A 56,819-nucleotide genomic window follows, 5' to 3' on the forward strand; every position below is an offset into this window, starting at 1 on the left:
TGCGCTTCGATCGCGCGGACTATGCCGCGCTGGGCAACCTGATCAAGTGCAACCCCGCGATCAAGGACGCCAGCGACCGCGAGGCGCTGATCCGGGCGCTGGTGGACGACATCGTCGACGTGCTGGCAACGGACCACGCGCCGCACACGCTGGAAGAGAAGGAAAAGCCGTACGTTCAGGCGCCTTCGGGGCTGCCGCTGGTGCAGTACGCACTCGTGGCCGCACTGGAACTGGTGCACGAGCAGCGCATGGACGTCACCCGCGTTGTGCAGAAGTTCGCCCACGCGCCGGCGCAGCTGTTCGACGTGAAGGAGCGCGGCTACCTGCGCGAAGGCTATTTCGCCGACCTCGTGCTGATCGACGACGAGCCCTTCAACGTGAAACGCGAGGACGTGCTGTCGAAGGTGGGCTGGTCGCCGTTCGAGGGCCGCAGCTTCCGTTCGCGCATCGGCGCCACCTGGGTCAACGGGCGCATGGTCTGGAACGGTGAGCATCTGGTCGGCACGCCCAATGGCCAGCGCCTGGAGTTCGCACGTTGAAGCTGGCGGTCGCGGCACTGCTCGCCGCTGTCTGTGCTGGATGGATTCCGCTGGTTGCCGCGCAGGATGCGGTGTCCGCCCTACCGGTGTCGCAGGAAGAACGCGTCGTGTTCCCCACCAGTGTGTCGCAGGGCGCGCTGGTGTTCGGCAAGGTGCCGGCGGGCAGCCAGGTGCGTTACCGCGACCGCCTGCTGCGTACGACCGGCTACGGTACCGTGGCGTTCGGCGTGGGCCGTGACGAAGCAGGCCCGCTGAAGGTCGATGTCACCACGCCGTCGGGGCGTGCGGAATCCGTCAGCATCGCGGTCTCCCCGCGCGACTGGCCGGTCGAACGCGTCAACGGCGTGCCGCCGAAGACCGTCAATCCGCCGCCCGAGATCGCCGCACGTATCCAGCGCGAACAGGCGCTGGTCACCGCCGCACGCGGTCGCGACGACGAGCGCGCCGACTTCGCCCTGCCGTTCCAGTGGCCCGTGCAGGGCCGCATCAGCGGCCGCTTCGGCAATGCGCGCGTCTACAACGGTCAGCCCGGCGCCGGCCATTCCGGCATGGATATCGCAGCGCCGACCGGCACGCCGGTCAAGGCGCCTGCGGGCGGCATCGTGACCTTCGCATCGCCCGACCTCTATCTCACCGGCGGCACCCTGCTGCTCGACCACGGCCATGGCGTCAGTTCCAACTTCCTCCACCTGTCGCGCATCGACGTGAAGGTCGGCGACCGCGTCGAGCCCGGCCAGGTGATCGGCGCCGTGGGTGCGACCGGGCGTGCGACGGGGCCGCATCTGCATTGGGGGATGAACTGGTTCGATACCCGCATCGACCCCCTGCTCGTTCTGGAACGCGGCAAGTAAACGCACACGGTTCACCCCCGGGCGCGTTGCGACGCGCTCGGCGTTATCCCTTTCGAAGATCCCGGTGGCGCGGTTCGATACCCGCATCGACCCCCTGCTCGTTCTGGAACGCGGCAAGTGACCGACCACCGTTCGCCATCCGGGCGCGTTGCGACGCGGTCAGCTCTATACCTCTCGAAGCTCCCGGTGGCGCGGTTCGATACCCGTATCGACCCCCTGCTCGTTCTCGAACGCGGCAAGTGACCGACCACCGTTCGCCATCCGGGCGCGTTGCGACGCGCTCGGCTTTATCCCTCTCGAAGATCCCGATGGCGCGGTTCGATACCCGCATCGACCCGCTGCTCGTTCTCGAACGCGGGAAGTAGCCGCACACGGTTTCGTTCAGAGTCGCCCGAGGAACTGGCTGGCTGGGCTGTCTGCCAGGTCGCGTGGGCGGACGAGCTTGGGGTTCGGCGGACCACGCTCCGGCCATGCCGCGCCCAACAGACCCTCGGCCGCATTTGCCACATCGGCGTGGTGCGGCGCGGCCAGACCGACCTGCGCACGCAGCGCGGTGATCGAAGCCTCCAGCGCGTCGTCATCCAGTTCCAGGGCATCGATGGTGTCCCACACGGGCGCCGATCCCGCGAGCGCTTCGGCGCCAATCGCGTTCTGCTCAAGCACCTTGTGTTTCGGCTTCAGCATCTCGCGCACTTCTTCCTGCAGTTTGGCGTAGTCGACATCGGGGAACGGCAGGTCGCTGGGTTCGCCGGGCACGATGGGGCGCGCCAGGCGGCGTGCGGGTGTCGTGTCCGCATCGGCGAAGGCACGGTACGCGAACTCGCTGCACAGCATCCGGTCCGAATCGGCGCGGATCGCGTGCTCGGTGGCTTCCCGGATCAACCAGCGCAACCACACGGGCAGATGCCGCGGCTTTCCTCGCAGGGCGACCAGCAGACCGATCGTCACCAGGTCGTCCTGCGCGAACGTGGTGCCGATCAGCGAACGGGCGTGACGGAGCACGATCGCGCGATCATCGGCACCCAGCGGACCGCCATCCGCGGCCAGTGAACGGTAAGCGTCCACGAAGACCACGGGGCCATCCGGCGCCAACCGGTCCGCCAGCAGGCTCTCCTTCACCGCGGGCCTGATCCCTTCGATCAGCAGGCCATCCGCCGACACCAGCGACACATGGCTGTACCGGCTGTCGCCGAACCAGGCGATCAGCTTGGACAACTGACTCTTGCCCAGCATCAGCAGCAGGTCGCCGACCTGCAACTGGTCGACGGGGAACCGATCATCGGCGGGTTGAGGATCCACTCAGGCATCTCCTGGTTGCGAAAAGAGGTCGCCGGTGACGCGATCGCGTCCCGCCGATTTGCTGGAGTACAGCGCCACGTCAACGCGCTCCAGCAGGCGTTCGAACGTCTCGCCCGCGGCCAGCTGGGCCACGCCCAGGCTGAGGCTGGTATCGATGACGCGTCCGTCGATGGTCAGGGGCCGGTTGTTCACCGCGGCTCGCAGGTGCTCCGCCACGACCAGGGCGTTGTCGAACGTCGTGTCAGGCAGCAGCACCAGCATCTCGTCGCCGCCGTACCGGCCGAGGAAGTCGCGCTTGCGCAGCTTCCCGCGCGTACGCGTCGCCACCAGTCGCAGGCTCTGGTCACCCACGGGGTGGCCGTGCTCGTCGTTGATCCGCTTGAAATGGTCGATGTCGAAGAACACCACCGACAGCGGCGTGTCCTGCGCATGCGCCAGGTCCACTTCGCGCTGCAGTTGCTCGATGATCGCCGTGCGCGACAGCACGCCCGTCAACGTGTCCTGCGCGGCCAGCCGGCTGGCATGATCGCGATCGCGCCGCAGCTGCTGCATGCGGTCGGCGAGACCGACGGTCAGTACCAGGCCTGCCAGCGCAAACCCGAGCGGGAACGCATGGATCAGCCACGCCGGCCCCACCCACCAGCCGAGCAGTTCGCCCACCCGCGCCGCGGTCAGCAGCATCATCGGCAGCCACGAAAGCAGCAGGAAGAAGGCCGGCCGTTCGTTGCGCAGGGTGCCGCGCACGCTGGCGAACAGCACACCCGCCGTCGCCACCAGCAGCACCAGGTTGCCCACCTTGGGCACCAGCGGGCTGGTGCTGACCAGCGACGCGAGGATCAGGCAACCCAGCAGCACGTTGCATGCACGCAGCACACGCAGGATCGCCAGACCGCGAGTGGCGAGATCCAGGTAGAACGCCAGGAATGTGTTGCTGGCGATCACCGCCAGCATGCCGACCACCCGTGACATGCGCGGGTCCGACCCGAGCACATGACCGAAAATCTCGACGCTGCGCAGTTCGCCACCCGCAAGTGCAAGGAACAGCGCCTGCGAAAGCAGCGTCAGCGCAAGGAACCCGTAACTGCGCTCGCCCAACCCGATACAGAAACCCAGGGCCAGCACCGCCAGCACGCCCATCGCCCCGAGCACCATCGCACGCCATGCCACGTGCTCCAGGTCCTGCCTGTGCACCTCGTGCAGCGGTTCGATCGACAGCGGCATCGGCGTGCCGCCCACGGTCACCACCCGCAGATACAGGGGCTGGCCGGCACGAAGGCCCTCCGGTAGCGGGAATGCCAGGGCGCGGGCCGAGAACGCCAGATCGGCCTCCTCACCGAACAGGCGCCGTACGACCGGCGGACCATCGCCGGTCCACAGCTCCACCCGGTTCTGGTACGGCGCACGCACCACAAGATGCGGCTGCAGCGCCGCGTCCACGTCGACGGAACTGGTCACCCGCCACCAGCGCGGGGACGACCCGGGTTCGAAGATCACGCCATCGCGGGCGGCGGCGAAGCCGGCATCCCGTTGCCCGGACACGACCTCGCTCGCAGGCGCATCGGCATCCAGCCGAGCCAGCGAGAGGGTTTGAGCAGTGGCAGGCAGAGCCCACCCGATCAGGCAGCACCAGAGCAACCAGACTCTGGCCAGGCGCCGTGGATTCCCCATATCCATTCCGCCGAGCAGTCAGCGGCGGAGCTTAGCGTGTCTTCTGCGTCAAATGTTAATCGAGCAGACTCAGTCGTTGCTGCCACTGACGCGGGCGACGGCGTCGTGGGGATGCAGGCTCTCGTAATGGGCGACCGTGGCGTCGTAGCGGGCCACGCGGGCATCGGTGGACAGCACGGACGCCACGCGACGGGCGGCGTCCTCGCAGAACATCAGGTTCTCGGCGTTGAGGCGGGCGAAGGCCTGCTCGTCGACGCGCTTGACCGCCGTCTGTACCGGCGTGCCGAGTACGGCTTCGATGGCATCCACCAAGGGCACCAGCGGCAACTCATCGAACTGCGGACGCAGTTCCACCCGCACGCTGGCTCGGCTGCGCTGCGCGTGTGGCGTAGCGGCCAGGCCTCGCTCGGACGCCAGCCAGTCGTGCACGGCATCGACCGACAGCGCGGACGAGGCGTCGAAATCACGGGTGAAGCGCTCGGCGTTGGCCTGTCGCGACAGCGCGGCGGACGCCGGGCACGTGCTGGAGTACTCGACCGCGAAGGACAGTGCCAGGTTGAGATGTCCATCAACCAGCGTCGCCTCGATTTCGACCGGATAGCGCTTCCAGCCGGCGTAGTCGCTTTCCAGCGCCTTGCGCTGCAGGAGCGCGTCGTACCGGATCTTCAGCCGTGCACTGGTGGCCAACCCGGCCTGCGAGGCCACGCCGTCCTGCAGCAGGTGCCGCAACCCGGCCGGTGTGATCGCTTCACGCGCCAACCCATCCTGCAGCTGCAGGTACAGGCGCGACATGTGGATACCGCGTGCGTCGGGATTGGCCAGGTTCACCGACAGGTCGATGCTGGCCGCCACCTGCAACTGCCCGCCCAGTCCATCGGCGATGCGGACCGGCAGCGCGATGTTCTCCATGCCCACCCAGTCCAGGGGGCGCGCAAGCGGTACGCGCTGGTGGGCGACATCGGGAAGATCGGCGCGGGGCGCCACGGGAAGCGAGGGAGCCATGATCATTGCACGGGGGGAGTGGATGCCGCGCAATTGTACGCCCTGCCCCTGAATTTCCCGATGAAACAGTCCGTTACGGGCCACTCCTGTGGCTATCGCAGCGATATGCGCGGTCTTCAGTCGCCGCGCGCCGCACGCCAGCCGGTGAACAGCAGAACGGGGCGCGACGGCAGCGGTGCGGGCACACCCTTCCTGGACAGGCGTTCCAGTCTGCCCCGTGCATACGCCGTCAGGACACGACGCTCGCGCGCGCCCTGCCGCGATGCCTGCCAGCGTTGCAGGATCGCCTTCGCCCATGCCTGCACAGCGGCCGCGTCATCCGTCTGCCGGAGAGTGGTCGGCACCGCAATGCTCCCCATGTCGGCCACGCGCGCAGCGAGCATCTGGGCAATGACCGCGTCCGCGTCGGGCGCACGATCCAGCACATGGGCTTCCACCGCCGCGACCGCGGCGCCGTAGCCCGCCAGCGCGGCGAAGGCATCTGCCGCGGACGCTGGCGTCTCCCGCGCGGCCACCAGGGCCGGCAAAGCGTCGGCGAGCTGCGTCCAGGGGGCATGCAGCGGCTCCAGCCGGCGCCCAAGCGGATGGCGCGAACGCTGCCCGCTCCAGCCGCGCAGTTCTTCGCTCCACCATGCCAGCTTGGCATCGGCCGGCAGCGGATCGCCGCTGATGTTGAGAACGTCGTCGAATTCCTGCAGCAACGCGAACCACGCCACCGCGACGTCCCGGCGCGCAGGCGCGACGAAGATCTCCCCGACCGACCATTCGGGCCAGCGGATACGCCACTTTTCCAGGAAGCTGTCGAGGGCGGCGGAATCGGACATGTGATGAAAACCTGTAGGAGCGACGTGAGTCGCGACCGTGATGCCGGAGCGAGCGGGCAATCGGCGATGGCCGTATACGGATGTGCCGGTGTACGACGGACGCCTGTAGACGTGCGGTCGCGACTTACGTCGCTCCTACGACACGCTGGGTGCGGGCCATGCCGATGGCGCGATCAGCGCTGCCGGCAGCTCGACCATGACGTCCGCCTTCCATTGCACGGGATCCTCATGCGCCTGCCGGTAGCCCCACAGCGCCGCGATCGATGGCATGCCGGCCGCACGCGACGCCTGGATGTCGCGCTCGTCGTCGCCCACGTAGACGCACTCGGCGATGGCGATGCCGATGCGTTCGGCGGCGACCTGCAAGGGCAGCGGATGCGGCTTCTTCTCGGGCAGCGTGTCACCGCCGATCAGCACCGCGCAGCGATCGCTCCACCCCAGTTGCGGCAGGATGTCGCGCGCAAGGTACTCCGGCTTGTTGGTGACGATGCCCCAGACGCTGCCCGCGGCCTCCAGGGCATCGAGCATCTCCGCCACGCCGTCGAACAGCACGCTGTGGCGGCCGAGCTCCTCCTGGTAGATCGTCAGGAATTCCGGTACCAGCGCGTCGCGCGTGCCCTGCTCCATGTCGGGGAATGCAGCCGCCAGCATGGCGCGCGATCCTTTCGACACATGCGGACGCAAACCTTCGATGGTCATCGGATCGATGCCGCGCGACGCGCGCATGCGATTGGCGGTCGCCAGCATGTCCGGCGCGCTGTCGAGCAACGTGCCATCCAGATCGAACAGCGCGGCGCGCGGAAACCCCGTCGCCGTCACGGTTTCACCGCGCTGGCGAGGTAGTTCACGTCGGTGCGCGAGGTCAGACGGGCGCGCTGGCGCCATGGCTCGTAGGCCAAGCCGGTGACGTCCTGCAACTGGAAGCCGGCTGCGCGCAGCCATGCGGCCAGTTCGGACGGGCGGATGAATTCCTTGTAATGATGCGTGCCCTTCGGCAGCAGGCGCGCGATGTATTCGGCGCCGACAATGGCCAGGGCGAACGCGGCCGGCGTGCGGTTCAGCGTGGACAGGAACAGGTGGCCGCCCGGCTTCAGCAGCGTGTGGCAGGCGCGGATGATCGACAACGGATCCGGCACGTGCTCCAGCATCTCCATGCAGGTGACCACATCGAAGCTGCCCGGCCGCTCTTCAGCCAACGACTCGACCGAGCGCAACTGGTAGTCGACCTGCACACCGGATTCGAGCTTGTGCAACCGCCCCACCTTTACCAGTTCAGGAGCCAGGTCGATCGCGGTGACCTGGGCGCCCTCGCGCGCCAGCGCCTCGCTCAGCAGGCCGCCACCACAGCCGACGTCCAGTGCGGCGGCATTCGTCAGCATCGCGCGCTCGCGCACGTACTGCAGGCGGACAGGGTTCAAGGCGTGCAAGGCCTTCTGCGGGCCATCCGGATCCCACCAGCGGTTGGCCAACGCGCCGAACTTGTCGAGCTCGGCCTGGGTGAAGTTGTCGTCGCGGGGCGAAGTCGTGGTCGTCATGGCGCCATTGTAAGGCCGACCCGACGACCGCGCCGGATCAGGACAGGCGGATGCCGGCGATCCGTTCGCGCCATTGCCGCGCATTGGCGATGACGCCCTCGATGTCGATCTCCACCAGCACGCGCTGCCGCAGCTTCGGCCGGCCAGCGATCCACACGTCGCTGACCTGCTGTCGCCCGGTCGCGTAGATCAGCTGCGACACCACGTGGTGCAGCGGCTGGGTTTCCAGTGCGGACAGGTCCACGCAGACCAGGTCGGCCTCCTTGCCCGGCTCGATCGAGCCGATGCGGTCGTCGAACCCGATCGCCTTCGCACCGCCCAGCGTGGCCGCGCGCAGCGCGCTGAACGCATCCAGCGCCGCCGCATCCTGCGCCACCGCCTTGGCCAGCAGTGCAGCGGTGCGGGTTTCGCTGAACATGTCCAGGTCGTTGTTACTGGCGCAGCCGTCGGTACCCACCGCCAGCGTCACGCCCGCGCGCTCCAGCGCGCAGGCCGGACAGAAGCCGGACGCCAGCTTGAGGTTGGATTCCGGGCAGTGCACCACGCTGACGCCGCGCTCGGCGCAGAGGTGGATTTCCGCCTCGGTCAGCTGGGTCATATGGATGGCGATCAGGCGGTCGTTGACCAGACCCAGCCGGTCCAGGCGCGCGATCGGGCGCTGGCCGTATTTCTCCAGCGACTGTTCGACTTCCTGCGCCGTCTCGTGCAGGTGCAGGTGCACCGGCACGTCCAGCTGGTCGGACAGCATGCGCACGCGTTCGAAATTGGCGTCGTTCACCGTGTAAGGCGCATGCGGCGCGAACGCGGTGGCGATCAGCGCGTCGTCGCGCCACTGGTCATGGACTTCGCCGGCTTTCTCGAAGTACTCGTCGTCCGAGGATGCCCACGCCGTCGGAAAATCGATCACCGGCAGGCCGACACGCGCACGGAAACCGTGGTGCTTGTACGTGGCCGCCTGCACGTCGGGGAAGAAGTAGTTCTCGTTGACGCAGGTGGTGCCGCCGCGGAGCATCTCGGCGATCGCCAGGGTGATGCCGTCGGCCACGAAGTCCGGACCGATCACGGCGCCCTCGATCGGCCAGATGTGTTCCTGCAACCAGACCTTCAACGGCAGGTCGTCGGCGACGCCGCGCAGCAGCGTCATCGGGTTGTGCGTATGCGCGTTGACCAGGCCGGGGATCAGCGCTGCATCGGGGCGCGACACCGTCTCCCGTGGCACGAAGCGCTCACGCGCCTCGGCCACCGGCAGGATCGCGACGATACGGCCGCCGGTGACGGCGACCGCATGGTTTTCCAGCACCACCCCGTGCGGGACGACCGGCACCACGAAACCGGCTTCGATCAACAGGTCGCAGGCATCGGGAGTACGGTCGTTCATGGAACCTCGGTTCAGAATCCCAGCGTATAGGTCAGGCCGATGGCGCCGGCCCCGAACAGCAGCCAGCACAGCAGCATCAGCGCCAGCGCACGGCCGTAGCTCAGCCGCGGCACGGCCGGAAACAATCTTGCGAGGCTGGCGTTCCAGCACAGCATCACGCCCAGCCCGGCGAGCAATACGCCGATGGCCCAGACGCCGAGGTAGAGCGCGAGCTGCCCCATCACTTCACGCGGCTGACGTATTCACCGGTGCGGGTGTCGACCTTGATGATCTCTTCCTGGCCGACGAACAGCGGCACGCGCACGACCGCGCCGGTTTCCAGCGTCGCCGGCTTGCCGCCGGTACCGGCGGTATCGCCCTTCACGCCCGGGTCGGTCTCGGTGATCTGCAGTTCGACGAAGTTCGGCGGGGTCACCTGGATCGGGTTGCCGTTCCACAGCGTCACCACGCAGTCTTCCTCGCCCTTGAGCCACTTCTCGGCGCCGCCCATGCCGGCCTTGTCGGCCTGCACCTGCTCGAAGGTCTCCTGCTGCATGAAGTGCCAGTACTCGCCGTCCGTGTACAGGTACTGCATGTCGGTATCCACCACGTCCGCCGCCTCGACCGAGTCGGTGCTCTTCATGGTGATTTCCTGCACGCGGCCGCTCTTGATCAGGCGGTACTTTACGCGGGTGAACGCCTGGCCCTTGCCCGGCTTGACGTACTCGGTGTCGGTGATGATCGCCGGGTCGTTGTTGATCAGGATCTTCATCCCGTTCTTGACGTCGTTCATGCCGTAACTGGCCATGCTGCTGCTCCTGGAGGTAAGGCGTACCCGCCGCGCGAGGCGGCCGGCCGGATAGAATGTGGGAACCCGCCGGACCCGGCGGGTGCTTGTTTTCAGACCCGACATGATAACCGCAGCCCCCGAACCCCGACAGCCCGCCCAGTGGGCCGCATCCCGCTGGCAGCAGGCCTGGCGCGATGCCGTGCGCGATCCGCGCGAGCTGCTGGCGCTGCTGGGGCTGGAGGCGCTGGCCGGCCGGGTGTCGGATGAGGCGGCGGCACAGTTCCCGCTAAGGGTGCCGCGCGGCTTCGTCGCGCGCATGCGCCACGGGGACGCGCAGGACCCGCTGCTGCGCCAGGTGCTGCCGCTGGACCACGAAATGCAGCCCGTTCCCGGCTACGGCCTGGACGCGGTCGGCGACGGTGCCGCCCGCAGCGGGACCGGGGTGATCCAGAAGTACCGCGGCCGTGCCCTGCTGGTCGCCACCGGCAGTTGCGCGATCAACTGCCGCTACTGCTTCCGCCGCCATTTCCCCTATTCCGACGAAACCGCCGCCCGCGACGGCTGGCGCGAAGCGGTCGACCTGATCCGCCACGACGACAGCATCGAGGAAGTGCTGCTGTCCGGCGGCGATCCGCTGTCGCTGTCGAACGCCAAGCTCGCCGAACTGACCGACGCGTTGGCCGGTGTCCCGCACCTGCGACGCCTGCGCATCCACAGCCGGCTGCCCGTGGTCCTGCCCGAGCGCATCGACGAGGGCCTGATCGCCTGGCTGTCCGGCCTGCCGTGGCCGGTCACCGTGGTCATCCATGCCAACCATGCCAACGAGTTCGATGCCACGGTCGACGTGGCGCTCGCACGCCTGCGCGCTGCCGGTGCGCACCTGCTCAACCAGGCGGTGCTGCTGCGGGGTGTGAACGACGATGTCGACGCCCTCGTCGCGCTCAGCGAACGGGGTTTCGCGGCCGGCGTGCTGCCGTACTACCTGCACCAGCTCGACCGGGTGGCCGGCGCGGCCCATTTCGAGGTCGAAGACGCCCGCGCAAAGGCGCTGCATGCGGCCCTGGCTGCCCGCCTCTCCGGCTACCTGGTGCCGCGGCTGGTACGGGAAGTCGCCGGCGATACCGGCAAGCGTCCGCTCTGACGATCCGGCCGCGGGCCATGTCTGCATCTGCGACGGCTGCATTGGACTCGTCTCACGTGTTCAGGTATTAAACGCGCACCCCTCGCGGACACGCTGCATGCAGATCGGCAAAGACACCACATTACGACTGACCCTGGTGGACGACAGCGCGGAAGACGCGGAGGCGATCGTCTCCACGTTGCGCAACGGCGGCATCGCCGTGCGTCCCCTGCGACCGATCGACGCGGGCGAACTGGGGCAGATGGTGGCCGGCCAGCCGATGGACCTGCTGATCGCCTCGCGCAGCGCCAAGGGCATTCCGCTGGCCACGGTGCTGGGCCAGGTCGACGCCAGCGGCAAGGACATCCCGGTGATCGTGCTGGCCGATACGATCAGCGAAACCGATCTGCTCGCCGACCAGGCGGCCGGTGCCCGCGCGGTCGCCCTGCGGGGCCGCCCGGAGCACGTGCTCACGGTGCTGCGCCGCGAATGGGCCGATCTGGATGCGCGCCGTTCGCAGCGCCGGCTGGAAAGCCAGATGCGCGAAACCGAGCGCCGCTGCGATGCGCTGATCTCGTCCTCGCGCGACCCCATCGCCTACATCCACGAAGGCATGCATATCCGTGCCAACGACGCCTACCTGGAGATGTTCGGCTTCGAATCGTTCGAGGACGTGGAAGGCCTGTCGCTGCTCGACCTGGTGGGTCCGCAGTACGTCAACGACTTCAAGGCCCTGCTGAAGAAGCTCAGCAAGGGCGAGGCGCCACCGCCGCGTTTCGAACTGGAAGCCCGCAGCATCGACGGCGACAGCTTCCCGGCCACGCTGGAGTTCGCCACCGCCACGTACGAAGGCGAGGCGTGCGTGCAGGTGGTATTCCGCCGGCGCGAGGAGTTCGACCCCGAACTCGCCCGCGAGGTCGAGGACCTGCGCCAGCGCGACATGGTCACCGGCCTGCTCAACCGCCCCACCTTCCTGCGCGAGCTGGAGAATGCGGTGGCCCAGGTGGCCCGCGGCGAAGACCAGTACGCCCTGCTGCTGCTCGAACCCGACCACTACCAGCGCCTGCTGCAGGAGATCGGCATCGATTCGGCCGACGCCCTGGCCGCCGCCCTGGCGGCACGTCTGTCCGAGAAGCTGGACGAAGGCACCCTGGCCGCCCGTTTCGGCGAGCGCACCTTCGCCGTCCTGCTGCGGGGCAACCACGCGCAGACCGCGGCACTCGCGGAAAAGCTGCGGGCCTCCTACGCCTCGCACGTGTTCAATGTCGGCGAACGCTCGGCCTCGGTCACCGCCAGCATCGGCGGCGTGCAGATCGGCGAGAAGATCGCCAGCGTGGGGCCGGTGCTGACGCGCGCGACCGACGGCCTGCAGACCGCCACCAACCTGGGCGGCAACCGCTTCGAGATCTTCGACCCCGGCGCCGTGGACCGCGCCGAGGAAGAGCGCGTGCAGAACTGGATCAAGCGGCTGCAGGAAGCGCTGCAGGACGGCAGCTTCCGCCTGCACTACCAGCCGGTGGTCAACCTGCAGGGCGAGCCCGGCGAAGTGTACGAAGCGCTGTTGCGGCTGGAGTCCAACGGCGAAGTCGTGCCGCCGCAGTCCTTCATCGGTATCGCGGAAGAAAACGGCCTGCTCGATGCGATCGACCGCTGGGTGGTGAACCGCGCCATCGAGGTGCTGGCCGAACGCAAGCGCGCTGGCCGAGACACCCGCCTGGTGGTGAAGGTCAGCCCCGCGTCCTTCGCCGACAACCGCCTGCTCGACCTCATCGCCAGGCAACTCGCCGCGCACGACGTGCCGGGCGACCGGCTGTGGTTGCAGACACCCGAGGCCAAGGTGTTCACCCATCTGCGGCAGGCACAGGCCTTCCAGTCCGCCGCCGCCAAGCTCGGCTGCCAGGTGGGCCTGGAGCATTTCGGCGCCGGCCTGGACTCGTTCCAGCTGCTGTCGCACTTCCAGCCGACCTTCCTCAAGATCGACCGCGTCTTCAGTGAGGACCTGGGCAGGAACGCCGAGCACCAGCAGAAGATCCGCGAAATCGCCGAGCGCGCGCAGGCATTGGGCATCCTGACCGTGGCCGAGCACGTGCAGGACGCCGCGACGATGGCCTTCCTGTTCACGGCGAGCGTGGACTACGTGGAAGGCAACTTCCTGGCCGCACCCGGCCCTGCGATGAACTACGACTTCAGCTGAAAGCGGCCTTCGCCGCAGGTCCACGCAAAAGAAAAACCCGCCTTCCGGCGGGTTTTCCGTTCACGGCGACAGCGCAGGGATCAGGCGAAGGTGCCCTGCTGGGCACGCAGCGCCGCGATGCGCTCTTCCAGCGGCGGATGGCTCAGGAACAGCTTCTTCATGCCCTGGCCGATGCCACCGGCGATGCCGAACGCTTCCACCTGCGCCGGCAGCGTGCTGGGACGCTGCTGCTGGTTGAGGCGCTCAAGCGCGGCGATCATCTTCTGGCGGCCCGCGTACGTGGCACCGCCCTGGTCGGCGCGGAACTCGCGGCGACGCGAAAACCACATCGCGATCATCGTGGCGAACAGGCCGAACACGACTTCCAGCGCCATCACGATGATGTAGTAGGCGAAGCCACGGCCACCTCCCTCGCGGTTGCCGGACAGGAAGCTGTCGACGATGCCGCCCACCACGCGCGCCAGCACGATGACGAAGGTGTTCAGCACGCCCTGCAGCAGCGCCATCGTCACCATGTCACCGTTGGCGACGTGGGCGACTTCGTGGCCCAGCACGGCTTCGGCTTCGTCCTGGGTCATCGAGCGCAGCAGGCCGGTGGACACGGCGACCAGCGCGTTGTTGCGGTTGGCGCCGGTGGCGAAGGCGTTGATCTCCGGCGCGTCGTAGATGGCAACTTCGGGCATGCCGATGCCGGCGGCCTGCGCCTGGCGCTGCACGGTGCTGACCAGCCAGCGTTCGGCATCGTTGCGCGGTTGTTCGATGACCACGGCGCCGGTGGCGCGCTTGGCCATCCACTTGGAGGTCAGCAGCGAGATCAGCGAGCCGCCGAAACCGAAGATCGCCGCGAACACCAGCAGGCCGCCCATCTGGTTGGAATTGACGCCCAGCAGGGACATGACGACGCTGGCCAAGGCCAGCACGGCCAGATTGGTAGCGAGGAACAACGCGACACGCGTGAACACGACAGGGATCTCCGGAATGAGTGGTATGCAAACGGTTACGACCGCAGAATTGCGGCTGTGCCCGCTTGAATTCAAGCGACTTCCTGACTGCGCGGTTCAGCTTTCCTCCTCTACTGACGAATGAGCGACAACGTTCCCTCCCCGTATCGCGGCCGTTTCGCGCCCTCACCTACCGGTGCGCTGCATTTCGGATCGCTGGTCGCCGCGCTGGGAAGCTGGTTGCTGGCGCGCCATCACGACGGTACGTGGCTGGTGCGCGTGGAGGATCTCGATCCGCCGCGCGAAGTCGCCGGCGCGGCCGAACAGCAATTGGCGACGTTGGCGGCATTCGGACTGACCTCGGACGAGCCGGTTGTCTGGCAGAGCGCACGGCACGACCTCTACCACGATGCGCTGGCACGACTGCTGGCAATCGGCAGTGCCTTCGAATGCCGCTGCAGCCGCTCCGACCTCGCCGCGACCGGCGGCATCCATCGGCATTGCGTGGCGAGCGATCCCACCCGCACGCCGGCCATCCGGCTGCACGTACCCGACGGCACCATCGTGGCCTTCGACGACGGCCTGCTGGGAAGGTTCGAACAGCATCTAGACCGCGAGGTGGGCGATGTCGTCCTGCGCCGCGCCGACGGCTTCTGGGCGTACCAGCTGGCCGTGGTCGTCGACGATGCAGACCAGCGCATCACCGATGTCGTCCGCGGCGCCGACCTGCTCGATTCCACACCCCGGCAGATCCTGCTGCAGCGGGCATTGGCCCTGCCCACGCCGCGCTACCTGCACCTGCCGCTGATCGTCGACGCGGATGGCAACAAGCTGTCGAAGTCGATGGCGTCGCTGCCCATCGACGACGGCGCCCCGCTGCCTGCCCTGCGGGCCGCGTGGGAAGCGCTGGGCCAGCCGGCGAGCGTGCTCGGGGGTGTCCCGGACGTGGCCACCGCCATGCGGTTCGCCCACCGCGAATTCCGCCCGGATCGCCTGCCAAAAGTGACATCACTGACGTTCGCTGCAGCGCACAACAATCCTGTCGCAGGCGCTGTCTAGAATCGGGTGGCCGTCGGCCTGCGACGGTCCAAGGAGATTCCCCACATGACATCGCGCGTCGCCCTGGTCACCGGCGGCACCGGAGGTATCGGTACCGCCATCTGCAAGAAGCTGGCCGACATGGGCCACAAGGTCGCCACCAACTACCGCAACGAGGAAAAAGCGCGCGCGTGGCAGGCGCAGATGAAGGCGGACGGTTACGACTTCGCGCTGGTCAAGGGCGACGTGACGTCGCCAGACGAAGCGCAGGCCATGGTGAAGGAAGTCGAGCAGACGCTCGGCCCTGTCGAGGTGCTGGTCAACAACGCCGGCATCACCCGCGACGGTACCTTCCACAAGATGTCCGCCACCCAATGGGGCGATGTCATCAACACCAACCTCAACTCGGTGTTCAACGTCACCCGCCCGGTGATCGACGGCATGCGCGACCGCAAGTGGGGCCGCATTATCCAGATCAGCTCGATCAACGGCCTGAAGGGCCAGTACGGCCAGGCCAACTACGCGGCCGCCAAGGCCGGCATGCACGGCTTCACCATTTCGCTGGCGCGCGAGAACGCCAAGCTCGGCATCACCGTCAACACGGTCTCGCCCGGCTATGTCGCCACCGACATGGTGATGGCGGTGCCGGAGGAAGTCCGCGCCAAGATCGCCGCCGACATCCCCACCGGCCGCCTCGGCAAACCCGAGGAAATCGCGTACGCGGTGGCCTTCCTGGTTGACGAGCAGGCCAGCTGGATCACCGGCTCGAACCTCGACATCAACGGTGGCCATCACATGGGCTGGTAAGCCTGCGACATTCCACCTCCACCGGTTTCCACGACGCCCCGCAAGGGGCGTCGTCCGTTCCGATGCTGCGCAACATGTTTCCTTCCCTGAACAGGGGATCCCTGCCTTGTGGCCTGTTGCAAGGGCTGTTGCGCTGCGTCATGCTGCCGTCATACGCGTTTAGAGCGAAGACTCAATGGCTGCGATCCGCATCATCAAGAAGTACCCCAACCGTCGCCTGTACGACACCGAGATCTCCAGCTACATCACCATTGAGGACGTGCGCCAGCTCATCGTCGACGGCGAGGATTTCGAGGTCCGCGACGCCAAGAGCGGCGACGACCTGACCCGTACCGTCCTGCTGCAGATCATCAGCGAGCAGGAACAGGACGGCGAGCCGATCCTGTCCACTCAGCTGCTCAGCCACATCATCCGTTTCTACGGCGATTCGCTGCAGGGCTTCATGGGCAACTACCTGGAGCGCAGCATGCAGCTGTTCATGGAGCAGCAGCAGCAGTTCCGCAGCCAGATGGGCAACCTGCTCGGCCAGACGCCGTGGACCATGATGAACCAGCTCACCGAGCGCAACATGGAGCTGTGGCAGGAATTCCAGCGCAACCTGACGGGCGGCGGCATGGGCCGCCCGACGACGGTGAAGCCGAAGGACACCCCGCGCGAAACGCCGAAGACACGCGCGCGCTGATATCCACTGTAGTGAAACCCGGCCCGCGCCCCGTTGCGCGGGCCTTTTTTTGAGTCCGGATACAGGAACTCCGCATGACGCAACGCATCGCCGTGGTGACCGGCGGCATGGGTGGGCTGGGACTGGCGATCTGCCAGGCACTGGCCCGCGCCGGCCGCAAGGTGATCGCCGCCGACCTGCCCGCTTCGCCCGAGCGGCTGGAGCACTTCCACACGCAGACCGCTTCACTGGACATCGAGACCGCCGCCGTCGACGTGGCCGACTTCGAGGCGTGTGCGGGCTTCGTGCAGGACATCGAAGCGCGCCATGGCGCGCTCGACATCCTGGTCAACAACGCCGGCATCACCCGCGACGCCACCCTGCGCAAGATGGACAAGGCACAGTGGGACGCGGTGATCGGGGTGAACCTGGACAGCGTGTTCAACCTGTGCCGCCACGCGGTCGACGGCATGCAGGCGCGCGGCTTCGGCCGCATCGTCAACATCAGCTCGGTCAGCGGGCAGACCGGCAACTTCGGCCAGGTGAACTACGCGGCGGCGAAGGCCGGCCTGCACGGCTTCTCGATGTCGCTGGCGCGCGAAGTCGCGCGCAAGGGCGTCACCGTCAACAGCGTCTCGCCTGGCTACGTGGAAACCCCGATGACGCGTGCGATGCCCGATGACGTCCGCGACCGCACCGTCGCCTCGGTGCCGGTCGGCCGCATCGGCCAGCCGGACGACATCGCACGCGCGGTGGCCTTCCTCACCGCCGACGATGCCGGCTACATCACCGGCGCCAACCTGCCGGTCAACGGCGGGTTGTTCATGAGCTTCTGAGCGCCGGACGCACCGACGCCACTCCGACAAGACGAAAAGGATTCCCGATGAAACTCACTCCCCCCACCTTCGGCGTCTGGCTGATCGCGCTGCTCCTCGGCAGCGGCGGTATCGCCGCGAAGTTCGGCTACGTGCCCGTGCTGGCCCCACACGCGTTCTGGCTGGTGGTCGCCGGCTTCGGCCTGCTGGTGGCCGCAACGCTCTTCAGCAAGCTCTGACGCCCGGCGCTATGCTCCCGGCATCCGTCGCCGGGAGCACCTCATGGAACTGATCGGATCCCTGCTGTCCGGCCTGTGGTCGGCGCCGCGCTTCGCCATTCCCGCCCTGATGGGCATCGTCGCTGGCGCGGGCGTGTTCTTCCTGACCGGCAAGGCGCCGTCCTCGGCGGCGATGGCGGTCGGTTGCGCCCTGCTCGGCCTCGTGATCGGCTTCGTGCTGGAGTATTTCCGCGACACGCCGCGCGGTCCGCTGGACTGACCGCTACTCGATCTCGAAACGGTCGAACGCGATCTCCAGCGTCTCGAACACCGTCTCCGCCTCCGCCGCGTCCAGCGGTGAGGTCAGGTAACCCGCCGGCCGCGCGCGCAGGAAGCGCCAGCTCATCGCCGGGTTGCCCTGCTCGTCCAGCAGCGTGACCGTGATGTTGCGTCGGGCATCGCCGCCATTGCGTGCCTCGTTCCACCACTGGTACCACGCCAGCGAACCGATCACGCCACGCCGCAGCACCAGGTTCTCGTAGTGCGTCAGCGTGGACAGCTTGCTCGCCTCCAGCACCTTGTCGTTGCCGTTGCGGTACTCATTGAGCTGCAGCCGCGCCGCGGGGAACAGCACCTCCGACACTCCAGCGTCGGGCCCGTCGCCCAGACCGAGGTCGACGTGGAAGTTCATTCCGGCATAGGGACGGTCACGCTGTAAGGCCATGGGCAGGTTCCATGTGAGGAAGGGAAATCGGCCGCCCGGAAGCGACCGACTTCTTTCTCCAACGCAGTCACCTCACGCCAGCGGTCAGCCGCGTCGTGCCAGCGCTCGCCCGGGATGGCTCTTTGAGCCCCATCGATGGCCCTCGGAATCCCTCGTGCAAGGCTCGGAATGCCAGACATCGAGCCCGGAAAGCCATCGATGGCATTCCGAGAGCCATCCCATGGCACTCGGAAAGCGATCGATGGGATTCCACGTGCGACGGATGGCTTTCCGAAACCCATCGATGGCACTTTCGAAGCCATCGATGGCACTTTCAAACCCATCGATGGCTTTGAAAGTGCCAGGCATGGAGCGTGGAAAGCGATTGATGGCTTTCCGAGTGCCATCCCCTGGCTTTCCGAGCCCGATCGTTGGCACTCCGTGTGAGATGAGAGGCCCTCCGAGCCCCATCGATGGAGCTTGGAGTGCCATCGATGGCACTCGGAATGCCATCCACGCCGGCGAATGTGAGAAAGAGGCGCCCTGGATGCTTCCCCGCGTATCCGATGAACTAGGCCGTCGCCGCCTGTCCGATCCAGAGACGGTTGCCGTCCGGATCGTCGATGCGGAATTCGCGCATGCCGTAGAACGTGTCGTCCAGGTCGGGCACGTCCAGCCCGTTGTCGCGCGCCTGCCGGTGGAAGGCGACCAGGTCGTCCGGATACAGGTACAGCACCGCACCCCGAGGTGCGTCCGCCGCGACGTTGATCGACTGGTCCAGCATCACCCGGCACTCGCCCCACCGCAGCTTCGCCCAGCCCCAGTCATCGCGACGATCCTCGACGGTGAAGCCCAATTGTTCGTAGAACGTGATCGCCCGCGGAAGATGGCGGACGGGTTGCATGGGGATGATGCGGTGCATGGAAATCTGCTCCTTTGTAGGATGGGTGGAGCCGCAGGCGGTTTTCAACGGCGAAGCCGGTCTACCCGTCGCGCGGACAGATGAACATAGACCGGCTTCGCCGTTGAAAGCCGCTTCGCCAACCCATCCTACGCAAACGTCAGGATTCGCGTTCGGGATGTCGACGCAACGCGATGATCAGGGGTTTCAGCTTACGCCAAGGGTATCGGCGGTCTTCCGGCCAGGGAAGCCGGAACAACGGTCTGCGCCTGCGGGCCACGATGGACGCCACCAGCCAGTCCTCGTCGAAGCCTTGCCAGACCCCGGCCACCGACCACAGGTTCGCATGGACGACGGGGTGCACCTCATCGAAGAGGATGCGCTGCAACTCGGCGATGCTGAAGGGCGAGCGCGCGCACTGTCCAGCGATGCGATTCCAGTCCGGCACGGTGTCGAGGTAAAGATCGCTCAGGGCGATCCAGAGGGGTCGCCTGGTTTCCAGTTCGCCTGCCGAGAATCTCATCCGTAAGCCGACTCCGGTGCCTCCCTCCTACTTGGCACGCTCCGGCTGAGCTTGGATCTCGTAGTAGAAGTAGACCAACTTCGCGTCGTGGTGAACGCCGGTACCCGAGAGCGGTGCATTACGAACGGCGAAGGAACCGTCGGGGAACTCGGCCAGATCGCTGTGCACGTAGGCGACATGTGTCGCCCAATCAGGATGTGCATCGAGCTCTGCCAACAGCTCCTGTGCCGACCACGGCTGCTCTTCAAGCGCGAATACATCTCCCATGCCTTCGGGTGCCAGACAGAAGTCGCCATCCGCTTCGGCGTGGAACCCGGCAACGTACATGACGTCAATATCGCTTCCCGGGCCGTCGGTGTACCGGGCAACGCCGATACGCCAAGCCGCCGCGTGCGGAAACTCCGCCAACACCTGTCTCACGTCTTCCGCAACGTCCGCGACGATCACTTCAGTACTCCAGCCAAGAACGATGGGTAGGCCGGCTTCGCCTTAAAAAAAACGCCTCCGGCTCCACCCATCCTACGGAACTACGCAACTGGAAGCCGCATCCGGCCCCATCCACGCTACTTGTTGAACAGCGTAAGACGCCGCACCAGCCTTTGCGTTTCGTCATCCCAGGGCCTGGAGGGCGTACAGCCGATTTCGCTTAACGACACGATGCCGGGAGCATCGGCAACGACGAGGACATTGTCACCAGGCAAGAACCGGCTTGTCTCGGCAAAGTCGTGGGTTACTTCATCATTCGGATCGTCATAACCCGCGCGCGAACTCAACTGGCTCACCATCGCGGGGTCGCCCTTGATCCGTCTCGCAACGATGAAGTCGTACAAGACGTTGAATCTTTCTCCAGACTTTAGCTCAGGCACAGGGACTTCGAGCTTGGCTGAAGTGATGGTGGCGACGAATACCGTACTCGCCGAGGAGATGTCGTCTTCCAGTGGCTGCAGCAGGCAGACGGCTTCTGCTCTTGCGGACAGCAGGGCGACCGACATCACTGCCCAAGAAAGCCCCTGACACTTTTTCAACCGTCCTGCGACTGGCATCGTTATCATCGTCTTACCGTTGCTCGAAGAAGAAGCGCTGGATGGGTGGAGCGAAGCGGCTTTCAACGGTGAAGCCGGTCTACCCATCGCTCGCGACGATCACTGCGCCCTGCCAAGCTTCCGCGCTAGCCGAGGCCACCATGCTGCCCCGATCAGGGCTGAGCCGCACCCCAGCAGTAACGCACCCATGCCGACGCCGTATATGGCGGCTTCGGTCTGACGGAGGAACAACCATTCCAGCTTCCCACGCAGGCCCTTCAGTGTCGCCAGCGTGGCGTCATCACGGGGAAGCATCTGCCGGATGTCGTGATACTCCTTCACCAGCCCTTGACTGAGGAATGGTGGGTCTGCGAACAGCGGCAATGCCCACACCAGCACCGCAACACCTGTGATGAGCTGCAGGACACCGACGCTGAGCACCACAAAGGCGGACGCTCCGGCCGCGCCAGACGAATCGGTGGAGTGCGGCTCACGCGTAGCCAAGCGCTCCCTTACGCCTCAGCCCACACCACATCAATGCCTTCCGACTCGCCCACCGCACCGCGCAGCAGCGCGATGAAGCCGGCGCTCGCGCCCAGGCTTTCCAGCGCGTCGATGGCGGTGTGTTCGACGTAGTAGTCCTGGTCGGTCGAGGATTCCTCTTCCATGTGGTCGACCAGCAGCTGGAAGTCTTCCTGCGAGATCGTGCCCAGCGTGCGGCCGGTGTCCTTTTCCGTCAGACGAATGCTCATGCGGTCCTGCTCTCCTTGAGGGATGGGATGAAGCTCAACGTGAAGGGGCTGGCGTCGGCGGTGTGCCGAGGAAGGTGGCGAGTCCGCCCAGCTGCACGCCCTGCACCTTGTCGACAACCGGGGCGAACTTGCCAAGATCGTCCGGCGTATAGCCGCCGACGCGGTACCACAGGCTGATGCGGGTGCCATTGTTCTCTTCGGCGAAGCGCCACTCGAGCGCACCGTTGAGCCCCATGCCCTGCAGCGGACCGAGGCCACCGGTCATGCGCAGCAGCTTGCCGGGATCGGTGAACGTCACCGTCATGTGCCAGGCCTGCTGCGCGCCGTTGATTTCGCAGAAGCAACCGCCGGCCTTGTCGCTGATCGACAGCTTCGACGCGTCGCCCCACCACGTATGGTCGGCCGGCCACCAGCGGCCGACGTCGTTCACAAGTGCGGCATAAGCAGCCTGCGGCTTCGCCGGCACCCAGACCGAGTTTTCAATGGTGAAGCCCTCGGGCGTCGCATCCTTGACCGCGGCGTACGTCGGCGCGGCCATCATCGCCGCGGCCAGCAACGCGCTGCGCAGCAAGCGCTTCACCGCGCCGCGCCCTGCGGACAGAATTTCTGCCGGTACTCCATCGCCTTCGGCATCAGCGCGGTAAGGTTCTGGATGCGCGTACCCGGATTCGGGTGCGTGGATGAGAACTCCGGCGGTGCCTGCCCGCCGCTGGCTTCGCCCATGCGCTGCCACAGCGGCACGGCTTCCTCGGGGTTGAAGCAGGCCGCCGCGGCCAGCATCAGGCCCACTTCATCGGCCTGCGTCTCGTGCTCGCGCGCATACGGCAGCAGGTAGCCGTAGCCCATGGCGGCCATCACCATCTGCTGCTGTTGCGGGTCCATACCGCTCATCGCGCCAGCCATCTGGCCGATCTGGGTGAGCTTCTGCTGCGACATGCGCTGGGCACCGTGGCGCAGCAGCGCGTGGGCGATCTCATGGCCCATCACCACGGCGACGGCGTCGGCGTTCTGCGCGACGGGAATCAGCCCGGTGTAGACGGCCATCTTGCCGCCGGGCAGGCAGAAGGCATTGGCCTGTTCGGACTCGATGACGTTGACGTCCCAGTCGAAGGTCTTCCAGTTGCCGCTGGGCTGGGTGCCTTTTTCCGCCGCGATGGCGGCTTCGACTTCGGGAATCTTCGCGATCAGGCGCTGGGCGATGGTGCGCACCTGCTGCGCGATCTGCGAGTTGGGATCGACCGGGCGCTCCTGCTGCAGGATCTCCTGATAGGCCTGCAGGCCGAGGGCCTTTTCCTCTTCCACGCCGATCGAGTTGTCGATCAGCACCTTCTCGCCGGTATAGGGATCGACGACGCGGTTGCTGAAGTAGTAGCAGCCGCCGTAGACCAGAAAGCCCAGTAGGATCAGCCAGCGCAGGTTGCCCAGGCCGCCACCACGGCGTCCGCCGCCGCCCTGCCCGTATTGCGAGCGACCGTAAGGATCTTGCCTCATCACCCTCTCCCTGGCGGCTAGATGCCGCGAACGACGCGGAAGCCCACCCGCGCATTAGTCATATCCGAATCCGAGGACGAACGCCATGCGGCCCGCGCCTGCGCCGGGGAGCTGGCCCAGGAGCCGCCGCGCACCACCCGCGACCGGCAGCCGGGATTGAACCACGCCGCGCCATCGGCCGGTGCGCGGCGATAGCTGGCATGCCAGCAGTCGCCGACCCATTCGCTGGTGTTGCCCCCCAGGTCCTTCAGGCCGAACGCATTGGCACGGAAGCGTCCCACCGGTGCCGGCCCCCAGTAACCGTCGCCGTAGCCGACGAAGGCGTTGTTCCACGTGCGCCCGCTGGGCGAGGTGTCGTTGCCGCCGGTCAGGTTGCCGAACCCGCGCGGTGGCTGGCCATTGCCCCACGGATAGCGGCCCTGTTCACCGGCGCGCAGCGCGTATTCGTACTCGGCTTCGCTGGGCAGCCGATAGCTGTGTCCGGTCTGTCCGGCCAACCACTCGGCATAGGCTTCGGCGTCGTACACGCTGACGTGCAGCACCGGCATGTCGTCGGTGGCGCGCAGACCCGCATAGTCGGATTGCCAGTCCACGCCGCTGCGGCGCACGAAGTTGCCGCTGCGCTCGTCGTAGACGATCGAATGCCCGCGGCGCGTGGCGCGTGGGCGGTACTGCGTGGCTTCGACGAAGCGACGGAACTCGCCCACCGTCACCGCATGCCGTGCCATCGCGAAACCGCGGTCGAAGCGCACGTAGTGTGCCGGCTTCTCGGCATCGGCCGCGCCGTTCTCTTCCGCGGCGGCCCCCATCAGGAAGCCGCCATGCGGCACCACCACCATTTCCGGGCCACGCCCCCCGTAGTGGAGCCCGTCGGTGAAGGCCTGGCCGGGGCGGAACTGGCCATAGTGCGTGGCCAGATCGATACGCAAGCGGAAGTCGGCGGCCACGCGATTGCCCGGCTCGGCGATGCGCAGCACCTCGGCCAGCTTGATGCGGGCATCCTTCAGGCCGATCGGCGTGGCCATGTCGCGCACACCGGCGTCGCGCAACTCGACGATGCGGGCCAGACGGACGGCCTCCACGCGCACGCGTGCGTCGGCCACGGTCTGCGCGTCCTCCCGGACCTTCGACGCATGCTCGAGCCAACGCAGTGCGGTGGTGAAATCGCTGGCCAACGCGGCGTCCTCGGCATGCCGGACCATCGCACTCTCGACCGCGGCCACGCCCTGCGTGGCGCGTGGCTGGCCGGGCTTCCATTTCAGCACTTCGCGGAAGCCGGCCAGTGCCCCACCGCCAGCCTCACCCAACCGGCTTTCGCGCAGGGCGCGTTCGCTGGCGAGGTTGAGCCGCGTGAGCTGGTCGGCCTCATCCACCTTCGCCAGATACGCAGTGACCGCGGCATCGCCCGGCGCCACCGTCCGCGCCACAGCGGCGATCTGGCGCGCACGGCGCAACGACTCGGTCCGGTCCTCGGCGTGCCGCAGCGCCTGTGCGCCCTGCTCCAGCAGGCGGTCCAGACTTCGGCCAAGGCCGTTCTTCGCGCGCGCGTCGGCGGCATCGAGCCGCAGCAGCGCGAGATAGAGCGGGATCGCATCGTCGGGCCCGTCGAACAGGCGTCCCTCGGACAAGGCTTCCGCGGCGCGCTGGTGCGCATCGCCGGCGCCCTCGGGCGCCAGCGCAACGGGGGGCGGACGCCAGTTCAATTCATCGACGGCGCTGTCGTCGCCACTGACGGTGACGCTGGGCATGCGGATCGCATCGGCACCGTCGTCCGCGCCGTCCGGGTTCGCGGCATCGCGCGAACAACCGGCGAGCCACGGCAGCGACAACAACAAGGCGGCGAGGATCGCGCGCAAACACCCTCCGTGATGGGAGCCTCCGGCCCCCATGAGAGAATGCCGGCCGACATGACCGGCAGACGTTACCGGCTGAACCGGGACCTTAGGTTATTGTCGCCTGACTGAGCAAACGACGCATCACGCGGAGAAGACGTGCCCCACTGGATCAATACCCCCGCCGCGCTGGACGCGCACCTGCAGCGCCGGCCGACACGGATCGGCCTGGACACCGAATTCGTCCGCGAGCGCACCTACTGGCCCCAGCTCGCGCTGGTGCAGATCGCGCTCGAGGACGACGTGCTGCTGGTCGACCCGCTGGCCTCGGGCATGACCGAGGCGTTGCGGCCGTGGCTGCTCGATCCTTCGATCACCAAGGTAATGCATAGCGCGAGCGAGGACCTGGTGGCGTTCAAGGTCGCCTGCAACGCGCTGCCCTCGCCCCTGTTCGACACGCAGATCGCCGCGGCCATCGCGGGCGTCGCCGCCGGTATCGGCTACCAGAAGCTGGTGGAGCGCGTCACCGGCATCGCGCTGCCCAAGGGCGAGACGCGCTCGGACTGGTTGCGTCGTCCGCTGAGCGAATCGCAGCTTCACTATGCCGCCGACGACGTGCGCTACCTGTTCGCCGTGCACGATTTCCTTCAGGCCGAACTGGCTGCGACGGGCCGCCAGGCCTGGGTGGAAGAGGACTGCGCGCGTTTCGTCGACAACGCGGCGCACGATGAGGGTGAACGCTGGCCGCACCTGTCGATGCGCAGCGCGCAGTTCCTCGACGTGGACGCGCAGCGCCGGCTGGTGCGACTGCTGCGGTGGCGCGAGACGCAGGCCCGCGCCAGCGACAAGCCGCGCAGCTGGATCCTCGACAACGAACTGGCGGTCGCCCTGGCGCGTACCCCGCCCATCGACAAGGCCGCGTTGTTGCGCCTGTTCGACACCCAGCCCAAGGCCCCGCGCAAGCTGGCCGACGCCGTCTGGCAGGCGCTCTCCACGGCACTGGACGACGAAGCCGCGATGCCGGTGGCGCGCAACGCCACCGACGACGACAAGGCGCAGGTCAAGCGCCTGCAGGACGCCGTGTCCGCGCGCAGCCAGGAACTTGGCCTGCCCGACGGTGTGCTGGCCTCGCGCCGCTACCTGGAAGCCCTCCAGGAGTCCGGTCAGTGGCCCGCCGCGCTGTCCGGCTGGCGGCGGCAGGAGCTGGCGCCGGCGCTGGACCCCATCCTCGACCGGTCAGGCTTGGCACCCGCGCCCGCCGCGGGCTAGAATGGTGCCGCTCTTGTGGGGCCATAGCTCAGCTGGGAGAGCGCGTCGTTCGCATCGACGAGGTCAGGAGTTCGATCCTCCTTGGCTCCACCATCCAACATGAAAGGCCAGGCGAATGCCTGGCCTTTTTTGTTGCCTGCGCTCAGTCCACGAAGCTTCCTCGCAAAGAAAAACCCGCCGGCATGACGCCGGCGGGTCGGGAGAGCACCGCTCTGGAAAATCAGAACCGGTAGTTCACGCCTAGCAGGTAGGTGCGGCCCCACTCGATGTATTCCAGCGGACGATCCTTCGTGCCGGCGTAGGTCTGATAGGCCTCGTCGGTAAGGTTGCTCACCTGGAACAGGAAGCTCAGCCCCGCCAGGGCATGCGCATCGGGGAAGGAGTAGCTGACCTGCGCATCGGTAAGGTCTTCGCCAACCACATAACGCAGTGTGCGATCGCCATCGAAGTTGCCGATCTCGCCAATGAAATCCGAACGCTTGCGCTGGCTGACACGCGCCTCGAAACCGTTGCGCTCGTAGTAGACGGTCAGGTTGTAGGTGCGCTCGGACAAGCCGGGCAGCATGATGTTCTGGCTGCCCACGCTGCTGGTCGATCCCGGTGGCGGCGGGATGGTGATATCGCTGTCGTTGAAGCCCGCGCTGGCGATGACACCGAACCCTTGCAGCGAATCGGTGAACAGGTCCAGCGGCAGCGATGCCGTCAGCTCCAGGCCCTTCATCTTGCCGCCCTTGCCGTTGTAGGGCGCGGTGAAGCGACCCGTGCTCTGGGTGGGCGGCTCGCCCGGACCGGGCACGTAGTCGGTCAGCAGGTCGCTGAAGTCGAAGCCATCGCGTGCCTCGGTGTAGATGTAGGTGCGCAGGTCTTTGTAGAAGAACGCCGCCGCCACGTACGCCTTGTTACCGAAGTACTTTTCCCACGACAGATCGAAGGCGTAGGCGCGCCACGGCTCCAGCTCCGGATTGCCACCGCTGCCGCCGGGCTCGCCGGTGGCGGTGTTGACGCCGAAGTCCAGTGATGCGCGCAGCTCGTCGACACGCGGACGCGCGACTTGCTCGGCCAGGCCCACGCGCAGGGTCTGATCCGCCGGCAGCGAGAACGCCAGGTTCATGCTCGGCAACACCTCGGTATACGTCTTGCCGCGGGTGACCGGCTGCACGTTCTGGCCCGCCGGGCGGGTGCCATCCCAATACCGCGAGTCGGACGACTGGTCGACATGCTGGACCTGCACGCCGATGTTGCCTCGTACCGGCACCGAACCCCACTCGGTGTCGAGGTTGGCGCGCGCGAAGGCGGTCCCGATTTCCTCGTTGACCTCCCATGCCTTCGGAATCAGGTAGGACAGGTTATCGACGGGTTCGAACGTCATGTAGCGAGCAACGGCCGCCGGCACATTCCATGACGGAATGTATCCGATGCCCGCGAAGCGCAGGTCGACCAGACCGTACTGCAGATCGGAAGCGATCGAGGTGATGCCCTGGGCACCGAGATTGATGTTGCCTTCGGGCTGCCACTTCGACTTCTGGCGATCCGCGTAGTTCACGCCAACGTCCATGTCCGTGAACCAACCCAGCGCCTCGGGGAGCGGGAACGATGCTGCCAGCTTGATGGCGCGAAGTTCGTCCTCCACCTTCGGCGTCTTGCCGTAACCCGAGCCGTAGATCGTGTTGGCGAGGAAGAGCTGGGAAGAATCCGAGTAGTCGAAACCGGGGTTGATCTGCGAGAAGCCACCGCTGCGGAACGTCAGGTCAACCGAGTCCAGCTGCGGCGCCGGCAGTCGCTGCGTGTTGTTCTCAAGGTTGATTTCATCGCGCTTGGTCTTCGACCAGCTGACATCGGCCGTCAGCCGTACCGACCCGACGTTGAACTCGTTGTTCCAGCCGAACGCGTTGATCTCGTCTTCGCGGTAGTTGTACATGCCGCGGACCAGCGGATAGACGTTGTTCGCCGTGCCGCCCGTGAACGTGCCGTTGCTGTTGATGGTGGGATTGGTGACCAGCAGGCGATCGTAGCCGCCGTTGTAGTCTCCGATGTGCACTTCGAACTGGTTGGCGGTATTGGTCTGCTCGGCTTCCGAATGGAACAGATCCAGCGTGCTCGTCCAAGCATTGGAGGGGCGGAACTGAAGCGTAGCCATCACGCCATCCCGCTTGGTTTCGCCGGTGCGACGAAGCGCCTTGATGCCGCCGGAGTAGAACGTGCCCGCGGGCACGCCCGGCCGCCAGCCGTCGCCGATCGCCTCCCAGGGTTCGTAGAGGCCAACCTGGTTCTCCTGCATCGGCGTGGTCGCGTGCGAATAGCCGATCGAGAAGCCGAACGTGCGGGCCTCGTTCTGGGTGATGTAGCTGGCATTGATGCGTTCGCCGTATGCCGAAACGCCTGCCGCCGCGCCCAGCGAATTGCGCTGTCCACGCACGCCGACCGCGCCGACCGGCGCGTCGAAGCTGAGCGGCCGCACGGTCTGCATGTCGACGGTACCGGACAGACCTTGTCCGACAAGACCCGCATCCGGGGTCTTGTAGACGGTGACACCACTGACGAGCTCAGACGGATACTGATCGAACTCGACGCTACGATTGTCGCCCGTGCTGACCATCTCACGCCCGTTGAGGAGCGTAGTGGAGAAGTCAGGCGACAGGCCGCGCACGCTGATCACCTGCGCACGGCCCGCAACGCGTTGCGCCGCCAGACCCGGCAGACGGGCCAGTGATTCGGCGATGCTCACGTCAGGCAGCTTGCCGATGTCTTCGGCGGAGATCGCTTCGACAATGGAGGTGGAGTCACGCTTGACCGAAATCGCACTTTCGATGCCGCGACGGATGCCTCGAACCACGACGGTATCGAGCTCGGTTGCCTCGTTCACCGGCTTCGGGTCGGCGGCGGTTTCGGCGGTCTGGGCCTGGACGCCGGTCGCGATGAGCGCGATGGCGGACGCCAACGCCGCGCTCAGCAGGTTGCGCTTGAAATGCATGTTCCCCTCTCCAAGGACGTTGTATGCGATGAACCGGGTGCGTCGCATGCTGCGATCGCCCGGGTCTGCCATGCCAGGGCACGCGCCCCGGAATGTGCGGCCATGGTAGTGGCGTGCGCGGCCGCACAAATCGGCCTGCATACGTATTCATGCATATTTCCGCGAACCGCCGTAACACGCATTCCATACGGGAAAACAGGCATGGGAACGGCATCCGCATCATGTCCGCGCACGGTTCATGAACGCCGCATCGTGGCGACGGAACAGGGCGCCTTCGATCGGCGCGCACTGCCTCCAACACGCGGTCGGAGGCGCGGGGTGTCAGGCGATGCTGGCGAAGTACACGCCACGCGCCGGCAGCGACAGCGTCCCGCCATCGTGCGTCGCACGCTGCAGGCCGTGCCCTTCCAGCGCCTCGGCGACGATGCCGTCCGGCAACGGCCACTGCACCGCCCGGGCGGACAGGTTGAACACCACCAGGATGCGTTGACCTTCGTCTTCACGCACGAAGGCGAGCACGGGTTCGGATGCATCGAGGAAGCGGATGCCACCACTGCGCAATGCGGGTTGTGTGCGCCGCCATGCGAGGAAGCCGCGCACCAGATTGAGGACGGACGACGGATCGGCGTCCTGCCTGGCCACGTTGATGGCGCGGTGCTCGGCGGGAATCGGCAGCCAGGGCTGGCCGTGGCTGAAGCCCGCCTGGGTTTCGTCGTTCCACGGCATCGGCGTGCGGCAGCCATCGCGGCCCTTGAAGTTCGGCCAGAACGTCTTGCCGTAAGGATCCTGCAACGCTTCGTACGGCACGTCGGCCTCGGGCAGGCCCAGCTCCTCGCCCTGGTACAGGCAGACCGAGCCACGCAGCGAACACACCAGCGCCACCAGTTGCGCGGCCAGCGCGGGCGACGACTCGCCATTGCCCCAGCGCGTCACCGCGCGTTGTACGTCGTGGTTCGACACCGCCCAGCACGGCCAGCCCTCCGCCATCGCCGCTTCCAGCCGTTCGACCGTCGCGCGGATGTAGGCCGCACTACCGTCCTCGGTCAGCAGCTCGAAGCTGTAGCCCATGTGCAGGCGCTGGTCGGTCACGTACTCGGCGGTGGTGGCCAGCGAATCCTCCGATGAAATCTCGCCGAGTGCGGCCGCGTCCGGGTACTGGTCCAGCAGCTCACGCAGACGTTCGAGGAAGACGACGTTCTCCGGCTGCGTGTTGTTGTGGTAGTGGTACTGGTAGGCGTACGGATTGTCGGGGCTGAATCCGCGACCGACGCGCTTTTCCTTCGGCTTGGGCGGATTGTCGCGCAGCTGCGCGTCGTGGAAGCAGAAGTTGATCGCGTCCAGCCGCAGGCCATCGACACCGCGGTCCAGCCAGAACTGCACGTTGTCCAGCGTCGCCTGTTGCACGGCCGGGTTGTGGAAATTCAGGTCGGGCTGGCTGGCGAGGAAGTTGTGCAGGTAGTACTGCTCGCGGCGCGGCTCCCAGCGCCAAGCCACGCCGCCGAACAGCGACATCCAGTTGTTGGGCGGCGTGCCGTCTTCCTTCGGATCGGCCCACACGTACCAGTCGGCCTTCGGGTTGTCGCGGCTCTCGCGGCTTTCCTTGAACCAGGCATGGTCGACCGAGCAGTGGCTGAGCACCTGGTCGATCATCACCTTGACGCCCAGCGAGTGCGCCTTGGACAGCAGGCGGTCGAAGTCGGCCAGCGTGCCGAACAGCGGATCGACGTCGCGGTAGTCGGCGATGTCGTAGCCGAAATCGGCCATCGGCGACTTGAAGAACGGCGAGATCCAGATGGCATCCACGCCCAGGCCGGCGATGTAGTCGAGCTTCTCGACGATGCCCGGCAGGTCGCCTACTCCGTCCCCGTTGGTGTCCAGGAAGCTGCGGGGGTAGATCTGGTAGATCACCGCGCCGCGCCACCAGTTGTCGTTCTTCATCGATGCACTCGTCGCAATGCGTGGCGCACCCCTCCGGTGCGCTCGGCGGGCGCCACTATTCCACGGGCCATCGGGATGCGCGCAGGCTGTTCGTCATCGACGGGCATGAATACGTATGCAGATCATCGCGGACGTAGAAGCAGCGCCACTCGCTCCGGCGCGCTTGCGGCGCATGCGCCCGCTCCTGAAACGCAGATACGCCAAGGGTTTCCGCGTCATCGCCATGCCATGCAGGGGCTGACGCGCGAAGACTGCAACGCGGCCGTGTTGTTTGCGGTGCAGCATGGAATCATGCGCGCATGTCGGCAAGATGCCGCCACGCCCGCCGACGTGCGCGCGCACTTCGTTCGTCCGCATCGCACTGCCAGGGAATCCGAATGACCGCCAAGCCCCGCCTGTCTTTCTGGCAGATATGGAACATGTCGTTCGGCTTCCTCGGCATCCAGTTCGGCTTCGCGCTCCAGGGCGGCTTCATGTCGCGCATCTTCCAGACACTGGGTGCGGAGAAGGACGCACTACCCCTGCTGTGGATCGCGGCACCGTTGACCGGCCTGCTGGTGCAGCCGGTGATCGGGTACTTCAGCGACCGCACCTGGCATCCGCTGCTCGGCCGCCGACGCCCCTACTTCCTCGCCGGCGCGATCCTGAGTTCGATTGCCCTGGTCTTCATGCCGCACTCGCCTACGCTATGGATGGCCGCCGGTTTGTTGTGGGTGCTCGACGCCAGCATCAACATCAGCATGGAGCCGTTCCGTGCGCTGGTGGCCGACAAGCTGCCTGAAAGTCAGCGCTCCTACGGCTTCGTGCTGCAGACACTGATCATCGGCATCGGTACCTGGGTCGCCAGCAACCTGCCATGGTTCATCGCCCAACTCGGCGTGTCGAATGAAGCTGGGCCGGGCGTCGTGCCGCCGTCGGTGAAGATCGCGTTCGCCATCGGCGCGTTTGTCTTCATGGCCAGCATTCTGGTGACCATCCTCACCACGCGCGAGTACCCGCCCGAGGACATGGAGCGGTTCCGCGCCGAGAAGAAGGCGCAAGGCAACGTCATCAGCGAGATCGTCCAGCACGTCATCCACATGCCTGCGCAGATGCTGCGGTTGGGCGTGGTGCAGTTCTTCAGCTGGCTGGCGTTCTTCGCGATGTGGAGCATGGCCACGCCCGGCCTGACCGAGCACGTGTTCAAGGCACCGGCGCCCGATCCCGCGCTCTTCGACATGGGCGTGCCGGCGCAGGCGGCGGACTTTACGAGTGCGAATGCGGCCTTCCAGAACGCGGCCGACCTGGTCGGTTCCTATATGGGCTACTACGGCCTGTCGTCGATGCTGGTCGCGCTGCTGCTGAGCTTCTACGCCGCCCGCCTGCCGCTCAACCGCAAGGCGGTGCACGCCGGATCGCTGGTGCTGGGCGGCATCGGCTTCCTGTCGATGTGGTTCGTGCCGCACCCGTCCTGGCTGATCGGCTCGTTCGCCCTGGTCGGCGTGGCGTGGGCCAGCATCCTGTCGATGCCGTATGCCCTGCTGTCCAGCCATGTGCCGGCGGAGAAGATGGGCATCTACATGGGCATCTTCAACATGTTCATCGTGATCCCGCAAATCGTGGCCGCCACTGTGCTTGGTCCGGCACTGCGCGGCCTGTTCGACACCCAGGCGATCTTCGCTCTGGTCATCAGCGGCAGCAGCCTCCTGCTCGCAGCGGTGTCGCTCACGGGCGTGCGGGAAACCCACGACGCCTCCCTTCCCTCTCCGCCGCAGGTGCATTGATGCGACTTCCCCGCCAACGTCCGCTCGCCCTCCTGCTGGCATCGCTGCTCTGTGCGCCTGCCGCGCATGCAGCCGAGGACTTCTACGGCACCACGGAGCCCTTCGCGAAGGAAGCCGTCTACTTCGTGCTGACCGACCGCTTCGTCAACGGCGATCCGTCGAACGACCATCGCGACCAGGGCGGCAAGAATCCGACCTTCGACCGCCCCACGCCGGGCGCACCGGCAGGCCAGACGGACAACGTCGGTTATCTTGGCGGCGACTTCAAGGGTGTGCTGGACAACGCCGGCTATATCCGCGGCCTCGGCTTCACCTCGGTGTGGGTCACGCCGATCATCGACAACCCGGACGAAGCCTTCACCGGCGGCGAGGAGGTGAAGTGGGCCGGGATGTTCACCGACCGCGGCAAGACCGGCTACCACGGCTACTGGGGCATCAACTTCTACAAGCTGGACGAGCACCTGCCCAGCGAAGGCCTGGATTTCGCCGGCTTTACCGCCGCGATGAAGGAACAGAAACTGGACGTGGTGCTGGACATCGTCGGCAACCACGGCTCGCCCGCCTACTCGATGCCGACGATGCAGCCGCAGTACGGCAAGGTCTGGGACAAGGACGGCAAGCTGATCGCCGACCACCAGAATCTGGATCCCGACAAGCTGGACCCGCGCCGCAAGCCGATGCACGCCTTCTACAACACCGGTGGCGGACTGGCGCAGCTGTCCGACTTCAACGAGAACAACCCGGCGGTGATGGAGTATCTGGTCGGCGCCTACGAACAGTGGATCGACCAGGGCGCCGCCGCGTTCCGCGTGGACACCATCGCCTGGATGCCGCACGCGTTCTGGAAGGAATTCGTCGACCGCATCCGCGCGAAGAAGCCGGGCTTCTTCATGTTCGGCGAGAACTTCAACTACGACGCCGCCAGCATCGCCGGCCATACCTGGACGCGCAACGGCAGCTACAGCGTGCTGGACTTCCCGCTGAAGGCGAAGCTCACCGATGTCTTCGAGAAGCCCGGCACGAGCTACGAGGAAATCGGCAAGGCGCTGTACCTGGAAGACGGTCCGTACGCCAACCCGTACGACCTGATGACGTTCTACGACAACCACGACATGGCGCGGATGAAGGCCGCCGACGCCGGCTTCATCGATGCGCACAACTGGCTGTTCACGGCGCGCGGCATCCCGGTCATCTACTACGGTTCGGAGACCGGATTCGAGCGTGGTCACGCCGAGCATGCGGGCAACCGCAACTACTTCGGCCAGGAACGCATCGATGCCGCACCGCAAAGCCCGATCTTCGGCCCGCTGAAGCGCATCGCCACCCTGCGTCGCGATACGCCCGCACTTCAGCGTGGCCTGCAGCTCAATGTCCGCCTGAAAGGCGACCAGGCGATCTTCTATCGCGTGCTGCAGCACGAGGGCGTCACCCAGACCGCGCTGGTGCTGCTGAACAAGGCCGATGCACCGGCGAAACTGTCGGTCTCCGAGTATCTGGAAGCCGGCAACTGGCGCGACGCTTTCACCGGCAAGACCCAGCGCGTGCGCAATCGCCTGCAGGCGGACGTGCCGGCGCACGGGGTACGCGTATTCCTGTTCGACCAGCCGCTGACGCGTAAGGACACGCGTGTGCGCCTGGCGGACCTGATGGCCCGCAAGAAGACCGATCCGCAGTAAGCCTTCAGGCGTTGCCCGGCAACGCCCACACGCTGTTGGATTCTCCGACGCGGGCACGCTGGCGCGACACGCGCGCCAGCCAGGCGAAGCCGACCGCCATCGCCAGGGCACCCGCATCGATCGCGAACAACGCGGTATGGCCGGCCGCCGCGCTCTGCCAGAACCACGCGCCGGTCATGGCGCCGTGCGCCACCGGCACCAGCGCGGTGACCACGGCGGCCGCGCCGAGCAGTTCCACCGCGGCCCGGATCGGCGGACGCCACGCAGCCCAGGCCAGGCAGGCCGCCCAGGTCCCGAAGCACGCGACGTTGATGCCGGTCGCGACGTCGACGCCCCACGCGGCGCTTTTCGCTTCCAGCACTTGCGAAGCCACGAACGCCGCAGAAATGGCGACACAGACGCCGATGCAGAAACCGACCGTCGCCTTGGCCATCCAGAGCTGCGCCGTGCCCTGCTCGGCCTGCCGCTTCTTGCGGCGCGATTCGATCCACAGCAGGTTGCCGGAGTAGAACAGGAACGCGCCACCGACGCCGAGCAGGAAGTAGAGCCATTGCACCCAGGCGCTGCCGTACTCGCCGAAATGCAGCAGGTAGGCGATCGACAGCGTGGCGTGGTTGGCGTCGCGGCTGCCCGGCAACTGGCTGGCGATCAGTTCGCCCGTGTTGGCGTTCAGGGCCACGGCGCCCAACGCGCCCAGTGTGCGGGGCGCCTCGCCGGTGATCTCGACCACGGCATTGGCGTCGCCGGCGTTCGTGAGCTTCAGGTAGACGGGTTCGAATGCGTCCAGCCCACGTTGCTTCGCTTCTTCCTGAGCGCGCACATGCCACATCGCCAGGCCGCCCAGCCGTTCCGGCTTGCCGGCGGCAGCGATCTGCGGTGCGGTGTCCAGCGCGGCCGGCATGGCCTCCATCAGTTTGCCGCCGTAGATCAGCGGGTTGAGCGCCAGGGCGACCACCATCGCCAAGCACAGCAGCGCGCCGGTTGCGGCGAACATCACGTGCATCGGCAGGCCGAGCACGCCGATGAGGTTGTGCGCATCCTGCCAGAACCGCTTGAGGTTACGGCCGGGCCGCAGCGCGAACAGGTCATCCACCAGCTTCGGCAGGTGGATGACGATGCCGGACACCAGCGCCACCCCGTACAGCAGGCTGACGATGCCCATCAGGTAGATGCCCGCCACCGGGATGCCCAGCGAGTAGTGCAGCGCGTTGACCAGTTCGGCCAGCGCCGCCGCGGGCGGTTCGGTGCTGCCTTGCAGGTCGTCCGGCGTTGCGTAGTACCAGGTGCCTTTGGCATCCGGCCAGTAGACCAGCGGCTGTGCCGACTCTTCTCCCGGGAACATCATGCCTACCCAGGCACGCGCATCGGGATGGCGCTCCAGTGTTTCATCGAGCAGGTGTTGCGCGTCGGCCAGCGTGCCGACGGGCTGCTCGATGGCATGCGGCGATTGCCAGACCATCAGGTCGTGGTGGAAGACAGTGATCGCACCCGCGTAAAAGGCGACGAACAGCGCAAATCCGGCCACCAGCCCCACCCAGGTGTGCAGGGTGGTGAAGGTGCGCAGCGTGGAAGACTTCAGTTTCAACGACTCACTCCTACTGCACCCAGTCCAGATGGCGCAGCAGCGCCAACGCCGCCAGCCCCAGCACCGATGCCAGGCTGTAGATCACCCAGGCCCGCGCGCCGCTGCGGAACTGGAAGCCCGCGCAGAACACGCCTACCCAGACCGGGAAGAACACCAGACCGCCGGCCACCAGCGTGGATTGCCACGGCCCCGGCAGCAGCCAACTGATCAGGCCGACGATGGCGGCCGACAGGAAGAAACCCGGCACGATACCGGCCAGCGCACGCGCCCACATCAGCCGTCACCCCGCGCGGCGTGTTCGACCCGCATGCCGGCGATGTAGGGCAGCACGATCATGGCGAACATCCAGCTGCCCAGCATGGCGCAGAAGCCGGCACCGGCGCCGAGCACCTGCGTCCACAGCAGCAGCGATGCGACGGCCAGTGCCGTGCCGCCCCATGTGCCGGCACGGCCGATACGACGCCAGCTCGTCCAGCGACAATGCCGCGAGCCCGCGTAAAGCCCTGCTGCCGACAGCGCGGCGGTCAGCGCAGCCAGCATGCTCAACCCTTCTTCCATCAGATTTCCTTCCAGAACATGATGCCCTTCAGCGCCTGCGGCACCACAGGAACGTACAGACCAGCGTGAGTCCCATCACCGGCACCGCGGCCAGCGCGATGGCGGCCAGCAGATCGTCCGCCAGCAGGTACTGCGAGAGGCCGCCGGATAATACCGGTCCCAGCGCGCAGAACGCGGCGATCAGGAAGCTGTAGCCGGCAAAAGCCCGCGCACGCAGGTCGGCGGGCGCCAGATCCTGCAGCATCGTGGGCAGCAATGCATTGGCCACGCAGGTCGCCAGCAGGAACGCGCCGGTCAGCGCCAGCGCCGCGGATGCGGACGGAGCGAACGCCAGCAGGCCGGCACAAGGCAATGCGATCGCCGTCGCCACGCCCATGATCGCGGGTCGGACGCGGGGACCCAGCCGCTCGCGCAGCGAGCGGTCGATGATCCATGCGATGGGAAGACTGGCCATGTTGCCGACGAGGATCAGCACACCCAACGTGTGCCCTACTCCATTGATGTCGACGGCGAAGCGCCGCGCGATGGCCATGGCGATCATCGGCGTGACCGCCTGCACGGCCACCGCGACGCCGCCCGCCGCGCCGATGAAGAGCAGCAGCTGCCCGAGGCGTTCGCGTACGAAGCCGGCCAGCGACGACATGTGGAGGTCACGCGCGACGGGGACCTGCCGGGGCGGATCCTGCGTGAACGCACCGAGCAGCAACAATGGCACGCCTGCCAACGCCAGCAACAACATCGCGCGTCGCCAAGGCGCGAGGTGTCCGAGACCGGCGGCATCGCCAAGGCCGGTCGCCAGATGCAGCAGATCTCCACCGAGATAGAAACCCGCACTCGCCCCTGTCGCCATCAACGCGGCGAAACCGAGGTTGGCGCCGACGCGCCACCGCTCGCCGACCAGGTCTGGGATCAGCGAGTAGACGATGGGGATCATCGCGAACTCGGTGATCCCCGCGGCGGCACGGCCGGCGAAGAACAGCGGGAAGTTTGGCGCCAGCGCACCCAGCAGCGTCAGGGCCGCCCACGTGCCGATCAATCCCAGCAGGATCATCTTGCGTGAGTAGCGATCCGCCAGCCGCGCCAGCGGTACGGCCAGTGCGCTCGCGATGAGAATGCCGGCGATGCCATGCAGGGCGCCGATCACCGCGTCGCCGACACCGAAGGTATCGCGGATCGCCGGCGACAGGATCGACTGCAGTCCGCGATCGCTCATCTGCACCCCGGCGGTGACGCCGAGGAACGCCACCGCGGCCAGACCCGCCCAAGGCCATGCCACCCGTGACCGGGCCGGCATGGCGAGGGCTTCATTCATGGCGACGGCCTACGCGAAGCTACTCCGGGGTGGCCTACCAGACGTACCGTGCGGTGGCCGTCACCGAACGCTCATAGCCGTAGTAGCACCAGTACACGGCGTTGCAGGCGCTGATGTACTCCTTGTCACCCACGTTCTGCACGTTCAACTGGAAGCGCCAGTTCGAGAAGTCGTAATGCACGGCCGCGTCGAACAGCGTGTACGAAGGCGTTTCCCACAGGTTCGGTGCATCGCCGTAGTGCTTGCCGGTGTAACGCACGCCGGCACCGAAGCCCAGCCCGGACAGTGCGCCGCTGGTGATGGTGTAGTCGCCACCGGCCGACGCCGAGTGCTTGGGTTGCAATGCGATCTGCTTGCCCAGCGTGGCCAGGTCGTTGCTCTTGGTCACTTCCGAATCGATGTAGGCGTACGCGCCGTAGACGCTCAGGCCGCGGCCGATGTTCCAGCGGCCCTCCAGTTCCACGCCGCGCACCTTGGTCTCGCCCTGCTGGATCTGGAACAGCGGATGGGTCGGATCCGGGTCGATGGTCAGCGTGTTCTCCTGCGTCACCTCGTACAGCGCCAGGGTGGCCAGCACCTTGCCGTTGGCCGGCTGGTACTTCAGGCCGGCTTCGACCTGCTCACCGGTCGTCGGCTCGAACGCGCGACCGAAGAAGTCCGCACCCATGGTGGGCTGGAACGACTGCGACCAGCCCACGTAAGGGGCCAGGCCATTGTCGAACACGTAGTTCACGCCGACGCGCGCGGAGAACTTGTCGTCGCTCTGGTGGCCACCACTCGTGTCCGTGCCCACCCAGTCCTGGCGTCCACCCACGGTGAACACCCAGCGATCCAGCTTGATCTGGTCCTGCACATAGAGGCCCAGTTGCTTCTGCGTCTGGCGGGTACTGGCGGTGGTGACGGGATCGAAGGTCGGCGCCAGATTCGGCATGGAACCGTACACCGGGTTGTAGGCGTCCAGGCCCGTAGCGGCAAACACGAAATTGGAATCGTAGTTCCACTGCCCACGGCGGTAATCCAGGCCCGCCAGCAGCGTGTGTTCCGCGCGGCCCGTGCTGAATTTCCACTGCAGGTTGTTGTCCAGGCCGAAGGTCTTCTCGTCTTCGCGGGTGGACCACAGGTAACGGGACAGGGTGCGCTGGTCGGGAAGCAGGCCGAACGTGCCGACGGTGATGCTGGGTTCGACTTCCGAATCCATCAGGCGCGCGCTCTGGTTGAACACCACGCCGCCACCGAAGTCGTGGCGGAACTCGTAGCCCAGCGACTTCAGCGTCTTGATGTAATCGTTCGCGTTCGGCTCGCCGGTATAGAGGCTGGGGCTGATCCTGCCGTTCGGATTCGGATGCAGCGTGCCCGCAGCCGGCAGGAAGCCCGCGCCGGCTTTGGTGTCCGCCTTCTGATAACGCGCCAGTACGGTCAGCTCGTTGGCCTCGTCCGGCTTCCAGGTGATGGCGGGTGCGAAGTAGTAACGGTCGTCGTGGATGTAGTCGACCGGCGTATCGCTATTGCGACCCAGCGCCGTCAGGCGGTACAGCAGCGTGCCGCTCTCGTTGAGCTTGCCACCGAAGTCGAGCGCGACCTGCCGCAGGTCGTCGCTGCCCACCTGCACTTCCACTTCGCGCAGCGTGTCTTCGGTGGGACGCTTGCTGACGTAATTGACCAGACCGCCGGGGGGCATGGCGCCGTAGTTCACGGAAGCCGGCCCCTTCAGGACCTCGATCTGTTCCAGACCATAAGGTTCGATGCGGGTGATGCCGGTCCCCGAGCCTTCCGGCAGCGCAAGGCCATCCATGTAGCGCGCCGGCGTGAAGCCGCGCACCAGCAGCCAGTCGCTGCGGCTGTCGCTGCCATAAGCGCCGCCCTGGGCGCCGGCGGTGAACCATACCGCCTCTTCGACACCATGGACGCCGCGATCCTGGAGGTGGCGCGAGGTGATCACCGAGATCGATTGGGGGATCTCCTTGAGCGATGTCGCGGTCTTGGTCGCGGTGCCGGTGTCCTTGGGAATCGGCGCCTGCACCTGGACAGCATCCAGCGTGGTGGCGTCATCGGCGGCGGACTGGGCCAGCGCGAGGCCGGGCGTCGCCAGCGCAACGGCAATGGCGAGACTGAGGGAACGGAAGGACGCGGTACGGGTCATGGGGGACGGCTCGGAGACGGCCGGTGCCCGTGTCGCCGCCTACCGGTCGACATCAGGCCGCGGGCAATGCCCGGCGCCAGCCAGAATAAGAATCATTCTTATTTTATGGCCGACAGCCCTGTTCAGGCAATCACTTCGGCGCCGTGGAACCTCGCAGGGCCAGTCGGACCGGGATGGTCTGGCTCTCGGCCGGCTCCCCATCGATGAGGGCCAACAGGCTCTCCACCAGCAGCGCGCCTGCCCGCTTGGTGTCCTGCTGCACGGTCGACAGACCCGGGTTGACGAAACTCGCCAGCGGAATGTCGTCGAAACCCGCCACCGCCACGTCCTCCGGCACCCGCAAGCCGCGATCCAGCAACGCCTTCATGGCGCCGACCGCGATCAGGTCGCTGGCGCCGAACACCGCATCGAAGGCCACTCCTCTCGCCAGCAGCTCGCAGGCGGCCTCCTGCCCGGACTGTTCGGTCGTGATCGCATCGACCTGAAGTGCTGGATCCGTCTGCAGTCCGGCCGCCTCCAGCGCTTGCCGATGCCCGAGGTAGCGCTCGAAGAACTCGGGATAGTGGTTCGACGCATGCCCCAGGAAGGCGATGCGACGACGGCCCTGCTCCAGCAGATGCTCGGTGATGTCGTAGCCGCCTTGGGCGTTGTCGCAGCCGATCGATACGCCCGGCGTGCCCGGCTGCACCGCGCCCCAGCGGACGAAGTGCGTGCCTTGCTCGACCAGCCGCTCCAGCCGGCCGCGCGATTCCAGGTAGTCGCCGTAGCCCAGCAGGATGATGCCGTCGGCCTTCTTGCTGTCCTCGTAATCGGCCTGCCAGTCGTTGGACAGTTGCTGGAACGAGATCAGCAGGTCGTAGCCGCGCAGTGCACAGGCACGGGTGATGCTGCCCAGCATCGACAGGAAGAACGGATTGATCGCCGACTCGTCAGGCGTCGGGTCTTCGAAGAACAGCAGCGCCAGCGTGCCGGAATGCTGACGGCGCAGGTTGGATGCGTTCTTGTCGACCTTGTAGTTGAGCTGCTCGGCGATGGCGAGGATGCGCTTGCGCGTTTCCTCGTTGACCATCGGGCTGCCACGCAAGGCACGCGACACGGTCGGCTGCGACACGCCGGCCAGATGGGCGATGTCCAGCGAAGTGGCCTTCCCCTTGATGGGCGCTATCACGAATGGTGTCGACGACGAACGGCAGGAGCTCCGATGATGACACGCCGCCTGCAGCGGTTCGACCCCGGCGCAGCGGCGTAACCGGTTACAGCCCTCTCAGCTGACAGATGTCCGCGCTGCACCATGCAACTGCACGCCATCCGCGTCGGTGATGCTGACCGAGACCTCGACGCCGTGGCGCACGCTCTCGGTCACCACGCAGAAATTCTCGAACTGGGCCAGGATCCGCTCAAGCGACGCGTGCGCGGTGCCCGCCTCGGCCAGCCGGATGTCGGCATGGATATGCCCCACGCGCAGCCGCCCCTGCTCATTGCGCACCAAGTCCGCAGTCGCCTGCGTGACCAGCTTGCCCGGCGTGTTCTTGAACTTGCGCAGCGCGAACAGCAGGCTGGCCGACAGGCAGTTGGCGACCGCCGACAGCAGCAGGCGGGTGGGATTAGGCCCCTCGCCCTTGCCCAGCGGGGCCGGCTCGTCGGTCAGCAGGTCGGCGATGGTGGTCTCGTCGAAACGGATGCGGAAGGCGTAGTCGTCTTCCTGTTCGAGTGTCAGGCGGATGGTCTGCGTGTCGCTCATGGCGATTCCCTGGCTGGTCTCGACGCCATCATCGCATCGCGCGGCGGCAGCGGCTTGGCTTTACGTGCGAAGACGTAGAATGCCGATCGACATCGTAGCCGGAGGCCTCATGGCCATCCCTGCCCTGCACGCCTGGTTCGACGAGGCCACCAACACCATCACCTACGTGGTCTGGGACGCGTCCACCCGCCATGCGGCGATCATCGACCCGGTGTTGGATTACGACCACCGGTCCGGGCGTGCATCGCATCGGTCAGCCGATGCGATCCTGGGTTTCGTTGCCGACCATGATCTGTCGGTGCAGTGGGTCCTGGAGACACATGCGCACGCCGACCACCTCAGCGCCGCGCCCTACCTGAAGGAGAAGACCGGCGCGCCGATCGGCATCGGCGAACGCATCACCGACGTGCAGCGCACCTTCGCGCCGGTGTTCGGGCTGGACGATGTCAGTGGCGACGGCCGCGAGTTCGACCGCCTGTTCCGCGACGGCGACGTGTTTCCGCTGGGGGTACTGCAGGTGGAAGTACTGCATACGCCCGGTCATACGCCGGCCTGCGTGTCCTATCGCATCGACGAGGCGGCGTTCGTCGGAGATACGCTGTTCATGCCCGACTACGGCACCGCACGCGCGGATTTCCCCGGCGGCGACGCACGCACGCTGTATCGCTCGATCCAGAAGCTGCTGGCCCTGCCCCCGCAGACGACGTTGTACCTGTGCCACGACTACAAGGCGCCGGGACGCGACCACTATGCGTGGGAGACCACGGTCGCCGACGAGAAGGCACGCAACGTGCACGTGGGAGGGGGCGTGGACGAGGACAGCTTCGTGGCGATGCGCGAGGCGCGCGATGCGACGCTGTCCGCGCCGACGCTGCTGCTGCCCTCGCTGCAGGTCAACATCCGTGCCGGCCGTCTGCCCGAAAGCGAGGCCAACGGCCGGCGCTACCTGAAGATCCCGCTGAAGCTCTGAAGGTGGTTCAATCGCCCGTTGCGGAAGCGACGGGATGGGTCGCGACTCCGTTCCCGCAATCCTCCCCGAGCAGGCGCGACTGCTTCAGCCAGGCGGGGTCGGGGTAATACGCGAAAAGAAACGAACCGCCGCGGATGCTGTCGATCAACGGCTGCGCCACCGCGGCGCGTACCGCCGGACAGCCCAGACTGCGGCCAAGTCGCCCCTGCGCGCTGACCAGCGCCTCACTGACATAAGGTGCGCCATGGATGACGATCGCGCGTTCGCGTGCCTTGTCGTTGAAACCCGGTTCCAGGCCTTGCAGTCGCAGCGAATAGCCATTGGCGCCACGATAGGACTCCTGGGTGACGAAGGCGCCGAGGCTCGACATGTAGCTGCCGGTGGCATTGGAGAAGCGCGTCGCCAGGTTTTCGCCGGTATTGCGCCCGTGCGCGACCCGCTCTTCGAACAGCAGTCGCGCGCCTTCCAGGTCGAACACCCATAGACGTGGCTGCGTCGACGGCAGCGAGTAGTCGATCACGCTGAGCCGGCGCATCGGTACCGGCTCACCGCGCCGGATCGAGCACGTCATCGCCCGCGCCGCCATCGACAACACGTCGCGGTCCAGGGAAGGCGCAGCGCGGTGCAGGCGCTCGACCAGGCGCTCGGACGCGATCGACGAGGGCGATTCCGCATGCGCGGCACCTGCGGCCGCGAGTCCGGCGACAGCGAGGCATAGCGGCAGCAGGAAGGGGGATCGACTCATCGCAGCATCCGGACATCGGGAAGAAACGCCGGCCTCCCGATTCCGTCCGTACAGCTCAGCGTACGGCCGTTGTGGGGCTGGCTTCGTCCGATTCCAAGACCGGCACGGACGGCTGGTCACCCGGGGTTGCGCGCACGCCCGGCAGGTCGGACAGCAGCACCGTGGTACCGGGCGTCAGCACGCCATACAGGCGACGGGCGAAATCCTGCGGAATCCAGAACGAATCTCCCAGCGCACGCAGCGGCGGCATCGGCGCGCCGGCCTCGCCCAGCACGCGGTGCGCGACCCAGCGATGTTCCTTCTGCTGCGGATCGAGCAGGCTCGGGATGTCTTCCATCTCGGTAGTCATCACCAGCAGCACGGTGCCGTTGAGTGCGAAGTCGCGCACCATCTGCAACGGCGCTGCGCCGATCAGTACTCCGTTGCGCAGCACCGATACGCGTTGGTCGTACAGGCTGACCAAAATGCTGACCGGGCCTTCGGGCGACGCCGCCTCGTTCCAGTAGACCTCGTAGGTCGACAGGTCCGGATGCGACGCCTGCCCGCCGGCCGTCACCGGCGCGAGTACCGCCGGATGTACCAGGCTGGCCGGCGATGCCTTGGCGTTGGCGACCACGACCGAGTCGCCGAAACGGGTGATGCCGAACAGCTTTTCGGCGAACGCCTGCGGCAGACGGACGCAGCCATGCGAGGCGGGATAACCGGGCAGGTGGCCGCCGTGCAGCGCGATGCCGTCCCAGGTCAGCCGCTGCATGTACGGCATCGGCGCGTTGTTGTAGAGGTTGGAACGGTGGTCCTTGTTCTTCTGCAGGATCGTGAACACGCCGGTCGGGGTGTCCTTGCCCGCCTTGCCCGAGCTGATCGTCGACACGCCGATGGCGATGCCGTTGCGGTAGACGTAGGCACGCTGCTCGTCGAGGCTGACTACCAGCACCACCGGCCCCTCCGGCGCGATCTGCGGATACCAGAGGTAGTCGCCGGGCTTCAGCGCTCGCACGTCCGGCGGCGATACTGCGGTGGCCGTCTGCGCCTTGGCGGCAGGCGCCAAGACCAGCAGGGTCGAAAGAGCGAGTGCGGGCAGGAGGCGTGTCATCGGCGCAGCTTACAGCCCCGCGAGCACGACGCGCCGCAGCGCTTCATAGTCGTTGGGAACCGGCTCGGCGTAAGCAGGCCGCGCCAGCAGGTCGGCGAGCGCAGGCGGCACGTCGATCCCGTGCCCGATCAGCGGCTCGACCACGCTTTCGAACTTGGCCGGATGCGCCGTGGATGCCACGGCCCAGTCACCGGCCTCGCCCTGCGCACGCAAATCTTCCAGCACCTTCACCGCCGTCGCCGTGTGCGGGCAATGCACTTCACCATGGTCGCGGTTGCGGCGCGCGATCACGTCGCGGATCGTGGCGTCGTCGACGCTGGCCGAGGCGAACGCCGCGCGCAGCGCTGCGTCGTCGCCGGCATACAGCCAGCGCAGGCGCTCGAAGTTGCTGGGCGCCCCCACATCCATCGCGTTGGCCAGCGTCGCGACGCTCGCCGCCGGCGTGTAGGTCCCGCCGGCGAAGAAGTCGGGCAACACCCGGTTGGCGTTGGTCGCCAGCACGATCCTGCCCAGCGGCACCCCCAGCGCACGCGCCAGGATCGCCGCCATCGCATTGCCCAGGTTGCCGGTGGGAATGACCACGTTCAACGCTCGACCGCCGTCCGCATGGTGCGTGAGCGCCGCGTGCGCGTAGTAGCTCATCTGCGGCAGCAGGCGTCCCAGGCTGATGCTGTTGGCCGAGCTCAATGGCGCCTGCGCCTGCAGCTCGGCGTCGTTGAGTGCGCGCTTCACCAGCGCCTGGCAGTCGTCGAAAGACCCGGCCACGCGCAGTGCGCTGATGTTGTCGCCGAAGCAGCCCAACTGGTGCGCCTGCCGCGGCGACACGCGCCCGTCCGGATACAGCACCACCACGCGCAGGCCCGGCTGGCGGTGGAACGCCGCCGCCACCGCTGCGCCCGTATCGCCCGAGGTGGCGACGAGGATCGTCAGCGGCTTCGCTTCCTGGCGACGCAGGCGCGCCATGCAGGCCGCCAGGAAACGGGCGCCGAAATCCTTGAACGCAGCGGTTGGCCCATGGAAGAGCTCAAGCACGTGATCACCCGGCGTACCGAGCGGATGGAGCGGCACGGTAAAGTCGAAAGCATCGCGGCAGATCGCGGGCAGCTCCGTTTCCAGCGTGTCACCGGCAAAGAACGGCGCCAGCAGCGTGGCGGCGGTCTCGGCGACGTCGCGCCCCGGGACCAGCGTGCGCGCAGGCGGCAATCGCTCGGGGACGTAGAGACCGCCATCGGGTGCCAGTCCGGCGGCGATAGCCTGGCTGAGCGTGGCGGCAGGCGAGGCGTTGCGGGTCGAAATGAAGTTCATGGTCAGTCGCTGAAAAGGCGCCGCGGACGAAGCGCGACGACCGGAGTGGAAAAGTCAGTTCGCGGACAGCAGCTCGGCACCGGTCGCGTTGATCGGCGACACCCAGGCCTGGCTGTCGAAACCCGCCGCTGCGAACGCCGCCTGGACCGCTGGCGCCGCCGCTTCGGCTTCGCTGCGCGATTCGAACCACGCGAACACGCTGGGGCCGGCGCCGGAAATGCTGGCCCCCATCGCACCGGCCTCCAGTGCCGCCTGTTTCGCCGCGTCGAAGCCGACGATCAGCGGCGCACGCCGTGGCTCGACGAGGACATCGCGCAGACCGTCGCGCACCAGCGCGGGATCGCCGGCATGGCAACCAGCCAGGACCAGCGCCAGGTTGGCGCTCTGCGCGACAAACTCCTTCAGCTCGTACGCGCCCTGCAGCGCGGCGCGCGCGCGCCGCGTTTCCAGGATCGCCTCCGGGTGCACCAGCACGCTGTGCCAATGCTCAGGTATCGGCACACGCACCAGACGATCCGCCGTGGACAGCACCAGGCCACCCAACAGCATGGGGCCCAGGTTGTCGCCGTGCTTGCCGCCGCTGGCGACCGCCTCGCCGACCAGCGCGTGCGGATAAAGCGCCTCATGCGACAGCGGCACGTCGAGCAGCGCATTGGCCGCGACCAGCGCGGCCACGCACGAGGCGGCGGAACCGCCCATGCCGGAACCGAGCGGTATGCCCTTCTCGATCTCCACCTCGAAACCGAACGGCAGCGCCAGCGCCTCGCGCAGCGAGATCAGCGCTGCGCCTGCCGTATTGCCCGGCGCATCCAGCGGCAGGTCGACGGTGGCGCCGCGGATCGCGGCGATGCGCACCTCCGACGCCTCGATGCGGCGGACCGTCACGGTATCGCCTACGCCTTCGATCACATGGCCCAGGATGTCGAACCCTACGCCCACATTGCCCACCGATGCCGGCGAGAACGCGCTTGCCTGCTGCCTCATACCCACTCCACGTCCCTCGTCATCCGATATCTCACAGCTTTGCACCCTGCCCCGCGGCCACGCGCAGTACGTCGGCAAACACACCCGCCGCGGTGACCTCCGGACCGGCGCCCGGTCCCTGCACGATCAGCGGATTGTCGCAGTAACGCCGCGTGGTGAACTGCACGATATTGTCGGTCAGGCGCAGGTTGCCGAAGGCATGCGCGGCGGGTACTTCGACCAGTCCGACGCTCGCGCGGCCTGCCGCATCCAGTCTGGCGACATAGCGCAGTACATTGCCCGCCGCACGCGCCTTGGCCAGCCGCTCGGCGAACACCGCATCGACTTCGCCGAGCCGCGACATGAAGTCGTCGACACTGGCCTGGCGCAGCGCTTCGGGCACCAGACTTTCCACCTGCACGTCCTCCAGCGCCAGCTCACGCCCGGCTTCGCGCGCCAGGATCACCAGCTTGCGCGCCACATCGGTACCCGACAGGTCGTCGCGTGGATCCGGTTCGGTATAGCCCAGGCTCCGAGCCTCGGTGACCAATTGCGAGAACGGCACGCTACCGTCGAACTTGTTGAACAGCCACGCCAGCGTGCCGGAGAAGATGCCTTCCACCGATACCACTGCGTCACCGGTATCCAGCAGGTCGCGCAGTGTGGAGATCACCGGCAGACCTGCACCGACCGTCGCCTCGTAGCGGAAGCGTGCGCCGCTGGCCGAGGCCGCATCGCGGATCGCTTGGTAGCGTGCCAACGGGCCGGCGCCGGCCTGCTTGTTCGGCGTGATCACGTGGATGCCGGCCGCCAGCCACCCGGCGTAGCGGTCCGCGACCTCCGGGCTGGCGCTGCAGTCCACAATTACCGCGTGCGGCATGTGCGCCGACAACAGGTGCTGGGTGAAACGGTCCAGATCAGCCGCCTGCGGGCTGGCGTCGAAGCGCGCGCGCCAGTCGGCGCCGATGCTGCGCTCGTCCAGCAGCATGCGCTTGCTGGAGGCGATCGCACGCAGGCGCAGGTCGAGGTTGGCCTTGCCCAGCAGCTGCGGTTGCGCCGCACGCAACTGTTCGATCAGCGTGGCGCCGACGTTGCCCGGCCCGATCACGCCGACAGCGAAGGTCTGCGGTGACAGCCAGAACCCGGCGTGTGCGGCGCGCAGGGCCTTGGTGGCGTCGGCGCTGTCGATGGCGACGGAAATATTGCGTTCCGACGAGCCTTGCGCGATCGCCAGGATATTCACCTGGGCGTGGGCCAGCGCGCCGAACAGGCGCGCGGATACGCCCGGGGTTCCCGCCATGCCATCGCCGACGGCGGCCAGGACGCTGACGCCATCCCGGCGCTGTACGCGCTGGATCTGCCGGGTGTCCAGTTCATGCGCGAACGCCTCCAGCAGCGCCGCCTGTCCCTTCGCCGCCTCGCTGGCCTTGACCACGCAGCAGATCGAATGCTCCGACGAGCCCTGCGAGATCATCACGACCGACACGTGCGCGTTGCGCAGGGCGGAAAACACGCGTTCCGCGGTGCCCGGCACGCCGATCAGGCCGGTACCCTCCAGGTTCAACAGCGCCAAGTCGGCGCTCAGCGTCAGGCCCTTGACCGGACCGACCGCGTCCCGTTCGGCGGTGATGCGTGTGCCGGGATGCTCCGGATGGAAGGTGTTGCGGATGATGATCGGCAGTCCACGCTCCATCGCCGGCGACATCGTCTGCGGATGCACGACCTTCGCACCGAAGTACGCCAGCTCGCAGGCTTCGTCGTAGCTCAACGCTTCCAGCTGCACCGCTTCGGGCACCAGCCGCGGGTCGGCCGACAGCACGCCGTCGACATCGGTCCAGATGTGCAGCTCCGCCGCGTCGTACAGCGCCGCGAAGATCGCGCCCGAGTAGTCGCTGCCGTTGCGTCCCAGGGTGGTGAAGCGGCCCTCGCGATCGCGCGCCACGAAGCCCGTCGCCACCACCCGGCGTTGCGGATGCGAGGCCTGCCACGCCGCCAACCGCTGCGCGCTGGTTTCCCAGTCGACCACCACGCCAAGCTCGCCGTGGTCGACCCGCAGCACCTCGCGCGCGTCCAGCACGGCGCAGTCCTCCCCCTGCAAGGTCAGGTACTCGCCCAGCAGGCGCGCCGAGCACACTTCGCCCAGGCCCTGCACGCGCTGCAGGACCAGCTCCGGCAGGCCGCCGATGACGATGAGCGCGTTGAGGATCTCGTGCAGTCGCTGGAATCGCTCGTCCACCCATTCGATCACCGGCCCCGCAGCCTCGCCCAACAGCGCCACCGCTGCGCCGCGATGGCGTGCGCGCAGCGCATGCCAGCTGTCCTGCCACTCCGGACGGTTGGCGGCGGCGAGTTCGCACAGTTCGATCAGGGCGTCGGTGACGCCCTTCATCGCGGAGACGACGGTGACCTGCAGGTCCTCGTCGCGCGCGAGGAGCAGCTGCGCGACATGACGGTAGCGGTCGGCATCGGCGACGGAGGTGCCGCCGAACTTGTGGACGACGGTGCGGCGTTTGGGTTGTTCGACTTCGGCGTTGCGGAACGACATGGGTCAGGAACCTCGGTAAGGAGGCCCGGCACGCATCAGGAAGTCGGGTGGCCCTGCATCCTGATCCGGGTGCGGGGCCGTGGTCTGCGAACTACGCGAACACAACCAACCGCACCCGACGAGTCAGGGTGGTAATGGTGGTGGTAATACCCGTGCGTCCGGCGCCTGCGCGCGATACCGCCGGCGGGAGAGCCGGTGTCGGGAACGTCGCGTGGTGTGCATGGGAGCGCATGGCGAAAGAAAAACACGCCACCCCGGGGGGCTGTCAAGCGTTGCGACGCAACAAAGCCAATGATTTCAGATGGATGCAACTGAAACCAATCGTGCTGCCCCGGCTGCACATGCCGTTACGGCGTCACCGTCAGCCATTCGTCATATGCACGCTCCAGCGCCACCGAGTAGACGCCGTCCCGTCCAGCGTGCATCGCCACACGTGTCGCCCACTGTCCTGGGCACTTGGCGTGGATGTCGTAGCGGGGATTGCCCTTCGAACAGCTCCCCAAGGCAATCGGCCCGATCAGTACGCGCGCTCCCTGCCGGATGGTGACGACGGCGTAATCCTCAGTCGCTCCAAGTTCGCCTTGCGGGTTTGCATTGAAGTAGGCGCCCTGTATGACGACGGTCAGCGCCCCGCACTCCGAACTTATGGACTTCGCTCCCGTGCGTCGGACCTCGTCCCGCAGATCGTCCTTTTCATACGTGATCAACGCACCCAGGTCGACAATCTGTGTTTCGTACCCGCGCAATGGGTTAGGAGGTTGATCCGAGAGGATGATGCTCGATCGCTCGGATGAGCATTGAAAGGTGATGTCGTAAACATTCTCGTCCTGCAGCTGCCCATTGGACTCCTCACCCGGAGCCGCATGAACAAACGGAACGAGACCGAAGGCGAGCAAACCGAGACAACACATCGCCGCAAATGCCGTTGGACGGTGCGTGGACGTTGCCGACCGATGGTTCCTGCAAGCCATGCGAGCTCCCGAAGTGGTCCGTGACAAGAGTTTGCCTTGCGATGCCGCAGCCGGATATCGGATTTCCCCGCGCCGCCATCAAAGTACACCGATGCCCATCCCAACTGCCGGAAAGACGCGTGATGCGCAACGCACCCCGGGGTCGCGCATTACGCTTGGGGCCCTTGAGGGACTGCGCTATTCTTGGCGCCGCCGATGGCCCCGTAGCTCAGCTGGATAGAGCGGTCCCCTCCTAAGGGACAGGTCGTGCGTTCGAATCGCGCCGGGGTCACCATCTTCCATCGCACGCGGCACCTCGCGGCCACCTTGGCACGCTCGGCGAATCGCCGAATGCCACCACGCAGGGTCGGCGAAGCGAACAAACCCCGGCAGCGGATCAACGGCGGCGCACGCAACCTGCTGTTGCACAAGAACCATTGGAAAAACACGGACTTACGCGCGGCCTGACCGACCCGTTCTGGTAGAATCGCGCACCTCTTTCGGTGCCACGCCGTCCGGTGGCATCCCGTGCAATGACCCTGGAGCTTCCATGCCTGCTGACCTCCTCAAGGCCCTCGGCCTCGCCACCACCAACTCCGGTACCTACCTCGGCAGCGGTGAGTGGTCCACGACCACCGACGCCGGTCTGCTGCAGTCGATCAACCCGACCACCAACGAGGTGATCGCCGAGGTCCACGCCAGCAGCCAAGCCGACTATGAGAAGGTCGTCGCGCGTGCGCAGGCCGCCTTCAAGATCTGGCGCACCACCCCGGCCCCGCGCCGTGGCGAAGCGATCCGCCTGTGCGGCGAAGCGCTGCGCAAGCACAAGGACGCGCTGGGCTCGCTGGTCGCGCTGGAAATGGGCAAGAGCAAGCCCGAGGGCGACGGCGAAGTACAGGAGATGATCGACATCGCCGACTTCGCCGTGGGCCAGAGCCGCATGCTGTACGGCTACACCATGCACTCCGAGCGTCCCGGCCACCGCATGTACGAGCAGTACCAGCCGCTGGGCCTGGTCGGCATCATCAGCGCGTTCAACTTCCCGGTCGCGGTGTGGGCGTGGAATTCGTTCCTGGCCGGCATCTGCGGCGACATCTGCATCTGGAAGCCGTCCAACAAGACGCCGCTGACCGCGATCGCAAGTATGAAGATCTGCAACGACGCGCTGAAGGAAGGCGGCTTCCCCGACATCTTCTTCCTGATCAACGACGCCGGCGTCGAGCTGGCGCAGCAGTTCGTCGACGACAAGCGCATCCCGCTGATCAGCTTTACCGGTTCCACCCAGGTCGGCCGCACCGTCGGCGAGCGCGTCGCGCGCCGCATGGGCCGCAGCCTGCTGGAGCTGGGCGGCAACAACGCCATCATCCTGGACGAAACCGCCGACCTGAAGCTGGCCGTGCCCGGCATCGTGTTCGGCGCCGTCGGCACCGCCGGCCAGCGCTGCACCACCACGCGCCGCCTGATCGTGCACGAATCCATCTACGACACCGTGCTGGCCACGCTGATCAAGGCGTACAAGCAGGTGGAAGGCAAGATCGGCGACCCGACCGACCCGGCCAATCTGATGGGCCCGCTCAACAGCCAGGGCGCCGTGCAGCAGTTCCTGAACTCCATCGCCAAGGCCAAGGCCAGCGGCGGCACCGTGGAGACCGGCGGTACCGCGATCGACCGCGCCGGCAACTTCGTGCTGCCGGCCATCGTCACCGGCCTGAAGAACTCCGATGAGGTCGTCCAGCACGAGACCTTCGCGCCGATCCTGTACGTGATGAAGTACAAGACCCTCGACGACGCCATCGACATGCAGAACGCCGTGCCGCAGGGCCTGTCGTCGTCGATCTTCACCCAGAACCTCAAGGCGGCCGAGCAGTTCCTGTCGGCGGCCGGCAGCGACTGCGGCATCGCCAACGTCAACATCGGCACCAGCGGTGCGGAGATCGGCGGCGCCTTCGGCGGCGAGAAGGAAACCGGCGGCGGTCGCGAATCCGGTTCGGACGCATGGAAGGTCTACATGCGCCGGCAGACCAACACCATCAACTACTCCGACTCGCTGCCGCTCGCCCAGGGCATCAAGTTCGACCTCTGACCCGATGCCGGGCCGGCATGCGCGCATGCCGGCCGCCCTGAACGGGCCATCATCTGGGATAATCGCGCCACCTTTGCGGGTGGCGCTTTTTTTTTGCCCATCCGAACCAGCGCCATCGCGCCTCCCTGACCCCTGCACGGAGCTCCTGATGAACCAAGTCCGCACCACCAGCAGTCTCGCCATCGCCAGCCTCGTGTCCGGCATCCTCGGCTGGACCCTGCTCCCCGTCATCGGCACGATCGTGGCCATCATCACCGGCCACATGGCACGCGCCGAAATCCGGCGCAGTGCAGGCACGATGGACGGCGACGGCCTGGCGATCGGCGGGCTGGTGCTGGGCTGGGTGTCGGCACTCCTCTGGGTCCTCGGCATCGCCGTAATCTTCCTGTTCCTGGGCGGCCTGGCCTGGCTGGCGACGCTGAGCTGAGCCCGCGCGCGTCCATGTATTCGTTCGCCCGCCCCTTTCTCTTCGGCCTCGATGCCGAGACCGCCCATGGCATGGGCCTGAAGGCGCTCGACCTAGCCTACCGCACCGGCACCACCCCGCTGGTGGCCCGGCCGATCACGCCGATGCCGACCAAGGTCATGGGCCTGACCTTCCCCAACCCGGTCGGCCTGGCCGCCGGCATGGACAAGAACGGCGCGCACATCGATGCGCTGTTCGCGCTGGGTTTCGGCTTCGTCGAAATCGGCACGGTCACGCCCAAGCCGCAGCCCGGCAATCCGAAGCCGCGCATGTTCCGCCTGCCGCAGCACCAGGCTGTCATCAACCGCCTCGGTTTCAACAACGAGGGGGTCGACGCGCTGGTCCGCAATGTCCAGGCCGCGCGCCGCGACCGCGGCCTGCTCGGCATCAACATCGGCAAGAACAAGGACACGTCGAACGAGCGCGCCGCCGCCGACTACCTGTACTGCCTGGAGCGCGTCTACCCGCTGGCGGACTACATCACCGTCAACATTTCCTCGCCCAACACCGCCGGCCTGCGCGAACTGCAGGAAGAGCAGGCGCTGCGCCAGCTGATCGGCACGCTGCGCGAGGCGCAGGAGGACCTGGCCGCACAGCACGGCAAGCGCGTGCCGATGCTGGTAAAGATCGCGCCGGACCTGTCCGACAGCGACATCGATGCGGTCGCACGGGTCCTGGGCGACATGCAGGTGGATGGCGTCATCGCCACCAACACCACCGTCTCGCGCATCAGCGTGCAGGACCATGCGCATGCGCGCGAAACCGGCGGCTTGTCCGGTGCCCCGTTGATGGGCCAGGCCACGCTGGTGCTGCGCCGGTTGCGCACGCGCCTGCCGGACAGCATCCCGCTGATCGGCGTGGGCGGCATCCTGTCCGGTGCCGATGCCGTGGCGAAGATGTCCGCAGGCGCGTCGCTGGTGCAGTGCTACACCGGCCTGGTCTACCGCGGCCCCGAATTGGTCCGTGAATGCGTCGAAGCCATCCGTCGTCGCCGCGAAGCCCGCAGCGGTGGCCCGGTGGCGCCGGAATGACGGTCGGCTACCGCATCACCGAAAACGCATCGCTGCGCGAGCGCACCACGTTCGGCGTTCCGGCGCGAGCACCGTGGCTGATCGATGTCGATGATGCCGCAGCGCTCGACGAAGTGCTCGCACTGCCGCAGGTGGTCGAAGGCGAGACCCTGGTGATCGGCGGCGGCAGCAACCTGCTGTTCGCCGGTGATGCGCCGGGCGCGGTGGTCGCGATGGCCACGCAGGACGTGCGCGTACTGTCCGACGACGGCCAGCACGCCCTTGTGCGTGCCGATGCCGGCGTGGCCTGGCACCCGCTGGTGATGTGGACGCTTGAGCAGGGCCTGTGCGGACTGGAGAACCTGGCGCTGATCCCCGGCACCGCCGGCGCGTCGCCCATCCAGAACATCGGCGCCTATGGCACCGAGGTGGGCGAGTTCATCCGGGTCGTCGAGGCGCTCGACCGACGCGACGGCACACGCGTGCGACTGGATCGCGAGGCGTGCGCGTTCGCCTACCGCGACAGCGTGTTCAAGCGCCAGGCCGACCGCTACCTGGTGACGGCGGTCGAGTTCCTGCTGCCGCGCACGCCGGCGCTGCGCCTGGACTACGCGGGCATTCGCGAGGAACTGGCGGCGATGGATATCGCCGCACCGACCGCGCGCGACGTCGGTGAAGCGGTCATCCGCATCCGCCGCCGCAAGCTGCCGGATCCCGCGCGGGTCGGCAATGCCGGCAGCTTCTTCAAGAATCCGATCGTGTCGCAGGCGCAGGCCGACGCGCTGCTGGTCGACTACCCCACCCTGCCCGTGTTCCGGGGCGACGCCGCGCACAACCGCAAGCTGTCGGCCGCCTGGATGATCGAGGCCTGCGGCTGGAAAGGACACCGCGATGGCGATGCCGGCGTGTCGGCCGCGCATGCGCTGGTGCTGGTCAACCATGGCGAGGCCACCGGTGCGCAGCTGCTGGCACTGGCGCGGCGCATCGCAGACTCGGTGCATGCGCGGTTCGGTGTGCGGATCGAGCCCGAGCCGAAGATCATCGGCGCGCGCTGGTAGCGTCCGACTCTCCGTCATGCCCACCCTGCCCACCCACTATCGCGCCGCCGTGCTGATGCTGGGCAGCACGGTGTTCTTCGCCTTGATGGTGGTGGCGATCCGGCTTGCCTCAGCGACGCTGCATACGTTCGAGATCGCGTTCTTCCGCAATTTCTTCGGCCTGCTGGCCGCGGCTCCCTTGATCCTCCGGCACGGCCCGGGCTTCCTGAAGACCACCCAGTTCCCGCGCTACCTGTTCCGCTGCGTCATCGGCATCTGCTCGATGCTGGCCGGCTTCTGGGCCATCGGCCACCTGCCGCTGGCGCAGGCGGTCTCGCTGTCGTACTCCACGCCCCTGTTCGTCACCCTGGCGGCCGCCGCGATGCTCAACGAGCAGGTACGTGCGCGCCGCTGGACCGCGGTGGTGCTGGGCTTCATCGGCGTGCTGATCATCGTGCGACCGGGCACGTCGCAGTTCACCGTCGACGCGATGATCGCCGTGCTGGCGGCGGTGATGAGCGCGCTGGTCGCGATCCAGATCAAGCAACTCTCCAACACCGAGCCGGCCGACCGCATCGTCATCTACACCACGCTGCTGTGGGTGCCGATGTCGCTGCTGCCGGCGCTGGCTGTGTGGGAATGGCCGCAGGGCATCACCTGGGTCTGGGTGATCGCGGCCGGCGTGCTCGGTACCGGCGGCCACATGCTATGGACGCGCGCACTGAAACTGGGCGAAGTGTCCGCGCTCACGCCGATCAGCTTCATGCAATTGCCCGTGGTGGCGCTGTTCGGCTGGATGCTGTTCGACGAAACACTGGACGCGTGGACGCTGGTCGGCGCCGGCATCATCTTCGGCGCCAACGCCTACATCGCGCACCGCGAGGCCGTGCTGTCGCGCCGCGCCGCGTCGGAAGCGCCGAGCGCCGGCGCCAAGCCCGGCGAATAGTGGCGGTCCGGGCTCAGCCGGATTTGCCCGGCTGCTTGCCGGGGCGCTTGCCTTCGCGATAGAGCTCGACGAAGTGTGCCTCGTCATCCTTCAGCGTCTTGGGGTCCGCGGCCAGCAGGGGCGCGACGTAGCGACGGTACAGCGCATCGGCGTCTGCCTTGCGCCCCAGTTCGTTGTAGGTGTCGATCAGATTCCAGGCCGCGACGCGCGTTTCCCGGTCGGTCTCACCCAGCAGGCGTCGCCGGAGCTCGAACAACCGTTGGTACTCCGGCAGCGCTTCGGGGACCCGGCCCAGCATGCGCAGGGCTTCGGCGCGGATGACCATCGTGATCTGCGCCTGTGGGTGTTTCTCGCCCAGGGTCTTCAGTGCCAGCGGCTGCACATCGCCCAGCAGGCGCAGCGCCGCTTCCGCCTCGCCCGCATTGAGCAGCGTGCCGGCGTGGTTGACCAGGATGGAAAGCGTATCCGGGTGGGTGGGACCGAGTGCACGACTGCGCGCGGTGATGACCTGCTCCTCCAGCGGCAATGCCGACGCGAAGTCCTTGAGCTTCGCGTAGGCCGTCGCCAGGTTGAGCCGGGTACGCACCGTCTGCGGGTGGTCGCGACCCAGCACGCGCGCGCGCGCAGCGAGTACTTCCTGCAGCGCCGGCAGCGCGGCCGTCACCGCCTCCGTGTCGCCGCCATCGATCATCATCGTGGCTAGCGTGCTGCGCGCCTGCAGGGTGGTGGGATGTTCACTGCCGAACTTGCGCGTGTAGCGTTGGGTGAGGTCGCGCTGCATCGTGATCGCCTCGTCCCGTTCGCGATTCATGATGCGCAGCACGGCCAGGTTGCCCATCGCCGACAGTGTTTCCTCGTGGTCGGCACCGA

The 56,819-nt window shown here is 66.9% G+C and carries 55 protein-coding genes and 2 tRNA genes (2 of these 57 only partly in view); 21 read left to right on the forward strand and 36 right to left on the reverse strand.

Annotation, left to right across the window (positions count from 1 at the left end; all coding sequences use genetic code 11):
• Together IB230_RS03345 and IB230_RS03350 are read left to right on the forward strand one after the other, a co-directional pair.
• Positions 1-539: the 3' portion of a dihydroorotase gene (locus IB230_RS03345; protein WP_192268723.1), read on the forward strand. The gene continues 808 nt to the left of window position 1, outside the view; the window shows 539 of its 1,347 coding nt (coding positions 809-1,347); its start codon lies off the left edge, out of view; the stop codon is at positions 537-539.
• Between the two features lie 44 nt (positions 540-583).
• Positions 584-1,390 carry a M23 family metallopeptidase gene (locus IB230_RS03350; RefSeq protein WP_343227281.1) on the forward strand — a complete coding sequence of 269 codons (807 nt, stop codon included), beginning with the start codon at positions 584-586 and terminating at the stop codon, positions 1,388-1,390.
• 381 nt (positions 1,391-1,771) lie between these two features.
• Here the strand turns inward: IB230_RS03350 and IB230_RS03355 are convergent, their stop codons facing one another.
• The 9 genes from IB230_RS03355 to efp form a co-directional block, all read right to left on the reverse strand.
• A complete protein-coding gene (locus IB230_RS03355; protein ID WP_192268725.1) occupies positions 1,772-2,689 on the reverse strand; it encodes a hypothetical protein in 918 nt (305 codons plus the stop codon).
• Positions 2,690-4,228, reverse strand: coding sequence for a GGDEF domain-containing protein (locus tag IB230_RS03360; protein ID WP_192268727.1), 1,539 nt, complete (start codon positions 4,226-4,228; stop codon positions 2,690-2,692).
• A gap of 198 nt (positions 4,229-4,426) precedes the next feature.
• Positions 4,427-5,359 (reverse strand): GTP cyclohydrolase FolE2, encoded by a 933-nt coding sequence (gene folE2 / locus IB230_RS03365; protein WP_225589157.1) that lies wholly within the window; start codon positions 5,357-5,359, stop codon positions 4,427-4,429.
• 116 nt (positions 5,360-5,475) lie between these two features.
• A complete protein-coding gene (locus IB230_RS03370; RefSeq protein ID WP_192268731.1) occupies positions 5,476-6,183 on the reverse strand; it encodes a squalene/phytoene synthase family protein in 708 nt (235 codons plus the stop codon).
• Positions 6,184-6,318: 135 nt separating this feature from the next.
• Positions 6,319-7,002 carry a phosphoglycolate phosphatase gene (locus tag IB230_RS03375; protein ID WP_343227246.1) on the reverse strand — a complete coding sequence of 228 codons (684 nt, stop codon included), beginning with the start codon at positions 7,000-7,002 and terminating at the stop codon, positions 6,319-6,321.
• A complete protein-coding gene (gene ubiG / locus IB230_RS03380) occupies positions 6,999-7,718 on the reverse strand; it encodes a bifunctional 2-polyprenyl-6-hydroxyphenol methylase/3-demethylubiquinol 3-O-methyltransferase UbiG (protein ID WP_192268735.1) in 720 nt (239 codons plus the stop codon). The genes IB230_RS03375 and ubiG overlap by 4 nt, the downstream gene beginning before the upstream one ends.
• Positions 7,719-7,755: 37 nt before the next feature.
• Positions 7,756-9,096 carry a TRZ/ATZ family hydrolase gene (locus IB230_RS03385; protein WP_192268737.1) on the reverse strand — a complete coding sequence of 447 codons (1,341 nt, stop codon included), beginning with the start codon at positions 9,094-9,096 and terminating at the stop codon, positions 7,756-7,758.
• Positions 9,097-9,107: 11 nt separating this feature from the next.
• Positions 9,108-9,317: a hypothetical protein gene (locus IB230_RS03390; RefSeq protein ID WP_192268739.1), complete on the reverse strand. Its 210-nt coding sequence runs from the start codon at positions 9,315-9,317 to the stop codon at positions 9,108-9,110.
• Positions 9,317-9,883 (reverse strand): elongation factor P, encoded by a 567-nt coding sequence (gene efp, locus IB230_RS03395; RefSeq protein WP_192268741.1) that lies wholly within the window; start codon positions 9,881-9,883, stop codon positions 9,317-9,319. The genes IB230_RS03390 and efp overlap by 1 nt, the downstream gene beginning before the upstream one ends.
• 103 nt (positions 9,884-9,986) lie before the next feature.
• Between efp and epmB the strand changes: the two genes are divergently transcribed.
• Positions 9,987-11,006, forward strand: coding sequence for an EF-P beta-lysylation protein EpmB (epmB, locus tag IB230_RS03400; protein ID WP_192268743.1), 1,020 nt, complete (start codon positions 9,987-9,989; stop codon positions 11,004-11,006).
• Positions 11,007-11,103: 97 nt separating this feature from the next.
• Positions 11,104-13,179, forward strand: a complete 2,076-nt coding sequence (locus IB230_RS03405; protein ID WP_192268745.1) for an EAL domain-containing protein — start codon at positions 11,104-11,106, stop codon at positions 13,177-13,179.
• A gap of 80 nt (positions 13,180-13,259) precedes the next feature.
• Here IB230_RS03405 and htpX read toward each other — a convergent pair whose 3' ends face one another.
• The gene (htpX, locus tag IB230_RS03410) at positions 13,260-14,141 is read right to left on the reverse strand and encodes a protease HtpX (RefSeq protein WP_192268746.1); all 882 of its coding nucleotides are present in this window, start codon (positions 14,139-14,141) and stop codon (positions 13,260-13,262) included.
• Positions 14,142-14,261: 120 nt separating this feature from the next.
• Between htpX and gluQRS the strand changes: the two genes are divergently transcribed.
• The 6 genes from gluQRS (at position 14,262) to IB230_RS03440 (ending at position 17,939) form a co-directional block, all read left to right on the forward strand.
• Positions 14,262-15,179: a tRNA glutamyl-Q(34) synthetase GluQRS gene (gene gluQRS, locus IB230_RS03415; protein ID WP_192268748.1), complete on the forward strand. Its 918-nt coding sequence runs from the start codon at positions 14,262-14,264 to the stop codon at positions 15,177-15,179.
• 45 nt (positions 15,180-15,224) lie between these two features.
• Positions 15,225-15,965 carry a beta-ketoacyl-ACP reductase gene (locus tag IB230_RS03420; protein ID WP_192268750.1) on the forward strand — a complete coding sequence of 247 codons (741 nt, stop codon included), beginning with the start codon at positions 15,225-15,227 and terminating at the stop codon, positions 15,963-15,965.
• A gap of 175 nt (positions 15,966-16,140) precedes the next feature.
• On the forward strand, positions 16,141-16,647 hold the full coding sequence (gene phaR / locus IB230_RS03425; RefSeq protein WP_192268752.1) for a polyhydroxyalkanoate synthesis repressor PhaR: 507 nt from the start codon (positions 16,141-16,143) through the stop codon (positions 16,645-16,647).
• Positions 16,648-16,721: 74 nt separating this feature from the next.
• The gene (phbB, locus tag IB230_RS03430) at positions 16,722-17,462 is read left to right on the forward strand and encodes an acetoacetyl-CoA reductase (RefSeq protein WP_192268754.1); all 741 of its coding nucleotides are present in this window, start codon (positions 16,722-16,724) and stop codon (positions 17,460-17,462) included.
• A 47-nt stretch (positions 17,463-17,509) separates the two neighbouring features.
• Positions 17,510-17,680, forward strand: coding sequence for a hypothetical protein (locus IB230_RS03435; protein WP_157074144.1), 171 nt, complete (start codon positions 17,510-17,512; stop codon positions 17,678-17,680).
• Between the two features lie 43 nt (positions 17,681-17,723).
• Positions 17,724-17,939, forward strand: a complete 216-nt coding sequence (locus IB230_RS03440) for a hypothetical protein (protein WP_192268756.1) — start codon at positions 17,724-17,726, stop codon at positions 17,937-17,939.
• Between the two features lie 3 nt (positions 17,940-17,942).
• On the opposite strand, the gene IB230_RS03445 is transcribed toward IB230_RS03440, so the two are convergent.
• From IB230_RS03445 to IB230_RS03490, 10 genes are all read right to left on the reverse strand, one after another.
• Positions 17,943-18,383: a phage tail protein gene (locus IB230_RS03445; RefSeq protein ID WP_192268758.1), complete on the reverse strand. Its 441-nt coding sequence runs from the start codon at positions 18,381-18,383 to the stop codon at positions 17,943-17,945.
• Positions 18,384-18,933: 550 nt separating this feature from the next.
• A complete protein-coding gene (locus IB230_RS03450; RefSeq protein ID WP_192268760.1) occupies positions 18,934-19,284 on the reverse strand; it encodes a VOC family protein in 351 nt (116 codons plus the stop codon).
• A gap of 139 nt (positions 19,285-19,423) precedes the next feature.
• Complete coding sequence (locus IB230_RS03455) at positions 19,424-19,786, reverse strand: hypothetical protein (RefSeq protein ID WP_192268762.1); 363 nt, start codon at positions 19,784-19,786, stop codon at positions 19,424-19,426.
• 27 nt (positions 19,787-19,813) lie between these two features.
• Positions 19,814-20,233, reverse strand: a complete 420-nt coding sequence (locus IB230_RS03460; RefSeq protein ID WP_192268764.1) for a hypothetical protein — start codon at positions 20,231-20,233, stop codon at positions 19,814-19,816.
• A 116-nt stretch (positions 20,234-20,349) separates the two neighbouring features.
• Positions 20,350-20,778, reverse strand: coding sequence for a hypothetical protein (locus IB230_RS03465; protein ID WP_192268766.1), 429 nt, complete (start codon positions 20,776-20,778; stop codon positions 20,350-20,352).
• Between the two features lie 150 nt (positions 20,779-20,928).
• Complete coding sequence (locus IB230_RS03470; protein ID WP_225589159.1) at positions 20,929-21,252, reverse strand: hypothetical protein; 324 nt, start codon at positions 21,250-21,252, stop codon at positions 20,929-20,931.
• 68 nt (positions 21,253-21,320) lie between these two features.
• The gene (locus IB230_RS03475; protein ID WP_192268770.1) at positions 21,321-21,560 is read right to left on the reverse strand and encodes a hypothetical protein; all 240 of its coding nucleotides are present in this window, start codon (positions 21,558-21,560) and stop codon (positions 21,321-21,323) included.
• Between the two features lie 34 nt (positions 21,561-21,594).
• Positions 21,595-22,140 (reverse strand): SRPBCC domain-containing protein, encoded by a 546-nt coding sequence (locus IB230_RS03480; RefSeq protein ID WP_343227248.1) that lies wholly within the window; start codon positions 22,138-22,140, stop codon positions 21,595-21,597.
• A complete protein-coding gene (locus IB230_RS03485; RefSeq protein ID WP_192268771.1) occupies positions 22,137-23,051 on the reverse strand; it encodes a M48 family metallopeptidase in 915 nt (304 codons plus the stop codon). The genes IB230_RS03480 and IB230_RS03485 overlap by 4 nt, the downstream gene beginning before the upstream one ends.
• 17 nt (positions 23,052-23,068) lie before the next feature.
• On the reverse strand, positions 23,069-24,907 hold the full coding sequence (locus IB230_RS03490) for a formylglycine-generating enzyme family protein (protein WP_225589161.1): 1,839 nt from the start codon (positions 24,905-24,907) through the stop codon (positions 23,069-23,071).
• Between the two features lie 135 nt (positions 24,908-25,042).
• On the opposite strand from IB230_RS03490, the gene rnd reads away from it, so the two are divergent.
• Together rnd and IB230_RS03500 are read left to right on the forward strand one after the other, a co-directional pair.
• Positions 25,043-26,152, forward strand: a complete 1,110-nt coding sequence (gene rnd / locus IB230_RS03495; RefSeq protein WP_192268776.1) for a ribonuclease D — start codon at positions 25,043-25,045, stop codon at positions 26,150-26,152.
• Between the two features lie 17 nt (positions 26,153-26,169).
• Positions 26,170-26,245: transfer RNA gene (locus IB230_RS03500), tRNA-Ala, on the forward strand.
• 127 nt (positions 26,246-26,372) lie between these two features.
• Here IB230_RS03500 and IB230_RS03505 read toward each other — a convergent pair.
• The gene (locus tag IB230_RS03505) at positions 26,373-29,171 is read right to left on the reverse strand and encodes a TonB-dependent receptor (protein WP_343227249.1); all 2,799 of its coding nucleotides are present in this window, start codon (positions 29,169-29,171) and stop codon (positions 26,373-26,375) included.
• Between the two features lie 273 nt (positions 29,172-29,444).
• Positions 29,445-31,061 (reverse strand): alpha-glucosidase family protein, encoded by a 1,617-nt coding sequence (locus IB230_RS03510; RefSeq protein ID WP_192268780.1) that lies wholly within the window; start codon positions 31,059-31,061, stop codon positions 29,445-29,447.
• A 377-nt stretch (positions 31,062-31,438) separates the two neighbouring features.
• Here IB230_RS03510 and IB230_RS03515 point away from each other — a divergent pair, with 377 nt between their 5' ends.
• Positions 31,439-32,824, forward strand: a complete 1,386-nt coding sequence (locus IB230_RS03515) for an MFS transporter (protein ID WP_192268782.1) — start codon at positions 31,439-31,441, stop codon at positions 32,822-32,824.
• The gene (locus IB230_RS03520; RefSeq protein WP_192268784.1) at positions 32,824-34,500 is read left to right on the forward strand and encodes an alpha-amylase family glycosyl hydrolase; all 1,677 of its coding nucleotides are present in this window, start codon (positions 32,824-32,826) and stop codon (positions 34,498-34,500) included. The genes IB230_RS03515 and IB230_RS03520 overlap by 1 nt, the downstream gene beginning before the upstream one ends.
• Positions 34,501-34,504: 4 nt before the next feature.
• On the opposite strand, the gene IB230_RS03525 is transcribed toward IB230_RS03520, so the two are convergent.
• From IB230_RS03525 to IB230_RS03555, 7 genes are all read right to left on the reverse strand, one after another.
• Complete coding sequence (locus IB230_RS03525) at positions 34,505-36,085, reverse strand: PepSY-associated TM helix domain-containing protein (RefSeq protein ID WP_192268786.1); 1,581 nt, start codon at positions 36,083-36,085, stop codon at positions 34,505-34,507.
• Between the two features lie 10 nt (positions 36,086-36,095).
• Positions 36,096-36,359 carry a hypothetical protein gene (locus IB230_RS03530; RefSeq protein ID WP_192268788.1) on the reverse strand — a complete coding sequence of 88 codons (264 nt, stop codon included), beginning with the start codon at positions 36,357-36,359 and terminating at the stop codon, positions 36,096-36,098.
• The gene (locus tag IB230_RS03535) at positions 36,359-36,643 is read right to left on the reverse strand and encodes a hypothetical protein (protein ID WP_192268790.1); all 285 of its coding nucleotides are present in this window, start codon (positions 36,641-36,643) and stop codon (positions 36,359-36,361) included. Before IB230_RS03535 ends, IB230_RS03530 begins: the two co-directional genes overlap by 1 nt.
• A 28-nt stretch (positions 36,644-36,671) precedes the next feature.
• Complete coding sequence (locus IB230_RS03540) at positions 36,672-37,955, reverse strand: MFS transporter (RefSeq protein WP_192268792.1); 1,284 nt, start codon at positions 37,953-37,955, stop codon at positions 36,672-36,674.
• 34 nt (positions 37,956-37,989) lie between these two features.
• Positions 37,990-40,095 carry a TonB-dependent siderophore receptor gene (locus tag IB230_RS03545; protein ID WP_192268794.1) on the reverse strand — a complete coding sequence of 702 codons (2,106 nt, stop codon included), beginning with the start codon at positions 40,093-40,095 and terminating at the stop codon, positions 37,990-37,992.
• A 130-nt stretch (positions 40,096-40,225) separates the two neighbouring features.
• On the reverse strand, positions 40,226-41,260 hold the full coding sequence (locus tag IB230_RS03550; RefSeq protein WP_343227282.1) for a LacI family DNA-binding transcriptional regulator: 1,035 nt from the start codon (positions 41,258-41,260) through the stop codon (positions 40,226-40,228).
• Between the two features lie 99 nt (positions 41,261-41,359).
• Positions 41,360-41,836, reverse strand: coding sequence for an OsmC family protein (locus tag IB230_RS03555; RefSeq protein ID WP_192268796.1), 477 nt, complete (start codon positions 41,834-41,836; stop codon positions 41,360-41,362).
• A 109-nt stretch (positions 41,837-41,945) separates the two neighbouring features.
• Here IB230_RS03555 and IB230_RS03560 point away from each other — a divergent pair, with 109 nt between their 5' ends.
• A complete protein-coding gene (locus tag IB230_RS03560) occupies positions 41,946-42,806 on the forward strand; it encodes an MBL fold metallo-hydrolase (protein WP_192268798.1) in 861 nt (286 codons plus the stop codon).
• Positions 42,807-42,813: 7 nt separating this feature from the next.
• Here IB230_RS03560 and IB230_RS03565 read toward each other — a convergent pair whose 3' ends face one another.
• From IB230_RS03565 to IB230_RS03590, 6 genes are all read right to left on the reverse strand, one after another.
• The gene (locus IB230_RS03565; protein ID WP_192268800.1) at positions 42,814-43,551 is read right to left on the reverse strand and encodes a murein L,D-transpeptidase catalytic domain family protein; all 738 of its coding nucleotides are present in this window, start codon (positions 43,549-43,551) and stop codon (positions 42,814-42,816) included.
• Between the two features lie 55 nt (positions 43,552-43,606).
• Positions 43,607-44,644: a L,D-transpeptidase gene (locus tag IB230_RS03570; protein ID WP_192268802.1), complete on the reverse strand. Its 1,038-nt coding sequence runs from the start codon at positions 44,642-44,644 to the stop codon at positions 43,607-43,609.
• Positions 44,645-44,653: 9 nt separating this feature from the next.
• Entirely contained in the window at positions 44,654-45,949 is a 1,296-nt protein-coding gene (gene thrC, locus IB230_RS03575) for a threonine synthase (RefSeq protein WP_192268804.1), read from the reverse strand.
• Between the two features lie 54 nt (positions 45,950-46,003).
• Complete coding sequence (locus tag IB230_RS03580) at positions 46,004-46,933, reverse strand: homoserine kinase (protein WP_192268806.1); 930 nt, start codon at positions 46,931-46,933, stop codon at positions 46,004-46,006.
• Positions 46,934-46,964: 31 nt separating this feature from the next.
• On the reverse strand, positions 46,965-49,457 hold the full coding sequence (thrA, locus tag IB230_RS03585; RefSeq protein WP_192268808.1) for a bifunctional aspartate kinase/homoserine dehydrogenase I: 2,493 nt from the start codon (positions 49,455-49,457) through the stop codon (positions 46,965-46,967).
• A 347-nt stretch (positions 49,458-49,804) separates the two neighbouring features.
• The gene (locus tag IB230_RS03590; protein WP_192268810.1) at positions 49,805-50,428 is read right to left on the reverse strand and encodes a hypothetical protein; all 624 of its coding nucleotides are present in this window, start codon (positions 50,426-50,428) and stop codon (positions 49,805-49,807) included.
• Positions 50,429-50,625: 197 nt separating this feature from the next.
• Between IB230_RS03590 and IB230_RS03595 the strand changes: the two genes are divergently transcribed.
• The 6 genes from IB230_RS03595 (at position 50,626) to IB230_RS03620 (ending at position 55,949) form a co-directional block, all read left to right on the forward strand.
• Positions 50,626-50,702, forward strand: a tRNA-Arg gene (locus IB230_RS03595).
• Positions 50,703-50,957: 255 nt separating this feature from the next.
• On the forward strand, positions 50,958-52,490 hold the full coding sequence (locus tag IB230_RS03600) for an aldehyde dehydrogenase family protein (protein ID WP_192268812.1): 1,533 nt from the start codon (positions 50,958-50,960) through the stop codon (positions 52,488-52,490).
• Between the two features lie 148 nt (positions 52,491-52,638).
• A complete protein-coding gene (locus IB230_RS03605) occupies positions 52,639-52,917 on the forward strand; it encodes a DUF4190 domain-containing protein (protein WP_192268814.1) in 279 nt (92 codons plus the stop codon).
• 14 nt (positions 52,918-52,931) lie between these two features.
• Positions 52,932-53,987 carry a quinone-dependent dihydroorotate dehydrogenase gene (locus IB230_RS03610; RefSeq protein WP_192268816.1) on the forward strand — a complete coding sequence of 352 codons (1,056 nt, stop codon included), beginning with the start codon at positions 52,932-52,934 and terminating at the stop codon, positions 53,985-53,987.
• Complete coding sequence (gene murB, locus IB230_RS03615) at positions 53,984-55,024, forward strand: UDP-N-acetylmuramate dehydrogenase (RefSeq protein WP_192268818.1); 1,041 nt, start codon at positions 53,984-53,986, stop codon at positions 55,022-55,024. Before IB230_RS03610 ends, murB begins: the two co-directional genes overlap by 4 nt.
• A gap of 16 nt (positions 55,025-55,040) precedes the next feature.
• Positions 55,041-55,949: a DMT family transporter gene (locus IB230_RS03620; protein WP_192268820.1), complete on the forward strand. Its 909-nt coding sequence runs from the start codon at positions 55,041-55,043 to the stop codon at positions 55,947-55,949.
• A 13-nt stretch (positions 55,950-55,962) separates the two neighbouring features.
• Here the strand turns inward: IB230_RS03620 and IB230_RS03625 are convergent, their stop codons facing one another.
• Positions 55,963-56,819 carry the end of a serine/threonine-protein kinase gene (locus tag IB230_RS03625; protein WP_192268822.1) on the reverse strand. Its footprint extends 1,885 nt past the window's final position, so only the last 857 of its 2,742 coding nucleotides appear in the window; the start codon falls outside the window, past its right edge; its stop codon occupies positions 55,963-55,965.

It is taken from the genome of Pseudoxanthomonas sp. PXM01 (assembly GCF_014851815.1).
Lineage (GTDB): Bacteria > Pseudomonadota > Gammaproteobacteria > Xanthomonadales > Xanthomonadaceae > Pseudoxanthomonas_A.

Bases quoted from the DNA above. Each gene is read 5' to 3' on its own strand.
- IB230_RS03530 (WP_192268788.1), bottom strand. From the start codon at position 36,359: ATGTGGGCGCGTGCGCTGGCCGGTATCGTGCCGGGTTTCTTCCTGTCG.
- folE2 (WP_225589157.1), bottom strand. From the start codon at position 5,359: ATGGCTCCCTCGCTTCCCGTGGCGCCCCGCGCCGATCTTCCCGATGTC.
- IB230_RS03390 (WP_192268739.1), bottom strand. From the start codon at position 9,317: ATGGGGCAGCTCGCGCTCTACCTCGGCGTCTGGGCCATCGGCGTATTG.
- IB230_RS03520 (WP_192268784.1), top strand. From the start codon at position 32,824: ATGCGACTTCCCCGCCAACGTCCGCTCGCCCTCCTGCTGGCATCGCTG.
- phbB (WP_192268754.1), top strand. From the start codon at position 16,722: ATGACGCAACGCATCGCCGTGGTGACCGGCGGCATGGGTGGGCTGGGA.
- phaR (WP_192268752.1), top strand. From the start codon at position 16,141: ATGGCTGCGATCCGCATCATCAAGAAGTACCCCAACCGTCGCCTGTAC.
- thrA (WP_192268808.1), bottom strand. From the start codon at position 49,457: ATGTCGTTCCGCAACGCCGAAGTCGAACAACCCAAACGCCGCACCGTC.
- IB230_RS03600 (WP_192268812.1), top strand. From the start codon at position 50,958: ATGCCTGCTGACCTCCTCAAGGCCCTCGGCCTCGCCACCACCAACTCC.
- IB230_RS03580 (WP_192268806.1), bottom strand. From the start codon at position 46,933: ATGAGGCAGCAGGCAAGCGCGTTCTCGCCGGCATCGGTGGGCAATGTG.
- IB230_RS03605 (WP_192268814.1), top strand. From the start codon at position 52,639: ATGAACCAAGTCCGCACCACCAGCAGTCTCGCCATCGCCAGCCTCGTG.
- IB230_RS03420 (WP_192268750.1), top strand. From the start codon at position 15,225: ATGACATCGCGCGTCGCCCTGGTCACCGGCGGCACCGGAGGTATCGGT.
- IB230_RS03435 (WP_157074144.1), top strand. From the start codon at position 17,510: ATGAAACTCACTCCCCCCACCTTCGGCGTCTGGCTGATCGCGCTGCTC.
- IB230_RS03370 (WP_192268731.1), bottom strand. From the start codon at position 6,183: ATGTCCGATTCCGCCGCCCTCGACAGCTTCCTGGAAAAGTGGCGTATC.
- IB230_RS03485 (WP_192268771.1), bottom strand. From the start codon at position 23,051: ATGAGGCAAGATCCTTACGGTCGCTCGCAATACGGGCAGGGCGGCGGC.
- IB230_RS03455 (WP_192268762.1), bottom strand. From the start codon at position 19,786: ATGAGATTCTCGGCAGGCGAACTGGAAACCAGGCGACCCCTCTGGATC.
- murB (WP_192268818.1), top strand. From the start codon at position 53,984: ATGACGGTCGGCTACCGCATCACCGAAAACGCATCGCTGCGCGAGCGC.
- IB230_RS03610 (WP_192268816.1), top strand. From the start codon at position 52,932: ATGTATTCGTTCGCCCGCCCCTTTCTCTTCGGCCTCGATGCCGAGACC.
- IB230_RS03560 (WP_192268798.1), top strand. From the start codon at position 41,946: ATGGCCATCCCTGCCCTGCACGCCTGGTTCGACGAGGCCACCAACACC.
- IB230_RS03475 (WP_192268770.1), bottom strand. From the start codon at position 21,560: ATGAGCATTCGTCTGACGGAAAAGGACACCGGCCGCACGCTGGGCACG.
- IB230_RS03555 (WP_192268796.1), bottom strand. From the start codon at position 41,836: ATGAGCGACACGCAGACCATCCGCCTGACACTCGAACAGGAAGACGAC.
- IB230_RS03570 (WP_192268802.1), bottom strand. From the start codon at position 44,644: ATGACACGCCTCCTGCCCGCACTCGCTCTTTCGACCCTGCTGGTCTTG.
- IB230_RS03565 (WP_192268800.1), bottom strand. From the start codon at position 43,551: ATGAGTCGATCCCCCTTCCTGCTGCCGCTATGCCTCGCTGTCGCCGGA.
- epmB (WP_192268743.1), top strand. From the start codon at position 9,987: ATGATAACCGCAGCCCCCGAACCCCGACAGCCCGCCCAGTGGGCCGCA.
- IB230_RS03440 (WP_192268756.1), top strand. From the start codon at position 17,724: ATGGAACTGATCGGATCCCTGCTGTCCGGCCTGTGGTCGGCGCCGCGC.
- IB230_RS03445 (WP_192268758.1), bottom strand. From the start codon at position 18,383: ATGGCCTTACAGCGTGACCGTCCCTATGCCGGAATGAACTTCCACGTC.
- IB230_RS03540 (WP_192268792.1), bottom strand. From the start codon at position 37,955: ATGAATGAAGCCCTCGCCATGCCGGCCCGGTCACGGGTGGCATGGCCT.
- thrC (WP_192268804.1), bottom strand. From the start codon at position 45,949: ATGAACTTCATTTCGACCCGCAACGCCTCGCCTGCCGCCACGCTCAGC.
- IB230_RS03405 (WP_192268745.1), top strand. From the start codon at position 11,104: ATGCAGATCGGCAAAGACACCACATTACGACTGACCCTGGTGGACGAC.
- IB230_RS03590 (WP_192268810.1), bottom strand. From the start codon at position 50,428: ATGGCTTGCAGGAACCATCGGTCGGCAACGTCCACGCACCGTCCAACG.
- ubiG (WP_192268735.1), bottom strand. From the start codon at position 7,718: ATGACGACCACGACTTCGCCCCGCGACGACAACTTCACCCAGGCCGAG.
- IB230_RS03505 (WP_343227249.1), bottom strand. From the start codon at position 29,171: ATGCGACGCACCCGGTTCATCGCATACAACGTCCTTGGAGAGGGGAAC.
- IB230_RS03545 (WP_192268794.1), bottom strand. From the start codon at position 40,095: ATGACCCGTACCGCGTCCTTCCGTTCCCTCAGTCTCGCCATTGCCGTT.
- IB230_RS03620 (WP_192268820.1), top strand. From the start codon at position 55,041: ATGCCCACCCTGCCCACCCACTATCGCGCCGCCGTGCTGATGCTGGGC.
- IB230_RS03515 (WP_192268782.1), top strand. From the start codon at position 31,439: ATGACCGCCAAGCCCCGCCTGTCTTTCTGGCAGATATGGAACATGTCG.
- IB230_RS03465 (WP_192268766.1), bottom strand. From the start codon at position 20,778: ATGTCGGTCGCCCTGCTGTCCGCAAGAGCAGAAGCCGTCTGCCTGCTG.
- IB230_RS03385 (WP_192268737.1), bottom strand. From the start codon at position 9,096: ATGAACGACCGTACTCCCGATGCCTGCGACCTGTTGATCGAAGCCGGT.
- efp (WP_192268741.1), bottom strand. From the start codon at position 9,883: ATGGCCAGTTACGGCATGAACGACGTCAAGAACGGGATGAAGATCCTG.
- gluQRS (WP_192268748.1), top strand. From the start codon at position 14,262: ATGAGCGACAACGTTCCCTCCCCGTATCGCGGCCGTTTCGCGCCCTCA.
- IB230_RS03450 (WP_192268760.1), bottom strand. From the start codon at position 19,284: ATGCACCGCATCATCCCCATGCAACCCGTCCGCCATCTTCCGCGGGCG.
- IB230_RS03510 (WP_192268780.1), bottom strand. From the start codon at position 31,061: ATGAAGAACGACAACTGGTGGCGCGGCGCGGTGATCTACCAGATCTAC.
- IB230_RS03535 (WP_192268790.1), bottom strand. From the start codon at position 36,643: ATGGAAGAAGGGTTGAGCATGCTGGCTGCGCTGACCGCCGCGCTGTCG.